This window comes from Streptomyces sp. NPDC127114 (assembly GCF_042677525.1).
In the GTDB taxonomy this organism is placed as follows: Bacteria; Actinomycetota; Actinomycetes; order Streptomycetales; family Streptomycetaceae; genus Streptomyces.
The window spans coordinates 57,130-114,800 of record NZ_JBHXTJ010000001.1; the positions used below are offsets into that span (position 1 = coordinate 57,130).

Annotated in this window: 45 protein-coding genes and 1 pseudogene (2 of these 46 only partly in view); 24 read left to right on the forward strand and 22 right to left on the reverse strand. The window is 73.4% G+C overall.

Features of this window, described 5'->3' with window-relative positions; genetic code table 11:
- Positions 1–475, reverse strand: partial view of an alpha/beta fold hydrolase gene (locus ACFVGS_RS00245; protein ID WP_385688814.1) — the 5' portion only. 884 nt of this gene lie to the left of the window's left edge; the window shows 475 of its 1,359 coding nt (coding positions 1–475); the start codon lies at positions 473–475; the stop codon falls past the left edge of the window.
- A 759-nt stretch (positions 476–1,234) separates the two neighbouring features.
- Between ACFVGS_RS00245 and ACFVGS_RS00250 the strand changes: the two genes are divergently transcribed.
- Together ACFVGS_RS00250 and ACFVGS_RS00255 are read left to right on the forward strand one after the other, a co-directional pair.
- The gene (locus ACFVGS_RS00250) at positions 1,235–2,515 is read left to right on the forward strand and encodes an extracellular solute-binding protein (protein ID WP_385688816.1); all 1,281 of its coding nucleotides are present in this window, start codon (positions 1,235–1,237) and stop codon (positions 2,513–2,515) included.
- A 397-nt stretch (positions 2,516–2,912) separates the two neighbouring features.
- Positions 2,913–5,249: pseudogene (locus ACFVGS_RS00255) on the forward strand (glycoside hydrolase family 9 protein); the annotation flags it as partial.
- Between the two features lie 457 nt (positions 5,250–5,706).
- Here the strand turns inward: ACFVGS_RS00255 and ACFVGS_RS00260 are convergent.
- Positions 5,707–6,189 carry a universal stress protein gene (locus tag ACFVGS_RS00260; RefSeq protein WP_385688819.1) on the reverse strand — a complete coding sequence of 161 codons (483 nt, stop codon included), beginning with the start codon at positions 6,187–6,189 and terminating at the stop codon, positions 5,707–5,709.
- Positions 6,190–6,192: 3 nt separating this feature from the next.
- A complete protein-coding gene (locus ACFVGS_RS00265; protein ID WP_385689484.1) occupies positions 6,193–7,452 on the reverse strand; it encodes an SLC13 family permease in 1,260 nt (419 codons plus the stop codon).
- A gap of 202 nt (positions 7,453–7,654) precedes the next feature.
- Here ACFVGS_RS00265 and ACFVGS_RS00270 point away from each other — a divergent pair, with 202 nt between their 5' ends.
- The gene (locus ACFVGS_RS00270) at positions 7,655–8,980 is read left to right on the forward strand and encodes a cytochrome P450 (RefSeq protein ID WP_385688822.1); all 1,326 of its coding nucleotides are present in this window, start codon (positions 7,655–7,657) and stop codon (positions 8,978–8,980) included.
- Positions 8,981–9,079: 99 nt separating this feature from the next.
- Here the strand turns inward: ACFVGS_RS00270 and ACFVGS_RS00275 are convergent, their stop codons facing one another.
- The 4 genes from ACFVGS_RS00275 to ACFVGS_RS00290 all read right to left on the reverse strand — a co-directional run bounded on the left by ACFVGS_RS00275 (position 9,080) and on the right by ACFVGS_RS00290 (position 13,229).
- On the reverse strand, positions 9,080–10,279 hold the full coding sequence (locus ACFVGS_RS00275) for a polyprenyl synthetase family protein (protein ID WP_385688824.1): 1,200 nt from the start codon (positions 10,277–10,279) through the stop codon (positions 9,080–9,082).
- Complete coding sequence (locus ACFVGS_RS00280; RefSeq protein WP_384407081.1) at positions 10,276–11,427, reverse strand: tetratricopeptide repeat protein; 1,152 nt, start codon at positions 11,425–11,427, stop codon at positions 10,276–10,278. The genes ACFVGS_RS00275 and ACFVGS_RS00280 overlap by 4 nt, the downstream gene beginning before the upstream one ends.
- A 216-nt stretch (positions 11,428–11,643) precedes the next feature.
- Complete coding sequence (locus ACFVGS_RS00285; RefSeq protein ID WP_385688827.1) at positions 11,644–12,732, reverse strand: LacI family DNA-binding transcriptional regulator; 1,089 nt, start codon at positions 12,730–12,732, stop codon at positions 11,644–11,646.
- A 167-nt stretch (positions 12,733–12,899) separates the two neighbouring features.
- Entirely contained in the window at positions 12,900–13,229 is a 330-nt protein-coding gene (locus ACFVGS_RS00290; protein WP_385688829.1) for an L-rhamnose mutarotase, read from the reverse strand.
- Positions 13,230–13,379: 150 nt separating this feature from the next.
- Here ACFVGS_RS00290 and rhaI point away from each other — a divergent pair, with 150 nt between their 5' ends.
- The 9 genes from rhaI (at position 13,380) to ACFVGS_RS00335 (ending at position 23,961) form a co-directional block, all read left to right on the forward strand.
- Positions 13,380–14,546 carry an L-rhamnose isomerase gene (gene rhaI, locus ACFVGS_RS00295; RefSeq protein ID WP_385688832.1) on the forward strand — a complete coding sequence of 389 codons (1,167 nt, stop codon included), beginning with the start codon at positions 13,380–13,382 and terminating at the stop codon, positions 14,544–14,546.
- Between the two features lie 85 nt (positions 14,547–14,631).
- Positions 14,632–16,677 (forward strand): bifunctional aldolase/short-chain dehydrogenase, encoded by a 2,046-nt coding sequence (locus ACFVGS_RS00300; protein WP_385688835.1) that lies wholly within the window; start codon positions 14,632–14,634, stop codon positions 16,675–16,677.
- Entirely contained in the window at positions 16,674–18,182 is a 1,509-nt protein-coding gene (locus ACFVGS_RS00305; RefSeq protein ID WP_385688837.1) for a rhamnulokinase family protein, read from the forward strand. Before ACFVGS_RS00300 ends, ACFVGS_RS00305 begins: the two co-directional genes overlap by 4 nt.
- Entirely contained in the window at positions 18,182–18,913 is a 732-nt protein-coding gene (locus tag ACFVGS_RS00310) for a (Fe-S)-binding protein (RefSeq protein ID WP_385688840.1), read from the forward strand. The genes ACFVGS_RS00305 and ACFVGS_RS00310 overlap by 1 nt, the downstream gene beginning before the upstream one ends.
- Entirely contained in the window at positions 18,910–20,328 is a 1,419-nt protein-coding gene (locus ACFVGS_RS00315) for a lactate utilization protein B (protein ID WP_385688842.1), read from the forward strand. Before ACFVGS_RS00310 ends, ACFVGS_RS00315 begins: the two co-directional genes overlap by 4 nt.
- Positions 20,325–21,068: a lactate utilization protein C gene (locus ACFVGS_RS00320; protein ID WP_385688845.1), complete on the forward strand. Its 744-nt coding sequence runs from the start codon at positions 20,325–20,327 to the stop codon at positions 21,066–21,068. The genes ACFVGS_RS00315 and ACFVGS_RS00320 overlap by 4 nt, the downstream gene beginning before the upstream one ends.
- A gap of 5 nt (positions 21,069–21,073) precedes the next feature.
- On the forward strand, positions 21,074–22,243 hold the full coding sequence (locus tag ACFVGS_RS00325) for a Gfo/Idh/MocA family protein (RefSeq protein WP_385688847.1): 1,170 nt from the start codon (positions 21,074–21,076) through the stop codon (positions 22,241–22,243).
- Complete coding sequence (locus ACFVGS_RS00330; protein WP_385688849.1) at positions 22,240–23,151, forward strand: PmoA family protein; 912 nt, start codon at positions 22,240–22,242, stop codon at positions 23,149–23,151. The genes ACFVGS_RS00325 and ACFVGS_RS00330 overlap by 4 nt, the downstream gene beginning before the upstream one ends.
- A 78-nt stretch (positions 23,152–23,229) precedes the next feature.
- Positions 23,230–23,961 carry a rhamnogalacturonan acetylesterase gene (locus ACFVGS_RS00335; RefSeq protein ID WP_385688852.1) on the forward strand — a complete coding sequence of 244 codons (732 nt, stop codon included), beginning with the start codon at positions 23,230–23,232 and terminating at the stop codon, positions 23,959–23,961.
- 23 nt (positions 23,962–23,984) lie between these two features.
- Here the strand turns inward: ACFVGS_RS00335 and ACFVGS_RS00340 are convergent, their stop codons facing one another.
- The gene (locus ACFVGS_RS00340; RefSeq protein WP_385688855.1) at positions 23,985–25,664 is read right to left on the reverse strand and encodes a rhamnogalacturonan lyase B N-terminal domain-containing protein; all 1,680 of its coding nucleotides are present in this window, start codon (positions 25,662–25,664) and stop codon (positions 23,985–23,987) included.
- Positions 25,665–25,928: 264 nt separating this feature from the next.
- On the opposite strand from ACFVGS_RS00340, the gene ACFVGS_RS00345 reads away from it, so the two are divergent.
- A complete protein-coding gene (locus ACFVGS_RS00345; protein ID WP_385688857.1) occupies positions 25,929–28,811 on the forward strand; it encodes a glycoside hydrolase family 2 TIM barrel-domain containing protein in 2,883 nt (960 codons plus the stop codon).
- A gap of 72 nt (positions 28,812–28,883) precedes the next feature.
- On the opposite strand, the gene ACFVGS_RS00350 is transcribed toward ACFVGS_RS00345, so the two are convergent.
- From ACFVGS_RS00350 to ACFVGS_RS00390, 9 genes are all read right to left on the reverse strand, one after another.
- Entirely contained in the window at positions 28,884–29,936 is a 1,053-nt protein-coding gene (locus ACFVGS_RS00350) for a rhamnogalacturonan acetylesterase (protein WP_385689487.1), read from the reverse strand.
- 14 nt (positions 29,937–29,950) lie between these two features.
- Positions 29,951–32,680 carry a Tat pathway signal sequence domain protein gene (locus ACFVGS_RS00355; RefSeq protein WP_384407109.1) on the reverse strand — a complete coding sequence of 910 codons (2,730 nt, stop codon included), beginning with the start codon at positions 32,678–32,680 and terminating at the stop codon, positions 29,951–29,953.
- 243 nt (positions 32,681–32,923) lie between these two features.
- The gene (locus ACFVGS_RS00360) at positions 32,924–33,541 is read right to left on the reverse strand and encodes a hypothetical protein (RefSeq protein ID WP_385688860.1); all 618 of its coding nucleotides are present in this window, start codon (positions 33,539–33,541) and stop codon (positions 32,924–32,926) included.
- Positions 33,538–34,374 (reverse strand): carbohydrate ABC transporter permease, encoded by an 837-nt coding sequence (locus ACFVGS_RS00365; protein ID WP_385688863.1) that lies wholly within the window; start codon positions 34,372–34,374, stop codon positions 33,538–33,540. The genes ACFVGS_RS00360 and ACFVGS_RS00365 overlap by 4 nt, the downstream gene beginning before the upstream one ends.
- Positions 34,371–35,399 carry a carbohydrate ABC transporter permease gene (locus ACFVGS_RS00370; protein ID WP_385688866.1) on the reverse strand — a complete coding sequence of 343 codons (1,029 nt, stop codon included), beginning with the start codon at positions 35,397–35,399 and terminating at the stop codon, positions 34,371–34,373. The genes ACFVGS_RS00365 and ACFVGS_RS00370 overlap by 4 nt, the downstream gene beginning before the upstream one ends.
- Entirely contained in the window at positions 35,399–36,625 is a 1,227-nt protein-coding gene (locus tag ACFVGS_RS00375; protein WP_385689490.1) for an ABC transporter substrate-binding protein, read from the reverse strand. Before ACFVGS_RS00375 ends, ACFVGS_RS00370 begins: the two co-directional genes overlap by 1 nt.
- 242 nt (positions 36,626–36,867) lie before the next feature.
- Complete coding sequence (locus tag ACFVGS_RS00380; protein WP_385688869.1) at positions 36,868–38,391, reverse strand: alpha-N-arabinofuranosidase; 1,524 nt, start codon at positions 38,389–38,391, stop codon at positions 36,868–36,870.
- Positions 38,392–38,475: 84 nt separating this feature from the next.
- Complete coding sequence (locus ACFVGS_RS00385) at positions 38,476–39,747, reverse strand: MFS transporter (RefSeq protein WP_385688872.1); 1,272 nt, start codon at positions 39,745–39,747, stop codon at positions 38,476–38,478.
- Positions 39,748–39,758: 11 nt separating this feature from the next.
- A complete protein-coding gene (locus ACFVGS_RS00390) occupies positions 39,759–41,138 on the reverse strand; it encodes a rhodanese-like domain-containing protein (RefSeq protein WP_384407123.1) in 1,380 nt (459 codons plus the stop codon).
- On the opposite strand from ACFVGS_RS00390, the gene ACFVGS_RS00395 reads away from it, so the two are divergent.
- Positions 41,118–41,654, forward strand: coding sequence for an ArsR/SmtB family transcription factor (locus tag ACFVGS_RS00395; RefSeq protein ID WP_385688875.1), 537 nt, complete (start codon positions 41,118–41,120; stop codon positions 41,652–41,654). The genes ACFVGS_RS00390 and ACFVGS_RS00395 overlap by 21 nt on opposite strands.
- A 99-nt stretch (positions 41,655–41,753) precedes the next feature.
- Positions 41,754–42,761 (forward strand): DUF5937 family protein, encoded by a 1,008-nt coding sequence (locus ACFVGS_RS00400; protein WP_385688878.1) that lies wholly within the window; start codon positions 41,754–41,756, stop codon positions 42,759–42,761.
- A gap of 70 nt (positions 42,762–42,831) precedes the next feature.
- Here ACFVGS_RS00400 and ACFVGS_RS00405 read toward each other — a convergent pair whose 3' ends face one another.
- Together ACFVGS_RS00405 and ACFVGS_RS00410 are read right to left on the reverse strand one after the other, a co-directional pair.
- Positions 42,832–43,851, reverse strand: a complete 1,020-nt coding sequence (locus tag ACFVGS_RS00405; protein ID WP_384407129.1) for an FG-GAP repeat domain-containing protein — start codon at positions 43,849–43,851, stop codon at positions 42,832–42,834.
- A gap of 128 nt (positions 43,852–43,979) precedes the next feature.
- Entirely contained in the window at positions 43,980–45,095 is a 1,116-nt protein-coding gene (locus ACFVGS_RS00410) for an ABC transporter substrate-binding protein (protein ID WP_385688880.1), read from the reverse strand.
- Between the two features lie 249 nt (positions 45,096–45,344).
- Here ACFVGS_RS00410 and ACFVGS_RS00415 point away from each other — a divergent pair, with 249 nt between their 5' ends.
- From ACFVGS_RS00415 to ACFVGS_RS00435, 5 genes are all read left to right on the forward strand, one after another.
- Positions 45,345–47,021: an FAD-dependent oxidoreductase gene (locus ACFVGS_RS00415; protein ID WP_385688883.1), complete on the forward strand. Its 1,677-nt coding sequence runs from the start codon at positions 45,345–45,347 to the stop codon at positions 47,019–47,021.
- A 41-nt stretch (positions 47,022–47,062) separates the two neighbouring features.
- Positions 47,063–48,541 (forward strand): ATP-binding protein, encoded by a 1,479-nt coding sequence (locus tag ACFVGS_RS00420; RefSeq protein WP_385689493.1) that lies wholly within the window; start codon positions 47,063–47,065, stop codon positions 48,539–48,541.
- A gap of 10 nt (positions 48,542–48,551) precedes the next feature.
- A complete protein-coding gene (locus tag ACFVGS_RS00425) occupies positions 48,552–48,905 on the forward strand; it encodes a UBP-type zinc finger domain-containing protein (protein WP_384407135.1) in 354 nt (117 codons plus the stop codon).
- Positions 48,906–49,141: 236 nt separating this feature from the next.
- Positions 49,142–49,789, forward strand: coding sequence for a carbonic anhydrase (locus ACFVGS_RS00430; RefSeq protein WP_384407137.1), 648 nt, complete (start codon positions 49,142–49,144; stop codon positions 49,787–49,789).
- Between the two features lie 160 nt (positions 49,790–49,949).
- Positions 49,950–50,852: a Rieske 2Fe-2S domain-containing protein gene (locus ACFVGS_RS00435; protein WP_385688887.1), complete on the forward strand. Its 903-nt coding sequence runs from the start codon at positions 49,950–49,952 to the stop codon at positions 50,850–50,852.
- A gap of 90 nt (positions 50,853–50,942) precedes the next feature.
- Here ACFVGS_RS00435 and ACFVGS_RS00440 read toward each other — a convergent pair whose 3' ends face one another.
- Positions 50,943–51,866: an NADP-dependent oxidoreductase gene (locus ACFVGS_RS00440; RefSeq protein WP_385688890.1), complete on the reverse strand. Its 924-nt coding sequence runs from the start codon at positions 51,864–51,866 to the stop codon at positions 50,943–50,945.
- A gap of 113 nt (positions 51,867–51,979) precedes the next feature.
- On the opposite strand from ACFVGS_RS00440, the gene ACFVGS_RS00445 reads away from it, so the two are divergent.
- The 4 genes from ACFVGS_RS00445 to ACFVGS_RS00460 all read left to right on the forward strand — a co-directional run bounded on the left by ACFVGS_RS00445 (position 51,980) and on the right by ACFVGS_RS00460 (position 56,054).
- Complete coding sequence (locus ACFVGS_RS00445; protein ID WP_385688892.1) at positions 51,980–53,071, forward strand: GlxA family transcriptional regulator; 1,092 nt, start codon at positions 51,980–51,982, stop codon at positions 53,069–53,071.
- Positions 53,072–53,152: 81 nt separating this feature from the next.
- The gene (locus ACFVGS_RS00450) at positions 53,153–54,145 is read left to right on the forward strand and encodes a glutathione S-transferase family protein (RefSeq protein WP_385688895.1); all 993 of its coding nucleotides are present in this window, start codon (positions 53,153–53,155) and stop codon (positions 54,143–54,145) included.
- A gap of 201 nt (positions 54,146–54,346) precedes the next feature.
- A complete protein-coding gene (locus tag ACFVGS_RS00455; protein ID WP_384407147.1) occupies positions 54,347–55,504 on the forward strand; it encodes an oxygenase MpaB family protein in 1,158 nt (385 codons plus the stop codon).
- A gap of 154 nt (positions 55,505–55,658) precedes the next feature.
- On the forward strand, positions 55,659–56,054 hold the full coding sequence (locus ACFVGS_RS00460; protein WP_384407148.1) for a hypothetical protein: 396 nt from the start codon (positions 55,659–55,661) through the stop codon (positions 56,052–56,054).
- Between the two features lie 67 nt (positions 56,055–56,121).
- Here ACFVGS_RS00460 and ACFVGS_RS00465 read toward each other — a convergent pair whose 3' ends face one another.
- Both ACFVGS_RS00465 and ACFVGS_RS00470 read right to left on the reverse strand, forming a co-directional pair.
- A complete protein-coding gene (locus ACFVGS_RS00465) occupies positions 56,122–56,919 on the reverse strand; it encodes a polysaccharide deacetylase family protein (RefSeq protein WP_384407150.1) in 798 nt (265 codons plus the stop codon).
- A gap of 160 nt (positions 56,920–57,079) precedes the next feature.
- Positions 57,080–57,671, reverse strand: partial view of a transglycosylase SLT domain-containing protein gene (locus ACFVGS_RS00470; protein ID WP_384407153.1) — the 3' portion only. It continues 272 nt past the right edge of the window; only the last 592 of its 864 coding nucleotides appear in the window; the start codon falls outside the window, past its right edge — the gene reads right to left on this strand; it ends in the stop codon at positions 57,080–57,082.

Sequence of the window (57,671 nt, forward strand, 5' to 3'; positions counted from 1 at the left end):
ACGTGAGGCCCAGGTCGGTGCCGTAGGAGTAGCCGTAGACGTTCCACTTCCTGATGCCCAGTGCCGTGCGCAGGGCGGCGAAGTCGGCGGCGTTCTCCGTGGTGTTGTAGGCCCGAAGGTCGATGCCGTCGGCGGTGAGGCGGTCCCGGCACTCCTTGGCGGCGCGAACCAGGAGCCGTCCGGTCGAGGGCGCGTCGTACGGCAGTCCGACGGCTTTCGCGTTGAAGCGGTCGATCTCCGGGCAGGCGAGGTGGGGCTGGGAGTAGGGCCCGCCGCGCTGGGTCATGACGATCAGGTCGCGGTCCTGGTTCACGCGGGAGGCGATCAGGAAGGGGATGGCGCCGATCGCGTCGCCGCCGGGGCCTCCTTCCATGAACACCACCGGGTCCTCGGCCGGCTTCTTCGACACGGCCGGAACGATGACGACGGCAAGCCGGATGGTCCGCCCGCCGCGATGGGTGCGGTTCTCCGGCACCTCCAGGACCCCGCACCGGCCGGGGACCGGCTCCGGCGCGTCCGGGCAGGGGCCGGGCACGAACCGTCCGGGAGCGCCCGGGTGGGGCCCGGTGCCGGGCGGGGACGCGGCTCCGGCCGGTGCCGGAGCGACGGCGCCCAGGAAGGCGAGACCCGCCGCGGCGAGCGCCGCCCCGGTACGCGCACCTCGGAAGCGTCGCCGCGCGTACCGGTGTTCCCCCCGCTTCCGTACGAACCTGCCGCTCCCCCGAACGGACGGCATGCGGCCCGTTCTGATGCCGTGTCGCGTCATGTGAACCCGTTCTCTCGCGCGTGGTTGACCGTCCCGGCCCTCACGCCGGGTGTGCCGTCCGGCTCCGCGCCGCATGGTCCGGGCGGGCGGGGACAAGGGTCAGCCTGCGTGCGTGCGGGGAGGTCCACCACCGGTGAGCTCCACTCGGAGCAGCCTGGCGCTCACTCTCCGTGCTCGGCGGGGTGCGGCCTCGGACGTGATCGCCGGACCTCGGCCGTGTCCGTGCGGGAGTGAGCTCCGCTTCCGTCCTCGGGTCCTCCGTTTCGTCAATGTTCCTTTCCGAAGTCTTTTTGGACACCGTGGAGGGTTCTACGCGCGTCGGATTCGACGGCCGCATATCGGAAAACACCAAAGGGAATGGCGCCAGTTGGAGCTACGACCACAAAAGCTCCGCGGGGGGCGCAATTACGGCCATCGCCGGGCGAGAATTTCGGACGCACTGTCCAAAAAGATCAAGAGGAAAGATCCGTGCGACCGAGACTCTTCGGCATGACCGCCTCCGTGGCCGCGTTCGGACTGCTGGGCTCCTTCGTCACCGCCTGCGGTTCGCTGTCCGGGAGCGACGGGACGACGCTGCGCCTGGTGGCCCCCGAGTACGGCGACAGCCCGGCGACCAGCTCCAAGGCGTACTGGGACGAGCTGACCGCCGCCTTCACCGCCTCCCACCCCGGCACGAAGGTGCAGGTGACCCTCTACCCGTGGGCCGACGTCGACCGCGAGGTGACCCGGATGGTGGAGGAGGACGACGCCCCGGACGTGGCGCTGATGGGCGCGTACTCGGACTTCGCCGCGCAGGGCCGCCTCTACGCCGCCAGTGACGTGCTGTCGATCAGAACGGAGGCGAACTTCCTGCCGCCCCTCGCGGAGGCGGGCTCGGTCGACAACACCCTCTACGGCCTGCCCTTCGTCGCCAGCAGCCGGCTGCTCTTCTACAACGAGGAGCTGTTCGAGAAGGCCGGAGCGGAGCCGCCGAAGACCTGGTCGGACCTGCGGGACGCGGCCGAAGCGCTGAAGGAGGAGGACGTGCTCTATCCGTACGCCCTGCCCCTCGGCCCCGAGGAGGCGCACGCCGAAGCCCTGATCTGGGAGCTGAGCAACGGCGGCGGCTACACCGACAACAACGGCCGGTACAACATCGCGTCCGAGCGGAACGCGCAGACGTTCCGCTGGATCAAGGACAACCTGGTCGCCCCCGCCCTGACCGGCCCGGTCCCGCCGGCGCAGCTCAACCGGCAGGACGCCTTCGCCGCCTTCCTGCGCGGTGACGTCGGCATGGTCAACGGCTATCCGTCGCTCCTCCACCAGGCGAGGGCGAAGGGCATGAAGGTCGGTACGCTGCGGATGCCGGTGTCGGACACGCTGGGCAAGGAGAAGACCCCGCCGGCGGCGGGCGTCGCCGACTGGATGATGGCCTTCAAGCACGAGGGCAATCGCGAACTGGTGGGCTCGTTCCTGAACTTCGTCTACGAGGACGAGAACCTCAACGAGTTCGCCGGGCGGTACCAGCTGCTGCCGTCGACGGTGACCGCCACCCAGGCGTCCCAGGGCGCGGCGGCGGACCCGAGCACCGAGCAGTTCCTCACCGCCCTGCGCACCGCCGAGCTCTACCCGGTCAACGAACCGTCCTGGCTGCAGGTCAGCAACACCATCAAGCGGAACATCGGCAAGGCCGTCGCGCCGACCGCGGACCCGAGGGTCGTGCTGGAGCAGATCGCCCAGCAGGCCCGGGACGCGGCCCAGCAGAGGTAGGGACATCCCCTTCCGTCCTTCCCGCATCTTGAGTCACCGCGACACGATGCGCCATGGTGGTGGGAGCGCTCCCAATCCTCTGCCCCCACCCGAGGAAGGCCCCTCACGTGCCCCCTGCCCTCTCCGTCCGCCGGCTGTCACGTCGCGCGGCCGCCGCGCTCACCGGCCTCGCCCTGGCCACCGGCAGCCTGACCGTCGGCGCGTTCACGGCGGACTCCGCCCGCGCCGCGTCGGGGGGGGGGCCGGCGGGGCCCCCCCCCCCCCCCCCCCCGGGGGAACACCACGGCGACACCCCCCCCGCCGCCCCGCCAGGCCCCCCGGCCGCCTCAGGGCGGGCGCGTCCCGGCGGTACCCGCCCCGCGCGGGTGGGGGGGGCGCCCTCGGGCGCCCCCCCGACTCCCCCGTCCGGGTCAACCAGCTCGGCTACCTGCCCGACGGCCCGAAGCGGGCCACCGTGGTCAGCTCCGCGACCACGCCGCTCGCCTGGCAGCTGCTCGACGCCTCCGGTACGCAGGTCGCGTCGGGCACCACCGCCGTCCACGGCGCCGATCAGGCGTCCGGCCAGGCCACGCACCTGGTGGACTTCGGCACGTACACCGGCACCGGCGCGGGTTTCACCCTCGTCGCCGGCGGCCGGTCCAGCCACCCCTTCGACATCTCCGCCTCGCTGTACGACGGCCTGCGCGCCGACAGCATGTCGTTCTTCCACCAGCAGCGCAGCGGCATCGCGATCGACGCGGCGCTGACGGGCAGCGCGTACGCGCGTCCCGCCGGGCACCTGGGCGTGGCACCCAACAAGGGCGACACCAGCGTGCCCTGCCAGGCCGGGGTGTGCGACTACCGGGTGGACGTCCGCGGCGGCTGGTACGACGCGGGCGACCAGGGCAAGTACGTGGTCAACGGCGGCATCGCGACCTGGCAGGTCGTCAACTCCTTCGAGCGTGCCCGGCGCTCGGGCGGCGACGCCGCGCTCGGCGACTCGACGCTCCGGATTCCGGAGCGCGGCAACGGAATGCCGGACGTGCTCGACGAGGCCCGCTGGGAGCTGGAGTTCCTGATGCGGATGCAGGTCCCGGCGGGCCGGCCGTCGGCGGGCATGGCCTTCCACAAGGTGCACGACGCGGAGTGGACGGCGCTGCCGACGCGGCCCGAACTCGACGACAAACAGCGCGAGCTGCACCGGCCCTCGACCGCCGCCACGCTGAACCTGGCGGCCACGGCCGCACAGTGCGCGCGGGTGTACGCCCCGTACGACGCGGCCTTCGCGAGCCGTTGCCTGGCCGCGGCGCGCACCGCCTGGACGGCCGCCAGGGCCAACCCGGACGTGCTCGCCCCGGCGACCGACAACACGGGCGGCGGCGCGTACGAGGACGCCGACGTCTCGGACGAGTTCTACTGGGCCGCGGCCGAACTCCTCGCCACCACCGGCGAGGCGCAGTACCGCGACGCCGTGACCTCCTCGCCTCATCACGGCAGGCCCGCCGACGGGTTCTGGTGGGGCGGCACGGCGACGCTGGGCCGCATCACCCTCGCCACCGTCCCCGGCGTGGCCCTGCCCGCCGACGACGTGGCCCGGATGCGCGGACTGCTGACCGCCGCGGCCGACGGCCACCTCTCCACCATGGCCGGCCAGGGCTACGGGGTGCCGATCCCCGCCACCGGTTACGTGTGGGGCTCCAACAGCGCCGTCGCCAACAACGCGATGATGCTGGCCGTCGCGTACGAGCTGACGGGTGCGCAGCGCTACCGGGCCGGCGCCCTGGAGTCCCTGGACTACCTCCTGGGCCGCAACGCCCTGGACCGCTCGTACGTCACGGGCTACGGCGAGCGGGCCTCCGAGAACCAGCACCACCGGTTCTGGGCGCACCAGAACGACGCCTCGCTGCCGCACCCGCCGGCCGGTTCCTTCGCCGGCGGGCCGAACGCGGGGCTCGAGGACCCGGTGGCGAAGGAGCAGCTGTCGGGCTGTGCGCCGGCGGCCTGCTACGTGGACGACATCGGTTCGTACTCCACGAACGAGGTGGCGATCAACTGGAACGCCCCGCTGGCGTGGCTGGCGGCCTTCGCGGCGGAGCGGCGCGGCGCACCGGCCGGGCCTGCCGTGCAGGTGACTCCGGCGGCCGTGGCGGTCGCCGAGGGCGGCTCGGCGACGGTGGGCGTACGGCTTTCGGCCGCGCCGCCGCAGAACGTCACCGTGACGGTGGCCCGGGCCTCCGGCGACCCGGACCTGTCCGTCACGGCGGGCGCGACGCTGGTGTTCACGCCGGCCGACTGGGCGACGGCCCGGCCGGTCTCGGTGAGCGCGGCGCAGGACGCGGACGCGCTGGCGGGCAGCGCCGCCTTCACCGTCGGCGGGACCGGCGTGCAGCCGGCGACGTTCACGGCGACCGAGGCGGACGACGACGCGACGCCGCCCTCGGCGTCCTGCACGGTCGTGTACCGGGTGGACAACGCGTGGAGCAACGGCTTCACGGCGAGCGTGACCGTCAAGAACACCGGGGCGGCGGCGATCTCCGGCTGGACGCTCGGCTGGGCCTTCGCGGGCGACCAGCGGATCGGCAGCGCCTGGAACGCGACGGTGAGCCAGTCGGGCAGCACGGTGTCCGCCCGGGACGCCGGCTGGAACGGCACCCTGGCGCCCGGCGCCCAGGCGAGCTTCGGATTCCAGGCGACGTACTCGGGCACCAACGCGACCCCGGCGCGGTTCACGCTGAACGGCGCGGTCTGCTCCTGAGTGCCGCGAACGTCCGCCCTGAGCGCCGTGGACGTCCGCCCTGAGCGCCGTGGACGTCCGTCCAGAGCGCCGCGGACGTCCGTCCAGAGCGCCGCGGACGTCCGTCCAGAGCGCCGTGGACGTCCGTCCTGACAACGGCGGACGTCCGGCCGCGCGGACAAAGGGCCCGCCCTCCATGCGAGGGCGGGTCCTTCGGGCGAGAGGGGAGGAACGGCCGCTCCCGGAACCCGCCCACGACCTGCTGACGGCGGCCCGCTGTACGCACTGCCGCCCGGCGGCCGCGCGGTCCCGCGCCGGCCCTGACGTCTCCCCCGGCTCCAGCGGCGCGACGGCCCCCGAGGCGCCGCACCTCTACCGGATCGGAGACTACTGGTGCCTGCTCATCGGCAGTACGCCGCGGCCGGCACGGTCCGCTTCGACTGGTTCGCCTACGAGCCGGGGTCGCCCTCCTGACGGATCACCCGGTCGGCGGCGGAAGCGTGGCCAGTCCGGGCGACGGTTCCGGCCACACCAGCAGGACCGGGCAGGGCGCGTGGTCGACGACGAAACGGGCGGCCGGGCCCAGGCTGTGCGGGCCGAGGTGCGTGCGGTCGCCGTCGCGGGCGAGGACGAGGAGCTCGGCGCCCTCGGTGGCGGCGACGACCTCGCGTTCGACGCGTCCGGTCCGTTCGACGGAGGTGCTGGGACGCCCGAGGCGTTCGGCGGCGGACCGCAGGAGCCGTTCGGCCGACGCCGTGGCGAGGCCCTCCATACGGGTGCCGGGGTCGCGCTCCGGGTGGCCGCGCCCGAGCAGTCCGGCGAACGCGCCGTGCGCCGCACCGGGCACTTCGGTCGGGCTGACGTGGAGCAGGACGATCTCGGCGTCCGCCGGGGCGTGGGCGCGCGCGGCGTCCACGCAGGCGGGCCAGGTGCCCTCCACGATCCAGACGACCACGGCCATGGCTCACCCTCCTCCGATGACGGCCAGCGAGGCCCACAGCGCGACCACCGCGACGCCGAGGCTCACCGGTACGGTGTACACCCCGAGCCGGGTGAACTCCCTCAGATCGACCTCGGTGTCGTGGGAGTGCACGATACGCCGCCACAGCAGGGTGGCCAGCGAGCCGGCGTACGTGAGGTTGGGGCCGATGTTGACCCCGAGCAGCACCGCGAGCACCGCGCCCGGGCCGGAGGGCACCGTCAGCGGCAGCAGCACCAGCACCGCGGGCAGGTTGTTGATGAGGTTGGCGAGGAGCGCGGCCAGCGCGGCGAGGGCCAGCAGCACCGGCAGGGAGTCACCCTCCGGGATGACGTGTCCCAGGGCCTCGTCGAGGCCGTTGTCCACCACGGCCCTGACCACGATCCCGAGGGACAGGACGAAGGCGAGGAACGGCACCGACGCCGACCGCAGCAGGGCCACGGGGGTCACCCTGCGCCGCAGCAGGGCGCGTACGGCGAGCACGAGCGCCCCCGCGAGCGCGATCCACGCCGGGTCGACGCCGACCGCGGAGGACACGGCGAACCCCACCAGGGTGCAGCCGACCGTCACCAGTGCGAACAGCGGCGTCTCGGGGGCCTCGGTGGCCGGCGGGGCGTGCGCCCCGGCGTCCAGGTCGGTGGCGAAGAAGCGGCGGAAGACCAGGTACTCCACCGCGATCGCGGCCAGCCACGGAAGCGCCATCAGGGCGGCGAACCGGGTGAAGCTCAGCCCGCTGACCGTGAAGGCCAGCAGGTTGGTCAGGTTGGAGACCGGCAGCAGCAGGGAGGCGGTGTTGGACAGGTGCGTGCAGGCGTAGACGTGCGGCTTGGGGCGCACGCCGAGCCGGGCGGCGGTGGCGAAGACCACCGGCGTGAGCAGCACGACCGTGGCGTCCAGGCTCAGGACGGCCGTGATCGCGGACGCCGCCAGGAAGACCTGTGTGAGCAGCCGGCGGGGCCGGCCCGCGGCCCGGCGTGCCATCCACGCGCCGCAGGCCCGGAACAGGCCCTCGTCGTCGCAGAGCTGAGCCAGCACCAGTACGGCCGCCAGGAAGCCGACCACCGGGCCGAGCCGCTCGGCCTCGGCCAGCGCGTCGTCCGGGGAGACCGCCCCGGTGACCAGCGCGAGCCCTGCCGCCGGGACCGCGACGACGGCCTCCGACCAGCCGAAGGGCCTGATGACCGCACAGGCCAGCACGAGTGCGAGCAGCGTGACGGACAACGCCTCGGCGAGCGGGGTGTTCAGGGCGGGTCCTTCCACGTGACGACCGATTTGCGGCTTGTGAACCGGGCAGACCCTATCCCAGGTGCCCCGGCTCATCGGACGGGGCCCGCCCGGACGGGCGCGGGTCCGTGTCGCGGCGCGCCGACGCGGCCGGGTCGCCCGCGGGTGATCCCCCGCACACACCGGCCGGTACGCGCCCGTTCGCGTGCTAGCGTCCGCCGGCGTGACCTCCGCCCTCGACACCGCCGCGTCCCGTCCGGACACGGCCGGCTCCTGCCCGTACGCGCACCCGGCGACCCCGCAGGACCCCCTCGGTCTGCTCGACCTGTTCGACGAGGGCTTCGTCCGCGACCCGTACCCGTGGCTGGACCGCCTGCGGTCCGAGGCGCCGGTCCACCGTGACGACGCCACGGGCCTGTGGCTGGTCAGCCGGTACGAGGACGTCCGCCGCGTCCTGCTCGATCCGGCCGCGTTCCGGCCGGACAACGCCCAGCACGCGGTGACGCCGCTGGGTGTTCCGGTGCTCCGGGTGCTCGCCCGTGCGGGATTCCGGCTGCGTCCCGCACTCGCCAACAACGCGTCCGGGAGCCACGCGGGCCTGCGGCGCGTCGTCATGCGCTTCTTCAACGCCCAGCGCGTGGCGGCGGCGGTCCCGGTGATCGAGCGGGTCGCCGACGAGCTGCTCGACACGGTGCGGGCGGAGCTCGACGCGACCGGCGGGAGCGACCTCTTCTCCGCGTTCGCGCACACGCTGCCCTGCCGCGTGATGACGGAACTCCTCGGCATCGAGGGCCTTGACACCGCGACGCTGGTGCGGTGGAGCGACGCCTCGCTCGAGCTCTTCTGGGGACGGCCCTCGCCGGAGCGCCGGCTCGAACTTGCCGTTCTCGTCGGCGAGTTCCACCAGTGGCTGACGGACCTCGTGAACGACCCGGCGGCGCCGGCGGACAGCTTCGTCGGGGCGCTGGCCCGCCACCGGCTGCCCGACGGAACCCTGCTCGACCCGGAGACGGCGGTCGGGGCGTGCTTCTTCGTCTTCATCGCCGGGCAGTCCACGACGGGACAGCTCATTTCCACCGTCCTGCGCCGTGCGCTGGCCGAGCCCGGGCTGTGGCCGCGCCCCGCCCACGACGAGGCCTTCGCCGCGGCGTGGGTCGAGGAGGTGCTGCGGCGCGAGCCACCCGTCACCTCATGGCGCCGGGTCACCGCCCGGCCGGTGGAGCTGGGCGGTGTGCACCTCCCCGCCGGCGCCGAGCTGCTGCTGATGCTCATGGGCAGCGGCTCGGACCCGGACGTCTTCGAGACCCCCGGTCAGATGCTTCCCGGCCGTGCCAACATCCGCCACCACCTCGCCTTCGGCGTGGGGCGCCACCGCTGCCCGGGCGCGGCCCTGGCGCGTACGGAGGCGGCGGTGGCGCTGCGCGCGGCAGCCCGCCGGCTGCCCGCCGTCCGGCTCGCCCCCGACGCGACGGAGGCACCCACGCTCGGTCTGCTGTCCTTCCGCGCTCCGCTGCGGGTCCCGGTCGTCGAGCCGTCACCGACGGGGTGACCGGCGGGGTGCAGGCCGTCTCTTCCGGCTCTTGGCCGGGTCCGCGACGTCCGGCACGGCCTGTCCGGCCCTGATCCGGAAGGGACGGCCTGGCGATGATCACCGGGTGCGGTCGAGCACGTACATAAACAGGCCGTCCAGGCGCCGTCCGGCCGTGGGCGTGAGCGACGCGTCGCGCAGCGCGCGGCGAGCGATGTCCAGCTGCCGGCGCGCCTCCTCGCGGGCCGCGGTCCGCCCGCCCGCGTCCTCCACGAGTGCCGCGACGCGTGCGGCGGCCTCGTGGTCGAACGGCCGGGGCGGGTCGAGCAGCGCCGCGAGTTCGCCGGCGGCGCCGCCCGCGCCGGACAGTGCGGCGAGCATCGGGTACGTCTTCTTCCCTCTGCGCAGGTCGGCGTGGACGGGTTTGCCGGTCACGGCGGGGTCGCCCCAGATGCCGAGCATGTCGTCCACCGCCTGGAAGGCGAGGCCCAGGTGGCGGCCGGCCCGTTCGAGCGCGGTCACGGTCGTGCCGGGGGCCCCGCCGAGGACGGCGCCGAGCGCGAGGGCGCAGCCCAGCAGGGCGCCGGTCTTGTGCTCGGCCATCGACCGGTACTCCTCCGGTGCGACGGCGCCGGGGCCGTGCCACGGACGGTCTTCGAAGCGCAGGTCCTGTGCCTGCCCTGACACCAGGGCGTTCAGGGTCCGGCACAGGCACCGGACCGCGGGCGCCGCGTTCGGGCCCGCGGTCTCGGCCAGGGTGGTCACGGCCCGGGCGAGGAGCGCGTCGCCGGCGAGGACCGCCGGGCCCGTCCCGTAGGCCTTCCACACCGCCGGGCGCTGTCTGCGCAGGGCGTCGCCGTCCATGATGTCGTCGTGGAGGAGCGAGAAGGTGTGCACGAGTTCGACGGCCACGGCGCCGGGGACGGCGTCCGCGCCGTCCGCCCCGACCCCCTCGGCGCCGAGCACGACGAGCGCCTGGCGCACTCCCTTGCCCTCGGTCGCGCCGGGATCCGGCGTCCCGGCCGGGTCGGACCAGCCCAGCGCGTACGCCGCCATCTCCCCTGTCCACGGCTGGAGGCGGCCCACCGCCTCCACCAGCGCGGGCCGGACCAGGGCACGGCAGCGCTCCAGGACGCGGGCCGGCGCGTCTTCGTGTTCCGGACCGTGCTCACGACGGTCCTCACGTACGTCCTCGCGTACGTCCTCACGACCGCCGTCATGACCGCCGTCATGAGCGGGCTGATAAGCGGGACGCGCCGTGGGCAGCATCGCGGCGCCCGGCGGGTACGCCGGTGTGAGCGGCGTCGGGACGGCGCTCACCGCAGGCCCGCCACGTCGGCGGCACGAAGGGCCTCCGCCCCGGCCGCCGGCAGCGCCGGCCTCGCGGCGCCCGGTCCGTGGCCGCCGTGGTCCGGCAGCGGTCCGACGCCGAGCTCGGCCGCCGCCTTGTCCACCATGTCGCGGGCGTGCCGCAGCCCTATGCGGTCCAGCGTGGAGCGCAGTTCGGCCAGTTCCGCGGCGGTGTGCGCGGCGTCGTGGCCCAGGCGGGCCGAGGCCTTGACGAGGCCGAGGCGCGACAGCGCCGTCCCGCGCGGCTCGTCCATGTCGCGGAACTCCTCGAGCGCCCGCGCGTACAGCTCACGGGCCTGCTCGTACCGGCCCGCCCGGTACAGCACGTTGCCGCGCATCTTGTGGTTGTAGGCGAGCGCGCTGGACAGCCGCATCTCCCGGCAGGCCTCCTCGGCCAGGGAAAGCAGGGACAGGGCGCGCTCGACGTCCCCGTCGCGCACGGACACCACGTCCGCGATGCCGCGCAGCGCCCAGGCCCAGCCACGCCGGTCGTCGGCGCGGGACGCCGTCTCGGCCGCCTCCTCGAACAGGGCCAGGGCCTCGTCGTACTCGCCGGTGTTGCGGTGCATCTGCGCGATGCCCTCCAGCGCCCACACCGTGTGCCGGGCCTCGCCGCGGCGGCGGGCCTCGGCCAGGAGCTGCTCGTGCAGCCTCCGCACCGCCGCGTAGTCGCCCTGGATGCGCCCGGTCTCGGCGAGTCCGGCCAGCGAGTAGCCGCGGACGACGACGTCACCGCCGCGCTCGCCGGTCTCGGCCGCCAGCCGCAGCAGCCGGTACGCCAGCCGGAACGCACCGCGCTGCCGGGCCAGCGTGCCGCCGCTCCACAGGGCCCAGGCCATGGCCCCCTCGTGGCCGGCCGAACGCGCCGCCCGGTAGCTCGCCTTCCACGCCCGGTCGGCCTCCTCGATCCGGCCGAGCCTGCGGCAGGCCTCCGCCACGGCCAGCCCGCAGCGCGCCTCCTCCCGCCGGTCGCCGGCCCGTTCCGCCGCCCGGAGCTCCTCGATGCCCCGGGCCAGCACCTCGGGCAGGGAGGCGTTCACCGACAGCGACTCGAGAGCCCCCTGGTACTCCGGCGCCGACGCCTTCGCCCGCCTCGTTCCCCGCATCTGACCTGCCATCACACCCTCCTCGGGTCGACTCGACGATCAAGTCGACACGAGGACCAAGACGGCGGCCGCGGGCGGGGGTTCCGTCCTGGACGAGAAGTCAGTCTCCGTACGGGCACGGGGTCATACTCAAGTGCTACGCGGCGGTCGGGGTCTCCTCAGCCAGATGTACGCGGGCCCCGGACCGGCCGGTCCGGGGCCCCTTGTCCGGCTTCGACGCGGCGGCGATCAGCGGGGAGTGAGGCTGGAACGGCGGACGACCAGCTCCGGCTGGAGCACCAGATGCTCGTGACGGTGGTCCTCCGCCTGGTCGCCGGTCTCCTCCAGGAGCAGCTCGGCGGCTCGCGCGCCCAGGGTGACGGCCGGCTGCCGCACGGAGGTCAGGGGTACGGTGGCGGCCGCCGCGAACTCGATGTCGTCGTAGCCGACGATCGCCATGTCGTCCGGGACCCGCACGCCGGCCGTGTAGAGGGCCTGGAGGACGCCGAGGGCCAGCAGGTCGTTGGCGCAGAAGACGGCGGTGGGGCGGTCGGGGAGGCCGAGCAGGCGGGAGCCCGCGTCGCGTCCCGAGGCGACGTCGAGGCGCTCGACCGAGATCTCCCGGAGGGCCGAGGCGGGCAGCCCGGCCTCGGCGAGCGCGAGCAGGGCTCCCTCGCGCCGGTCGCGCACCTGCTGGAGGTGGGACGGCCCGCTGACGTACGCGAAGGTGCGGTGGCCCGTCGCGGTGAGGTGACGGATCGCCAGGGAGCCGCCCACGACGTCGTCGACGGAGACCGAGCAGCCCACGCCTCCGCCCGTGCCCGTGCCGTCGCCGGTCCCCTCGCCCTCCGGGCCGCCCGCCGGCTCGCCCTCTCCGGCGACGCGGTCCACGAGCACGTACGGGATGCCGTGGCGGCGGAACTCGCGCAGGTTCGCCCCGCTGGGGTCGGCGGGGGTGACGAGGACGCCGCGGACGCGCTGCTCGGCGAAGAGCGCGAGGTAGTCGGCCTCGCCCTCGGTGCTCTGGTCGCTGTTGCAGACCATGACGCCCAGGCCGGCCGCCCGGGCCGTGCGTTCGGCGCCCCGCGCGATGTCCACGAAGAACGGGTTGCCCATGTCGAGGACGAGCAGCGCCATGATCCGGCTGCGGCCGGCCCGCAGCTGCCGGGCGGACTCGCTGCGCACGTAGCCGAGGCGCTCGATGACCCCGCGCACGTGCTGCAGGGTCGCGGGCGAGACCCGGTCCGGCTGGTTGATCACGTTGGACACGGTGCCGACGGAGACGCCCGCCTCGCGTGCCACGTCCTTGATGCCGACCGTCCGCGCGGTGCCCGCCATCCGTCCCACCTGGTCCGTTCCTGCCCGTCCCGCCCCGCCCGTACGAGGTCCGACGCCTCGTGTTTCATCCTATGCGGACCCGTTCGGGGCCCCTCCCGGCCGACGCCTCCAGGCCGATCCCGTCGGAACCCGTGGATGCCGTCGGCCCCGTCCGGTCCCGTCCGAGGTCAGTCGAGGTGGAAGACCTCGGTCAGCGGGCGCATGGCGGCGTCGGGCGCCCGTCCGTCCAGTTCCTCGAAGAACTCCGCCATCTCTGCCTGCCAGCGGGCGTTGACCTCCGTGGCCTCCATGGCGGCGCGGGAGCGCTCGAAGTCCTCTGTCTCCAGGTAGCCGACGAGGAGGCCGTCCTCCCGCAGGAACAGGGAGTAGTTGCGCCAGCCGGCGTCCGTGAGGGCCGCGCGCATGTCGTCCCAGACGTGCTCGTGGCGCCGCCGGTACTCCTCGGCGCGGTCGGTCCGCACCTTCAGCAGGAAGCAGACCCGCTGTGCGTCCGCCATCCGACCCTCCTCGGCTGAAATGTTTCATTACGGGGAGCACGACGCTAGGGCGCCCACGTTTTCAAGGTCAAGAGTCTTGACGGCACCCACGCCGCTGGCTAGCTTCCCTCGTGCAGTGAATCGATTCATTATCGAGGCTCCGAGGTGGACATGCCCGAGATCGCCGCGGTGAAGGCCGCACTCGCCGCCCAGCGGATCGAAACTCCCTCGTGGGGCTACGGGAACTCCGGCACCCGGTTCAAGGTGTTCGCCCAGCCGGGCGTGCCGCGCGACCCGTACGAGAAGCTGGACGACGCGGCCGAGGTGCACGCGTACACGGGCGTCGCACCCCGGGTCGCGCTGCACATCCCGTGGGACCGCGTCGACGACTACGCCGCCCTCTCCTCGTACGCCCGGGAGCGCGGTCTCGAGCTCGGTGCGATCAACTCCAACACCTTCCAGGACGACGCCTACCGGCTCGGCAGCGTCTGCCACCCCGACGCGGCCGTGCGGCGCCGGGCCGTGGACCATCTCCTCGACTGCGTCGACATCATGGACGCCACCGCCTCGGCGGACCTGAAGCTGTGGTTCGCCGACGGCACCAACTATCCCGGCCAGGACGACGTCGTGGCCCGCCAGGAGCGGCTGGCGGAGAGCCTGGCCGAGGTGTACGGGCGCCTCGGCGAGGGGCAGCGGATGCTCCTGGAGTACAAACTGTTCGAGCCGTCCTTCTACACGACCGACGTGCCCGACTGGGGCACCGCGTACGCCCACTGCCTCAGACTCGGCCCCCGGGCGCGGGTGGTCGTCGACACCGGCCACCACGCACCCGGCACCAACATCGAGTTCATCGTCGCCCTGCTGCTGCGGGCAGGGCGGCTCGGCGGCTTCGACTTCAACTCGCGCTTCTACGCGGACGACGACCTGATGGCCGGCGCCGCCGACCCCTTCCAGCTCTTCCGGATCATGTACGAGGTCGTGCGGGGCGGCGGCCTCGCGGACTCCGCGGGCATCGCCTTCATGCTCGACCAGTGCCACAACATCGAGGCGAAGGTCCCGGCCGTGATCCGCTCGGTGCTCAACGTCCAGGAGGCCACCGCGAAGGCGCTGCTCGTCGACCGCGAGGCGCTCGCGGCCGCGCAGCGGGACGGGGACGTGCTCGCCGCCAACGCGGTGCTCATGGACGCCTTCCACACGGACGTGCGCCCGATGCTGCGCGACCTGCGCGAGGAGCAGGGCCTCGATCCGGATCCGGTCGCCGCCTACCTCCGCTCCGGACGGCAGGAGCGGATCGCCGCCGAGCGGGTGGGCGGCGCGCAGGCCGGCTGGGGCGCGTGAAGCCCGTACGGCCCCGATCCGCCGGACGGGGCCCAGGCCCCGCCCGGTCCCGCACGCCTTCGCCCTCGCATCCCCAAGGAACGCCATGGCCTCCGCCACTCCCCCCGAAGTCGCCGCACTCCTGGAGCGCGCCCACCGCCTCGGCGCGGATCCCCGCACCACCAACTACGCGGGCGGCAACGCCTCCGCCAAGGGCGTCGTCACCGACCCCGTGACGGGCGGCGAGACCACGCTCATGTGGGTCAAGGGGTCCGGCGGCGACCTGGGCACCCTCACCGAGGAAGGGCTCGCGGTCCTGTGCCTCGACCGGCTCCGCGCGCTCACCGCGGTCTACCCGGGCGTCGAGCGCGAGGACAAGATGGTCGCCGCCTTCGACCACTGTCTGTACGGCAAGGGCGGCGCCGCGCCCTCCATCGACACCGCCATGCACGGCCTGGTGGACGCGGCGCACGTCGACCACCTCCACCCGGACGCCGGGATCGCCCTGGCCTGCGCCGCCGACGGCGAGAAACTGACGGCCGACTGCTTCGGCGACACCGTCGTATGGGTGCCGTGGCGCCGCCCCGGCTTCCAGCTCGGCCTGGACATCGCCGCCGTGCAGGCGGCGAACCCACGGGCGATCGGCTGCGTCCTCGGCGGCCACGGGATCACCGCCTGGGGCGCGACCTCCGACGAGTGCGAGCGCAACGCGCTGCACATCGTCCGCACCGCCGAGGCCTTCCTCGCCGAGCGCGGCCGGCCGGAGCCCTTCGGGCCGGTCGTCGAGGGGTACGCGACGCTGCCGGCCGCCGAACGCCGGGAGCGGGCCGCCGCCCTCGCCCCGTACGTGCGGGCACTGGCGTCCCAGGACCACCCGCAGGTCGGGCACTTCACCGACACCGACGTCGTCCTCGACTTCGTCTCCCGCGCCGAGCACCCCAGGCTCGCGGCCCTCGGCACCTCCTGCCCCGACCACTTCCTGCGGACCAAGGTGCGGCCGCTCGTCCTGGACCTGCCCGCCGACGCGTCCCTGTCGGACGCCGTCGCCCGGCTGCGGGAGCTGCACGCCGCCTACCGGGAGGAGTACACGGCGTACTACGCGCGGCACGCGACGGCCGGCTCTCCCCCGATGCGCGGCGCGGACCCGGCGATCGTGCTGGTGCCCGGCGTCGGCATGTTCTCCTTCGGCCGGGACGCGCAGACCGCGCGGGTCGCGGGCGAGTTCTACGTCAACGCGATCCACGTGATGCGCGGGGCGGAGGCGGTCTCCTCGTACGCGCCGATCGACGAGGCGGAGAAGTTCCGCATCGAGTACTGGGACCTGGAGGAGGCGAAGCTGCGGCGGATGCCGGCGCCGAAGCCGCTCGCGGCCCGGATCGCGCTGGTGACGGGCGCGGGCAGCGGGATCGGGCGGGCGATCGCGCACCGGCTGGCCGCCGAGGGGGCCTGTGTGGTCGTCGCCGACCTCGACGGCGGGAAGGCGGCCGCGGTGGCCGGGGAACTCGGCGGTCCCGACCGGGCGGTGGCGGTCACCGTGGACGTCACGTCCGAGGAGGCGATCGTCGCGGCGTTCCGGGACGCCCTGCTCGCCTTCGGCGGGGTGGACCTGGTCGTCAACAACGCGGGCCTCTCGATCTCCAAGCCCCTCCTGGAGACCACGGCGCGGGACTGGGACCTCCAGCACGACGTCATGGCGCGCGGTTCCTTCCTGGTCTCCCGTGAGGCGGCGCGGGTGATGACCGTGCAGGGCCTCGGCGGCGACATCGTGTACATCGCCTCGAAGAACGCGGTCTTCGCCGGTCCGGACAACATCGCCTACTCCGCGACGAAGGCCGACCAGGCCCATCAGGTCCGGCTCCTCGCCGCCGAGCTGGGCGAGCACGGGATCCGCGTCAACGGCGTCAACCCGGACGGCGTGGTGCGCGGCTCGGGCATCTTCGCGGGCGGCTGGGGCGCGCAGCGGGCGGCCACGTACGGGGTCGCGGAGGAGGATCTGGGGGCGTTCTACGCCCGGCGCACGCTGCTCAAGCGGGAGGTGCTTCCGGAGCACGTGGCGGCCGCCGTGTTCGCGCTGACCGGTGGCGACCTCACGCACACCACCGGACTGCTCGTGCCGGTCGACGCCGGCGTCGCCGCCGCGTTCCTGCGATGAGCGGGGCCGGGAACGCCCGCCGCGAGGGCGTGTTCGCCGCCGCCGATCTCGGCGCCACCAGCGGCCGGGTGATGCTGGGCCGGGTCGGGCCGGGCGCACTCGGCCTGGAAGAGGTCCGCCGCTTTCCCAACTCGCCGGTCCGGCTGCCCGACGGCGGTCTGCGCTGGGACGTCCTCGCGCTCTTCCAGGGCGTCCTGGACGGGCTGCGGTCGGCGGCGCGGGCGGCGGCGGGGCGGGTCGACTCGGTCGGCGTGGACGGCTGGGCGGTGGACTACGGGCTCCTGGACGCGGACGGCGAGCTGCTCGGCGCCCCGTACCACTACCGCGACGGGCGGACCGACGGCGTCGCCGCGGAGGTGTGGGAGCGGGTCGGAGGTCCGGGCGAGCTGTTCCGGGTCACGGGTCTGCAGCACCTGCCCTTCAACACCGTCTTCCAGCTCGCCGCGGCAAACGGGTCCGCACAGCTCGCCGCCGCCCGCCGCCTGCTGCTCGTCCCGGACCTGATGGTGCGCTGGCTGACCGGTTCGGTCGGCGCCGAGGAGACGAACGCGTCCACCACGGGGCTCTTCGACGCCCGCGCGGGGACCTGGTCGCAGACGCTGCTCCGGCGGCTCGGGCTCGAACCCGGACTGCTGCCGCCGCTGCGCGCACCGGGCGACCCGGCCGGCCGGATCCTGCCGTACGTCTCCGCGTACACCGGCCTCGACGCCGCGACGCCGGTGACGACGGTGGCCTCCCACGACACGGCATCGGCCGTCGCCGCCGTACCCGCCACGGCGCCGGACTTCGCGTACATCTCGTGCGGCACCTGGTCGCTGGCCGGTCTCGAACTGCCGGTCCCGGTGCTGACGGAGGAGGCCAGGGCCGCGAACTTCACCAACGAGCGGGGCGTCGACGGCACGATCCGGTTCCTGCGGAACACCATGGGCCTGTGGCTGTGGGAGGAGTGCCGCAGGACCTGGGCGGCGCAAGGACGGCCCGCCGCGCACGAGGAACTGCTGGCCGAGGCCGGGCGGGCCGAGCCGTTCGTCTCGTTCGTGGACACGGACGCGCCGGAGTTCCTGCCGCCCGGCGACATGCCGGACCGGATCCGGGCGTACTGCCGCCGGACCGGCCAGCCGGTGCCGGAGGACCGCGGGGCGGTGCTCCGGTGCGTCCTGGAGAGCCTGGCCCTCGCCCACCGGCGCACGCTGCGCGAGGCCGCCGCCCTGGCGGGCCGGGACATCGGCCGGATCCATCTGGTGGGCGGCGCGGCCCGGAACGGGCTGCTGTGCCGGCTCACCGCGGACGCGACCGGTCTGCCCGTCGTGGCGGGGCCCGTCGAGGCCGCCGCCCTGGGCAACGTCCTGGTCCAGGCCCGGGCGGCGGGGCTGGTCGGCGACCTGCCGTCGATGCGGGCACTCGTCGCGCGGACCCAGCCCCTGGAACACTACGCACCGGAAGGCGACGGCGCGGTCTGGGACCGGGCCGCCGCCCGGCTCGAACCGTCTCCGAGGAACCACTGATGCGTGTCGCTCTCTTCGTCACCTGCCTCAACGACGCCGTCTTCCCGGCGACGGCGGTGGCCACGGTCCGGCTGCTCGAACGCCTGGGCGTGCGGGTGGACTTTCCCGCCGCCCAGAGCTGTTGCGGCCAGCCGCAGTTCAACACGGGATACCGGGCGCTGACCGCTCCCCTGGTGCGGCGCACGGTGCGCGCCTTCGAAGGGTACGAACACGTCGTGACGCCGTCCGGATCGTGCGCGGCCATGGTGCGGACGCACTACGGGCAGTTCGGCCCGCGGGCGGCGGAACTCGGCCCGCGGACGTACGAGCTGACGGAGTTCCTGGTCGACGTGCTGGGCGTCACCGACGTCGGCGCGTACTTCCCGCACAAGGTGACCTACCACCCGTCCTGTCACGGGCTGCGGCTGCTCGGGCTCGGCGACCGGCCGCGCCGGCTGCTCCAGGCGGTCAAGGGCCTGGAACTCGTCGACCTGCCCGGGGCGGAGGAGTGCTGCGGCTTCGGAGGCACGTTCGCGGTCAAGAACCCGGACGTGTCGGCGGCGATGGGCGCCGACAAGATCCGCAGCGCCGTGTCGACCGGGGCCGGGGTGCTGTGCGGGGCCGACAGCTCCTGTCTGATGCACCTGGGCGGGATGCTGAGACGGCAGTCGGCGCCCCTGCGGGAGCTGCACCTGGCGGAGATCCTCGCCAGCACGGAAGAGGAGCCCTGGCGAGAGGAGTCGGGACGATGAGCGGGGTCTTCGTCGGCATGCCGGCGTTCCCGGAGGCGGCGCGGTCGGCCGTGGGCGACGCCACACTGCGGTCGAACCTGCGGCACGCCACCCACACGATCCGCGACAAGCGGGCCCGGGCCGTCGCCGAGCTCGACGACTGGGCCGACCTGCGCGAGGCCGGCCGGCGGATCAAGGACCACACCCTGCGCCACCTCGACCGCCATCTGCTCCGGCTGGAGGAGGCGGTGACCGCCGCGGGCGGCACGGTGCACTGGGCGGCGGACGCCGCCGAGGCCAACCGGATCGTCGCCGACCTCGTCAGGGCGACCGGCGAGACGGAGGTCGTCAAGGTCAAGTCGATGGCCACGCAGGAGATCGGTCTCAACGAGGCCCTCGCGGCCGAGGGCATCCGCGCCTACGAGACCGACCTCGCCGAGCTCATCGTGCAGCTCGGCGACGACCGGCCCTCCCACATCCTGGTCCCCGCGATCCACCGCAACCGGGGCGAGATCCGCGACGTCTTCCGCTCGGAGATGGCGGCATGGGGCCGCCCGGCCCCGGACGACCTCACCGACACGCCCGCCGAACTCGCCGAGGCCGCCCGCCTCCACCTCCGGGAGAAGTTCCTGCGCGCGAAGGTCGGCATCTCGGGCGCCAACTTCATGGTCGCCGAGACCGGCACGCTCGTCGTCGTCGAGTCCGAGGGCAACGGACGGATGTGCCTCACCCTCCCCGAGACGCTGATCTCGGTCGTCGGCATCGAGAAGGTCGTGCCCACCTGGCGGGACCTGGAGGTCTTCCTGCAGACCCTGCCCCGCTCCTCGACCGCCGAACGGATGAACCCGTACACCTCCATGTGGACCGGCACCACCGACGACGACGGGCCGCGGACCTTCCACCTCGTCCTGCTGGACGCCGGCCGCACCGACGTCCTCGCCGACGAGGTCGGCCGCCAGGCGCTGCGCTGCATCCGCTGCTCCGCCTGCCTCAACGTCTGCCCCGTCTACGAGCGGGCCGGCGGCCACGCCTACGGCTCCGTCTATCCCGGACCGATCGGCGCGATCCTCACGCCCCAGCTGCGCGGTACGGCGAGCGAGCTCGACGCCTCGCTGCCCTACGCCTCCTCGCTGTGCGGAGCGTGTTACGAGGTCTGCCCCGTCGCCATCGACATCCCCGAGGTCCTCGTCCACCTCCGCGAACGCGTCGCCGAGCGGGGCGGGCCCGGCCACCGCCGGGAGCGGGCGGCGATGAAGGCGGCCGGCTGGGTCCTCGACCACCCGTCGGTCCTCGCCGCCGGCGAGCGGCTCGCCGCCCGCACCCGCGCCCTCCACCCGAAGAACCCGCCGGGCGCCCGCGCCTGGACCGAGACCCGCGACCTGCCCGAGCTCCCCGCGGAACCGTTCCGCGACTGGTGGAGGAAGAACCGCACATGACCACCCCGCCTCCCTCGTCCTCCCCGTCCCCCTCGTCGTCCCCGTCCCCCTCGTCGTCCCCGTCTCCCTCGTCTCCTGGGTCTTCGTCTTCCCGGGAGCGTGTCCTCGCCCGGATCCGTGCCGCGGTCGCCGGCGCCGGCGAGGTACCGGACGTGCCCCGCGACTACCTCACGCGCCATGTCCCGGACGACCCCGCGGCCCTGCTCGACCTGCTCCACGAGAACCTCGCCGACTACCGCGCCCACGTGCACCGGACCGTGGAAGACGGGCTCCCGGAGCTGATCGGCCGGGTGCTCGGCCGGCGCGGGGCCCGCAGCATCGCCGTACCGCCCGGGCTGCCCGGGCAGTGGCTGGCCGCCACGGCCGTCGAGCGGCGGTACGACGAGCCCCGGCTCGGCCCGTACGAGCTCGACGCCACCGACGCCGTCGTCACCGGCTGCGCGCTGGCGGTCGCCGAGACGGGCACGATCGTGCTCGACGGCGGCCCCGGGCAGGGGCGACGGGCGCTCACCCTCGTGCCGGACCTCCACGTGTGCGTGGTACGGGCGCCGGAGCAGGTGGTGGCCTCGGTGCCGCTCGCGCTGCCCCGCCTCGATCCGACGCGGCCGCTCACCTGGATCTCCGGGCCTTCGGCGACGAGCGACATCGAGCTGGACCGGGTCGAGGGGGTCCACGGCCCCCGCACCCTCGAGGTGATCCTCGTGACGGGTCGGGCGAACGACGACGAAGGGAAGGGATGAAGCCCTTGCATGCGATACGCGCACACGAACCCCTGCCCGTCGTCCTCGCGGGGGCGCGCGGCCACGGCCGCAGTCATCTGCTCAACATCCACCGGCTCGAAGGGCTCGGTCTCGTCCGCCTCGCCGGGGTGTGCGAGCTGCGTCCGCTCGACGCGGCCGAGCTGGACGGGATCGGAAGTCCCGCCCAGTCCGCGGACTTCGAGGCGCTGCTGGCCTCCACCGGTGCCCGGATCGTCGTGCTCAGCACTCCGATCCAGACCCATGCCGACATGGCCCTCACCGCCGCCCGGCACGGTGCGCACGTCCTCCTGGAGAAGCCGCCCGTGCCTTCGTACGCCGAGTTCCGCCGGCTGGTCGACGGGCTCGGCGCCGTCGGCGCGGCATGCCAGATCGGCTTCCAGTCGCTCGGCTCGCACGCCGTGCCCGCGATCCGCCGGATGGTCGAGGAGGGGGCGATCGGCGAGCTCGTCGGGGTCGGCGCGGCCGGGGCCTGGGTCCGCGACGAGGCCTACTTCCGGCGCGCGCCGTGGGCGGGCCGCCGTCGGCTGGACGGCGCCGACGTCGTCGACGGGGCGCTCACCAACCCGCTCGCCCACGCGGTCGCGACCGCGCTCGCCCTCGCGGGCGCCGACCGGAGCGAGGACGTCGAGCGCGTGGAGACCGAACTCCTGCGGGCGAACGCCGTCGAGTCCGACGACACCTCGGCCGTGCGGATCACGACCGCGGCCGGCGCCCGGGTCACCGTGGCGGCGACGCTCTGCGCCGAGCGGGCGGCGGAGCCGTACGTCGTCGTGCACGGCACCCGCGGCCGCATCACCTTCCGGTACCTGCGGGACCGGGTCGTCGTGCGACGGGACGGGCGGGACCCGGTGGAGACCGCGTACGGACGCACCGACCTCCTGGAGAACCTGGTCGCACACGTCACCGGTGACGAGCCGCTGTGGGTGCCGCCGGAGGCGACCGGAGCCTTCATGCGGGTCGTCGAGGCGGTGCGCACCGCCCCCGAGCCCACCGAACTCCCCCCGGCGCTCTGGCACTTCGAGCCCGGTGAGAGCGCGCGGCGCAGGGTCGTCGACGGGATCGACGCCCTGGTCGACGCGAGCGCCGAATCCCTGAGCCTCTATTCCGAACTCGGTGCCCCCTGGGCGCCTCGGCTCCGGACGGAGGCCGGGTGACGTCCTCGGGCGCCGTCGCCGTCCTGCGCTGCGGCGGGCGGAGCGTCGCCCGCTACCTCACGCGCCCCGCGCTCGCCCCCGGCCACGCGCCGCGGCCGTATCTGCATCCCGTGACCACGCCGGCGGGGCGGACGGTGACCGAGGCGCGGCCGGCGGACCATCCGCACCATCTCGGGGCCGGTGTCGCCGTCCCTGACGTCGCCGTGGTGGCGGATGCCTCCGTGACCTATGTCGCCGGACACGATCCGGCCGGTCAGGATCCGGCCTCGTACGACTTCTGGGGCGGGCCGTCCTTCGTCCGCGGCCGGGGTTACGTCGAGCTCGGCCGCCACGGCGTCCAGCGGCACGACGGCTTCAAGCTCTGCGACCCGGACGGCTTCGTGGCGGAGCTGAGCTGGACGGCGGCCGGCGAGCGATGGCTCCGCGAGTACCGGACGGTGGCGGCCACGTGCCTCACCGGTTCGGCGTGGGCGCTCGACCTCACCTTCTCGCTCACCAACGTCTCGGGGCGCGGCCTGTCGCTCGGCAGCCCCGCCACCAACGGCCGCCCGGGTGCCGCGTACGGCGGCTTCTTCTGGCGCGCGCCCAAGGAGGCGGCGGCCCCGGTGGCGTTCGGTCCGGCGGGCGACGGCGAGGAGGCGCTGCACGGTGCCCGCGCCGACTGGGTGGCCCTCGCGGGCGCGGGCTGGACGCTGGTGTTCGCCGGGGCCACCGAGGAGACCCGGCGCGATCCGTGGTTCGTGCGGGCCGCCGAGTACCCGGCCGTCGGCTCGTCCCTCGCCCATGACGCCAGGCTCCCCCTGGCGGCCGGCGAGAGCGTCGTACGGCGGGTGGTCACCGTCGTCGCCGACGGCCGGCTCGGCCGGGAGGAGGCGGCGGCCCTCGTCCGCAGGGCGGTGGCCGCGTGAGGGCGTGACGCGTGATGCCGGGCACGACCCCGTACCCATCCCCTTCATCCCATCCCATCCTGAGAGAAGAGAGTGACGATGTCCGGCCGTGACGCCGAAGTCCCCCGCCCGCGCGCCCTGTTCATCGCCGGGGACTCCACCGCCTCGCAGAAGTACGCCGACGCGGCCCCGGAGACCGGCTGGGGCATGGCGCTGCCGTTCTTCCTGGACGGGAGCACGGAGGTCGTCAACCACGCGGTCAACGGGCGCAGCACGAGGACCTTCCTCGACGAGGGCCGGTTCGACGCGGTCCTCGCGGCGATCCGCGCGGGCGACCTGCTCCTCGTCCAGTTCGGCCACAACGACCAGTCCGACGACCCGAACCGGCAGACGGATCCCTGGAGCGTGTACCAGGACAACCTGCGGACGTACGTGGAGGGGGCGAGGTCCCGGGGCGCGGTGCCGGTCCTCGCCACCTCCGTGGAGCGGCGGCAGTTCGACGCGTCCGGCACCGCGCTGCGCACGCTCGGGGCGTACCCGGAGGCGATGCGCGAGGTGGCGAAGGAGACGGGCGTGCCGCTGCTCGACATCGAGGACGCGTCGCTGGCCCTGTGGCAGGAGCTCGGCCCCGAGACCACGAAGGAGTACTTCCACTGGACCGCGACGGCGCGGGACAACACGCACTTCAACCCGCCCGGCGCGATCGCGGTGGCCCGGCTCGTCGCGCGGGCGCTCCTCCGCGCGGAGCTCCTCGCGCCCGGCGAGGTGCGCCGCCTGGACGACGCGGTCCCCGCCGGGTGGATCACCTGGCCGGAGGCCGAGGACGTCTGACGTGCGGACGGCGGGTCATCGCGTCACGCGAGCAGGTCGACGCAGTCGACCGAGGTGCCGGGGCTGAGGAAGCCGGTGCCGGTCGAGCCGCTGACGACGTTCAGCCGCAGCACGTTGTACTGGCTCGGGTCCGTCTTCCAGGCGCTCGCCGGGACGACGTACGTGAAGGTGTGGTTGTTGCCGCGGTAGGAGCCGTTGGTGAGGGAGCGGGTCGACGGCTGGGCGGGCGGTGAGGGGATCGCCGAGACCCAGTCGTTGACCGTGACCCGGGGCCGTCCGTTGAGGAAGGCCGTGGTGACCCCGATGCGCAGGGTGTGTGCGGCGGCGGCCTGGGCGGCGGTCAGCCTGAAGTAGACGAGGACGCCGTCGTTGACGTCCTTCCAGAGGTAGCAGGGGAAGGACGACCGCACGTCGGTGCCGTCGAGGACGACGTTGCCGGTCCAGGGGGCGGCGCGGACGTCGGCGGGGTGGGCGTACGTCATGAGGGCGGCGTTCTTGAAGCCGGCCGGTGTGCCGTTCCAGTCGCCGATCCGCCAGATCGCGGGCGCGGTGCTCGGGTCGCCGGTCAGGGTGATCGTGTGGAGCGCGGTGGCCGTGCCCGCGGTGACCGTCACCGTCCCGGTGTGGACGGCGAGTTCACCCTTGTAGACGGTGAGGGTGTACGTGCCGGGGAGCATGCCGCGGCAGGAGAAGGCTCCCGTGCCGGCGGCCGCGCGGGTCCAGTACTGGGCGTCGGCGTTGGCGAAGCCGACCGTGTACGGGTGGGCCGGGTCCATGCCGGCGAGCCCGACGCCCGCGACCCGGCCTCGCCCCGCGGCGCCGACCCATCCGGTGATGCCGAGGCCGTCCACCCAGGAGGTGTCGTGGTGGGCGGCGAACAGCGACGGGTCGGGCGTTCCGCCGTCGGTGAAGGCGAGGACGTACGGGCCCTGGAGGCCGAAGCGCATGGCCTCCGTCTGCGACTGGTTGTAGTGGAGGATCTCGTAGAGGCCGACGCCGAGTTCGTTGGAGTGGCGCAGCAGGGAGCGGTAGAAGGGACCGCCGGAGGCCTTCTCGTGGTTGGAGCGCACCATCCAGAGGCCGACGGTCCCGGTGGTGTATCCGATGTGGTCGTAGTCCATGACGCGCAGCCCCGAGTAGTGCTTGGAACGGGTCCCGCCGTCGGACCGCTGCCAGACGTCGCCGGCCTCGATGACGGTGTCCGCGCCCTCGACCCAGGAGTCGGGGCCCTCGTTGGGGAAGACACCCGGCCTGAGGCGGACGATGTAGCGGGTGGCGGTGAAGGACGTGTCGGCCTTGTCGGTCCACAGGTAGACGTTGTTCAGTCCGGCGCGGGCGGCGTAGTAGTGGCGCAGCGTGCCGTGGACGACGGTGACGAGGACGGTGGAGCCGGCCTGCCGCAGGGTCACGCTGGAGGAGCCGAGGCCGGACTCGACGTGCGAGTGCTTGCCGCCGTAGCCCTCGTACTCCTTGCCCTTGTAGAGGAGGGAGGTGAGGTCGCCGGTGGACTTGGAGACCTTGAAGACGAGGCCGGCACCGGTGTCGACGACGTAATGGGTGCCGTCGTCGCTCCAGCCGAACGAGGCGGCGGCGGCGCCCGCGGGGGCGGGTCCGCCGGTGGCGGCGAGGGCGGTGCCGGCCGCTGCCGCGCCGAGGAGGGTGCGGCGGCGGAGCGGGTGCGACGGGGTGTCGTACGGGTTCACGGGTGCGGCTCCTTCGACGGTGTGGGGGTGAGGCGCCCGTAGGTCGCCGCCGCGCGGCGAAAGGTTGCCGCCTGGAGAAAAACGATTCAAGAACCGTCCAGGCGGGGCGAGAAGAGTCCAAGGGTCCGAGGCCCGGCCGGGGTTGTGCGCGGCGGGACGGCGCGGTGGGATGGGAGCCGGAGCCACGCGGCACACGCCTCGGCCGGAAGCCGGCGCTCCCCCTTCCCGTCTCCCCGCCCCCTTCCCGTCTCCCGCAGGAGGACCATGTCCGCGCTGCCCTGGTACGAAGACGTCTCCCCCGGCCGCGGCACGCTTCCGCCCCGTGCCTGGTACGCCCGTTCCGACGCCGCCGTCCTCTCCCTGAACGGCGAGTGGGCCTTCCGTCTCTCGCCCGCCGCCGACAGCCACGACGACTCCTTCGCCGCCCCGGACTTCGACGCGAGCGGCTGGGACCGGATCGCCGTGCCGGGCCACTGGGTCCTCCAGGGCAAGGACGGCGTGTACGGGCGGCCGGCCTACACCAACGTGGTCTATCCCTTCCCCGTCGACCCGCCGCACGTCCCCTCCGAGAACCCCACCGGCGACCACCTGCGCCGCTTCGACCTGCCCGGGGACCGGCCGGCGACGGGCGGAGCCGTCCTCCGCTTCGACGGCGTGGAGTCCTGTGCCCGGGTCTGGCTCAACGGCACGGAGCTCGGCGACTTCAAGGGCTCCCGGCTGGCCCACGAGTTCGCCGTGGGGCGGCTGCTGCGCGCACGGGACAACGTGCTCGCGGTCCGCGTCCACCAGTGGTCCTCGGGCTCCTACCTGGAGGACCAGGACCAGTGGTGGCTGCCGGGGATCTTCCGGGACGTCGCGCTCCTGCACCGGCCGGAGGGCGCGCCCGCCGACTTCTTCGTCCACGCCTCGTACGACCACGCCGGGGGCACGGGCGGCCTGCGCGTCGACTGCGACGTGCCCGGCCGGGTGACGGTGCCGGAGCTGGGTCTCGACCTGGCGACCGGCGAGACGGCGACGGTGCCGGTCGAGCCGTGGAGCGCCGAGGTGCCCCGCCTGTACGAGGGCGAGCTGGCCGCCGGCGGGGAGCGCATCGCGCTGCGGATCGGCTTCCGCTCGGTGTGCGTCGAGGACGGGGTGCTGAAGGCCAACGGGCGGCGCGTCCTCTTCCGGGGCGTGAACCGGCACGAGTTCCATCCGGAGCGCGGGCGGAGCCTGGAGCTCGCGACGATGCGCGAGGACGTGGAACTGATGAAGCGCCACAACGTCAACGCCGTCCGCACCTCGCACTATCCGCCGCATCCGGCCTTCCTCGACCTGTGCGACGAGTACGGCCTGTGGGTGATCGACGAGGGCGACCTGGAGACCCACGGGTTCGAGGAGCTCGCGTGGCGGGGCAATCCGGTGGACGACGCGCGCTGGACGCCGGCGCTGCTCGACCGGGCGGCCCGGCTCGTCGAGCGGGACAAGAACCGTCCGTCGGTGATCATGTGGTCGCTGGGCAACGAGTGCGGCACCGGCGCCGGTCTGACCGCGATGGCGCGGTGGATCCGCGAGCGGGACCCGTCCCGGCCCGTGCACTACGAGGGCGACCGCTCGTGCCGCGACACCGATGTCTACTCACGGATGTACCCGCCGCACGCCGAGGTCGACGAGATCGGCCGGCGCGCCGACGGGGGCCCGGCGGCGCGCCGCGCACTGCCCTTCGTCCTCTGCGAGTACGCCCACGCGATGGGCAACGGGCCGGGCGGACTCTCCGAGTACCAGCGGCTGTTCGAGACCTACGAGCGGTGCCAGGGCGGCTTCGTGTGGGAGTGGATCGACCACGGCCTGGTCCACCCGGAGTACGGCTACGGCTACGGCGGCGACTTCGGCGAGGAGCTGCACGACGGGAACTTCGTGTGCGACGGGCTGCTCTTCCCGGACCGTACGCCGTCGCCGGGTCTGCTGGAGTACAAGAAGGTGATCGAGCCGGTCCGGATCGTGGCCGGGGAGGAGCCGGGCACGGTCTCGGTCACCAACGGCCACGACGTCGCCGGTCTCGCGCACCTCGCCTTCACCTGGTCTTTCGGGGCCGACGGCGAGACGGTCGCCCAGGGCCCGCTGGACGTGCCGACGCTGCCCGCCGGCCGGAGCGCGGTGGTGCGGCTGCCGGAGCCGCCCGCCCATCCGGCCGGGGCGGAGACGGTGTGGACCGTACGGGCGGTGCTCGCCCGCGACACCGCGTGGGCGTCCGCCGGTCACGAGGTCGCCTGGGGCCAGGTCCTGGCCTCGGCGCCGCCGGCCCGGCCACTGCCTCCGACGGGCGCGCGGCCGGCCGGGGCGGCGGACCGGATCACCCTCGGGCCCGGTGTGTTCGACGCCCGCACCGGCGAGCCGCTGGCCTTCGGCGCCGTGCCCGTCACGGGCCTGCGGCTCGACGTCTGGCGGGCGCCGACGGACAACGACGAGGGCGCGCCCTGGCAGCCGGACGTGCGCAGCGCACCGTCGTGGCGCGCGCTCGGCCTGCACCGGATGCGGCACCGCACCGACGAGGTGCGCGTCGGGGCGGACTCCCTCACGGTGCGGTCGCGCGTGGCACCCGCGGGACGGGACCTCGGGCTCTCCGTCACCTACCGGTGGACCTCCGACGGCACCGCGCTGGGCCTCGTCGTCGACGTCGTTCCGGACGGCGGGTGGACGGTGCCGCTCCCCCGGCTCGGCGTCCGGCTCGGCCTGCCGGCCGCCCTCGACCGGGTGGTCTGGTACGGGGGCGGGCCCGGCGAGGCGTACCCGGACACGCGGGCGGCCGCCCGGCTCGGCCGCTGGGAGTCGACGGTGGCCGGTCTCCAGACCCCGTACGTGCGTCCGCAGGAGAACGGGGCGCGGATCGACACCCGCCGGCTGGAGCTGACCGGCGGGACCGGAGGCGTACGGGTCGACGGCGCCCCGGCGTTCTGGTTCACGGCCCGCCGCTGGACGACGGAACAGCTGGACGCGGCCGCCCACCGCACCGACCTGGTGCCGGGCGACCTCCTCTGGCTGCACCTGGACCACGCCCAGCACGGCATCGGATCCCAGTCCTGCGGCCCGGGCGTGCTCCCGGAACACCGCCTGTCCGCCGCGCCCGCCTCCTTCTCGTTCACCTTCACGGCGAGCCCCGGGGCGTGACCGCCAGGACCGCCCGACCCGCCGCCGTCCGGCACGTCAGCCGGCCGGCGGCGGGCGCAGGCGGTGCCTCGGTCAGCGGAAGAGGCGTTCCGGGACGATGCCGCGGACCCGCAGTTCCTCGGCGACGAGGGCCGCGTACTCCGTGGCTCCGCGTACCGAGGTGTGGGTGTTGTCCCGCTTCTCCGCCGTGAGGTAGAGCGCCTTGGAGGCCTCGGGCCCCAGCGCTTCGACCCTCGCCTTGGTGAGGGCCGTGAGGTCGACGAGCGGGGTTCCGAGCTCGGCGGCGAGGGCGCGGATCTCGGCGGGATGGTCGACGCCGAGGCCGTTGACGAGCAGGGCGATGCCGATGTTCAGGGTGCCGTCGGCACTGAACCAGCGCCGGACGATCGGCGTGACGAGGACCGGTTCGCCGCCCCGGGCCCGGACCCGCTCGACCAGGGTGGTGAGATTGGCCCGGTAGGTGACGGCGTCGGTCTGCTTGTCGTTGTGGGCGAGCTGGATCAGGACGGGGTCGCCGGGACGGATCGCGGCCTCGACGCGGTCGAAGAGCGCCGGGTCGGCGAGGAAGGTGACGGTGCTCTCGCCGGAGTCGGCGTGGTTGGCGACCGCGATCCCGCGCCGCAGGTGCGCGGGGAGCATCTGGCCCCAGCCGGTGTAGGGCGCGGCCGGCTGGTCGCAGACGGTCGAGTCACCGACGAGGAACAGCCGCGGGGCGGCCGGCGCGGGGGTGATCCGCACCGAGGTCACACGCGGCGCGGCCCCGCCGACGACCAGGTCGAGCCCGGGGCTTCCGACGGTGCCGGTGGGCTCGCCCTCGGGATCGCGGACGTCGACGGTGAACGAGCGCCGGACCCGCTCCCCCGCCCCGGTGACGGTCTGGGCGAGCAGGGCCCGCCGGGTCTCGCCGGAGATCGCGGTCGCCCCGGCGGTCTCTCCGCCGAGGGTCACGGTGACGTCGTACGTGCCGGGGGCGACGTCGAAGTGGCAGGCGAGCCCTTCGGCGGCCGTGGGGGCGCAGTGGTCGAGCCCCTGGCCGAGAGACCCGTCGGCGTGGGCGGCCGGTGCGGCGGCGAGCACACCGGCCAGGGTCGCCGACGCGACGACAAGAACGGTCCTTCTCATCATCATCCTCCCGGACGTCACTTCGGCAACCGGTCGCCGACGAGGGCGAGGTTCTGGATGGCGGCGAGCCCGTACAGGGCGGTGGTGTTGGTGCTGATCCACAGGTGCTCGTAGCCGGGTTCGAGGGCGTCGGGGCCCCGGACGGGCGTCTTGTCCCAGACCATAGCCGCGGTGTAGCCGTCGCTCCTGTCGAACCTGGCCCAGGCCCGCTCGGCGAGCTTCGCGTCGTTCAGCTGGGCCGCCGCGTAGGCGTCCTGGCGGGAGTGGCCCTGGAAGAGGAGGAGCGTGCCGAAGTGCTGGCCGTACCGGGCGGCCTGTTCGGCCTTGGTGGCGTTGAAGTAGCGACAGTAGTCGAGCCAGGCCTCCTTGAACGCGGGCATGTCGACGAGGTCGATGAGCTCGGCGCACATCTCGACCAGTCCGAACATGGCGGAGAGGTGGGAGACTCCGACGACGGCCTTGTCGGCGACGGCGAAGCGGCCGGTGTCCAGGTCGTAGAGGCCGGTGCCCTGGACGAAGCCGTTGGGCTGGGCGGCGATGGTCTCCATGGTGGACCGCAGCCGGGCCTCGGCCTTGGCCGCCTTGGGGCCGCCGCGCTCCCATTCGGTGAGCCAGGCCGCGGCGAGGCCGCTCCAGTCGGTGCCGAAGCCGATGGAGAGGGCGTGCCGGTCGGGGGTGTAGGGCTCGGTCCGGATCTTGCGGATGGGGTCGAGCACCAGGAAGGTCTCGTCGGAGTCGACCAGGTCGTGCATGAGGTCGCCGACCCGCTCGTCGGCGGTGAGGAAGTAGTAGGGGCGGCGGTAGACGGCCGTGGAGATGCGCTGCTGCTTCGCGCTGTCGGCGAAGTGCTGGACGCCGTGGCGGGTGCCGAGGCCGGCCCACGTGCCGAGGTGGTAGACGTCGACCTCGCCGGTGTGGCGGGTCATGGCCTCGGCGAACCGGAAGATGTCGGCCCGGCCGGACCGCAGGTAGGCGTACCAGAGCCAGAGGTCGGGCGAGAGCTCGGAGTTGTCCCAGGCGTAGCCGCCGACGTCGTACCGCCACTGGTGCCGGTCCTCGTCGTAGGTGTGCATGATGTCGCCGTAGTCCCAGAAGCCGTACCAGCGGCGCTGTTCGGCCTGGTCCTTGTAGTAGGCGAAGAGGTAGTCGAGGCGGTCCTCGATCCTCGCCCGGGCCGCGGTGGAACGGTCGACGGGGGAGAACAGTCCGCCGAACACCCGGGCACGGACGAGGTCTTCCGGGCTCGCGGCGAGCTGCGGCGGAGTGCGTACGGCGGCGGCCTGGGAGACGAGGACGTCGGCGGCGGGCGTGCTCGCGTTGGCCCAGAACATCAGCTCGCTGGTCCGGGCGATGCCGTACGGGGTGCCGAACCCCGGTTCGTGGTCCTCGTACGTGATGTTCAGGCCCTCGAGCTGCTCGGCATAGGTGTCCTGCCCCATGCCGTCGTGGTAGAAGCGCAGGTCCATGGGCTGCGCCTCGGGTGACCAGAGCCAGAGGGTGACCTCGGCCTCGTCGCCGGCGGCGCCGCGGACGTCGAGCTGGGCGGGATGCCTCTGCCAGAAGTCCCGCAGCCCGAACGAGAGTCCGCCGGTGACGCCCCCGACGTAGCCGAAGCCGCTCGCGCGCCTGCCTCCTCCGGCGGGGATCCATCCGTGCCCGGCCTTGGTGCGCTTGCGGATCGCGAACCCGTCGGCGGAGAGCTGGGCAAGGCTGTAGTCGCCCCAGGTGGGGACGTACTGCAGCCGGCTGGTGACCCGCTGGTCCCAGGTGGCGGGGTCGGGCAGCTTCTCCCCCTTGACCTGGGCCTTGCGCACGGCGGCGCCGGGGTCACGGCGCAGCCCGGTGATGCCCTGCACGGCCTCGGTGAGGAACCCGGCGCCCTCGCCCGCGAGACGGACATGACGGTCGTAAGGGGCATCGCGCATCGGTACGCCGAAGCGGACGCCGAGCCCACGGATGAAGTCCTTGTTCTGATCGCCGTCGAAGGTCATGGTGTGGACCATGCGGAAGGACTCGGATCCGGCGTAGAAGTAGAGCCGCACACAGAACGGCAGCCAACTCCGGCTCCCCTTCCGGTGCTTGCCGTCGATCCGGACCACGGCCCGCACAGGACCGTCCTGTTCGACCACCGCACCCGAAATGTCTCCGTCGAACCGCTCCCACTTGGCGTGTCCCTGGTCGCCGTCGTCGATGTCGCCCTGCCGCAGCAGCACGAGCCGCCCGTCGGTGGCGATCTTCACACCTCCACGCGTGACGGACTCGACGAGCTTCCCGCCGTCCCTGGAGACCACGACACGGACAACGCCGGTATCGACACTGATCCGCCGATCCGTCGCGGAAACGGTCACGGCCTTCGCGGCCGCCGCGGGAGTTCCGGGCGCGAGGCTGAAGCGCTCGATGCCGCCCGCCTCGGGCCCGACGGCGTGCGCGGTCCACTTGAGCGAACCGTCGGGCCAGCGTGCGGTCGTCCATGTCTGTACGGGCACGGGATCGCCGTCGGCAGAAGTGAGAGCGAAAGCGGTGTCACCGGCATGGACGCCCTTGGGCCAGGCGACACCGAAGGTGGAGCCGGCGGCGGCCCCGAGCCCGCCGGGCTCCAGCCAGGTGATGGTGGCGGGCCGCCCTTCGGAGACGGCCTCGGCGGCGGGAGCGGCCTGGGCATCGCGCCCGAGCACCCAGCTGAACTGCGCGGCGGCTCCGGCGACGGCGGCCGCCTTCAGAAGCGAGCGGCGAGGTAGAACGGACATGGGCGAACCTTTCGACGAGGACGTACGGAAGCGGGGGCCGCGCAGGGGGCCGCGTTCGGGACGTGACGCGTGATGTGTGGCGCGGGAGAAGGGCGTTCAGCACAGGACGGGCCAGTCCGCGCCGTAAATCACGCAGTCCCGAATGCGGCCCCCGGAGCGGCCCACGCGGCACCACGACGGGTGTGACCAGCGGAAGCGCTACCACCGACAGCGCTACACGCGACAGCGCTACCGGCGGCAGTTCTACGCGGCGGCGGCCACGGCCGCACGCTGCTCGACCGCCAGAACGGCGGCGACACAGACACCGAGCGCCGGCACGGCCAGCGGCGCCGAGAACCAGGCCGAGGCGCCGACGACGGCGAACCCGCAGACCACGAGGAGGGACCCGGCCGGATCCCGCAGGGTCCGGCGGCCGCCGGCCGCGAGCAGCCCGCCCCAGCGGGCTCCCGCCCGCCAGGCGCTGCAAGCCCGCAGCAGACCGACCGCCGCCCACAGCCCCGCCAGGACCCCGACGACCCCGACGACCCGCCCGCCGGGCAGCCCCCCGCCCCGCACGACGGCGAGGTCGGCCGCCAGCAGCCCGAGCCCGGCCCAGAGCCCGAGCCCCACCGCCCAGCCGCCCCGGCCCAGCGCGACCCGCACGTCGCGGGCGAAGGACCGCACCCCGGCCGCCTCCCCGCCCGTCCAGCGCCTCAGGTGGCTCGCGCCGGCGGCCAGCGCCGCCGGCACGGTGACCAGCGGGAGCGCGGCGACGGCGACCCACACGCCCACGAGGAGGGCCTCGGCGAAGACCCCGAAGCGGTCCAGGAATCCGCCCCGCGCCCCGTCCGGCGAGCACGCGTGCCGACGCGGCGCGCTCATCCCTTGAGCCCCGAGGTGGCCATGCCGTCGATGAGATGGCGCTGGAAGGCGAGGAAGAAGGCGACGACGGGCAGCAGTGCCACCAGCGACATGGCGATCATGCCGCCGTAGTTGGCGACGCCGTCCTGGTCGACGAACATCTTCAGGCCCAGGGAGACGGTGTACTTCTCCGGCTCGTTGAGGTAGATGAGCGGGCCGAGGAAGTCGTTCCACGCGTTGATGAAGGTGAAGATCGCGCTCGTGATCAGAGCCGGCCGGCACAGCGGCAGCACGATCGACCAGTAGATCCGCGGATGCCCGCAGCCGTCGAGCCGGGCCGCCTCGTCGAGCTCCTTCGGCAGCCCGCGCATGAACTGGAGCATCAGGAAGACGAAGAAGGCGTCCGCTGCGAGGTACTTGCCGAGCAGCAACGGCGTGTACGTGTTGACGAGTTCGAGCTTCTGGAACAGCACGTACTGCGGGATGAGGAGCACGTGGTACGGAAGCAGCAGCGTGCCGATCATCAGCGTGAAGAGCAGGCCGCGCCCGGCGAACCCGACCTTGGCGAAGGCGTAGGCGGCGAGCGAGCTGGACGCCAGCACCCCGACCACCGAACCGACGGCGAGGAGGAGGGAGTTGCCGAAGAACGTGGCGATGGGGATGTCGGCGATGCCGTCCGCGAGCCGCCGGTAGTTGTCGGTGATGGGGGCGGTGGGGAACAGCTCCAGGCTGCCGACGATCTCGTCGTTGGGCTTGAAGGAGGCGCCCACGACCCACACCACGGGGTAGAGGACGACGGCGAGGACGGCGAGCGCCCCCGCGTGCCAGGCCGCCGAGGCCGCCTTGGGACTCATCGGGCGTCCTCCTCGTAGTGCACCCAGCGCCGCTGGGACCAGAACAGCACCGCGGTGACCAGGCCGACGGCGAGCAGCAGCATCCAGGCCATCGCCGAGGCCAGGCCCATGCGGCTGTTCTCGAAGCCCTGGACGTAGAGGTAGCAGGTGTAGACGAGGGTGCCGTCGGCCGGGCCGCAGGCGTTGCCCTGGCTGCCGATGATGTAGGCGGAGCCGAAGATCTGGAAGGAGTGGATGGTTTCCAGGAGCACGTTGAAGAAGAGCACCGGGGAGATCATCGGCAGGGTGATGTTCCAGAACCGCCGCCACGGTCCCGCGCCGTCGACCTGGGCCGCCTCGTACAGCTCCCGCGGCACCTGCTTGAGTCCGGCCAGGAAGATGACCATCGGGGCGCCGAACTGCCAGACGGTCAGCGCCACCAGGGCGTAGATGATGCGGTCCGGGTCGCCGATCCAGCCGCCGGGCGCCAGGCCGAGGGCCTGCTGGGCGCGGTCGACGGCGGCGCCGTCGGAGAAGAGCGCCCGCCACACGATGGCGACGGAGACGCTGGCGCCGATGAGCGAGGGGGCGTAGAACGCGGCCCGGTAGAAGCCCTGGCCGCGCCGGCTCTGGTTGAGCAGCAGCGCCACGCCGAGGGCCGCGGCAAGCTTGAGCGGGGTGCCGACGACCACGTACCAGCTCGTCACCTCCACGGAGGTGCGCCAGCGGGGGTCGCCGAACATCTCGGTGAAGTTGTCGAGGCCGATCCACCGCGGGGCGTCGAACAGGTTGTAGTCGGTGAAGGCGAAGTAGAGCGAGGCGACCATGGGTCCCGCGGTGAGCAGCAGGAAGCCCGTGATCCACGGGGAGAGGAACAGGTAGCCGGCGAGGTTCTCGCGGCGGGTCCCGCGGGCCCGGCGCGGCGGGGCCGCGCGGCCCGGCCCCGCTCCGCCGGTGGTGGGCGCCGACGGCGGTGCGGGGTCCGGCGGGCCCGGCGGTGAGCCGGGCGCCGGGCCGGCCGGTACGGAGGTCACGGCGGCGTCCATCAGGCGGCGAGGGCCGTCTTCGCCTCGGTGAAGAACTGCTTCACCGCGTCGGGGACCGGCCGGGTGCCGAGTGACATCTCCTCGGAGAGCCGCAGGAAGGCGGCCTCGACGACGTCGGCGCCGGCCGGGTGCGGGGTGATGGGTTCCAGGACGCGCGACTCGACCAGCTGCTTCTCGTAGGCGGCGATCTGCCTGCCGACCGGGTCGGAGGGCACGTACGCCTCGTACTGGGCGACGGTCGAGGGGACTCCGCGGTCGTAGCCCATGATCTTCGCGACCTCGGGGTCGTGGACCATGAAGTCGATGAACCGGGCGACTTCCCTGGGGTGCTTGGTCCGCCTGGAGCCGCTGAGCATGAGGGAGCCGAGGTACTGGCCGGTCTTGTGGCCGTCCGTGGTCGGTATCGGGGCGAGCCCGTACTGGCTCCTGCCCTCGGAGGAGTAGCGGACGGAGAAGTTGTCCCACGTGAACTCGCAGCCGGCGAGTTCGGCGGTGACGGCCGACTTGGGCTTGGCCTGGATGGTCTTCTTCGGGTCGGCGTAGAGGCCGGACTTCACGCGCTCGAACGCCCTGGTCCACCAGTCGGTCAGGTCGGCCTCGGTGAAGCCGAGTGCGGAGGTGGTGAAGAAGGCCTTGCCGTGCTGGCGGAGGTAGAGGTCGTAGAGGTACATGATCCCGTACGGGCCGGCATCGCCGGCCCGGCCCTGACTGTCCTGGATCCTGGCGAGGGCCGCGTGGTACTCGTCCCAGGTCCAGCCGGGCTTCGGCTTCACGCCGGCCCGGGCGAACACGGTCCGGTCGACGACGAGGGCCATGGAGTTGCTGCCGACGGGGATGCCGAGCAGCTTGCCGTCGACCTCGCCGAACTTCTCCAGTCCGGCGCGGAATCCGTCGAGCCGGAGGTTCCCCTCCTCGACCTGCCCGCGCAGGTCGAGGAGGACGTTCTTCTTGTCGTACTTGCGCAGGAAGCCGATGGCGTTCTGGAAGACGTCCGGCGGATTCCCGCCCGAGGCCTGGGTGTTGAACTTCTTCCAGAAGTCGGCGTAGGGCTGGAAGTCGGTCTTGATCCTGATCTTCGGGTACTTCTTCTCGAAGAGGGCGATCGACCGGTTGATCCGCTTGGCCCGGTCGTCGGAGCCCCACCAGGCGTACCGGAGGGTGACGGTGCCGTCTCCCGAGCCGGATCCGGTGCCGCAACCCGCCGCGGTCAGACCGAGGGCCGCCATGGATCCGCCCGCGACCTTCAGCAGATTCCGACGGTCGACAGTGCCTTGCGTACGCACAGTTCGTCCTCCCGCGCGTGATTGGAACGTTTCAGGAAAGCGCTTGCTGGGACAAAGTAGGGTCGCAGGTCAGCGCCGTCAACGGTTCGGACGGGATCGCCGAGAACTTTCGAAGCGCTGTGGGCTCGCACGTCGCGGGCCCGCGTGTGAATGGATTCAACGTGACGGATCCACGTGGCAGCCGGTCAGGCCAGCCGGACGACGTTCCAGGACATCGGCTCCAGGACGGCCCGCAGCCGGCCGTCGGCGATGCCGGTGCCGCGGACGGCGTGCGGCACGACCCGGTCCGGCGCGCCGAGGGTGTTGCGTGCCTCGGGGTCGGCGTCGGCGAGGGCGGTGTGCTCCACCACGCGGCTCACGCCGAGACCGCGCAGCGCCACGTCCAGGCGCAGTTCGGCGTGCTGGTCGCGGTTCACGGCGAAGACGGTGACGGTCCCGTCCTCGCCGCGCACGGCGGTGGCGTGCAGCAGCGGCACGTCCCCGTACTTCGGCGTGGGATACGTGGGCGCGTCGACGCGTACGTCGAGGACCGTGCCCTGCCCGTACCGCGCGGCCTGGGCGAAGGGGTGGAAGACGGTCTGGCGCCAGGCGGGGCCGCCGGGCTCGGTCATGATCGGCGCGATCACGTTGACGAGCTGGGCGAGACAGGCCACGGCGATCCGGTCGGCATGGCGGAGCAGCGCGATCAGGAGGGTGCCGAAGACCACGGCGTCGGTCACCGTATAGACGTCCTCCAGGAGGCGGGGGGCCTCCTGCCAGTCCTCCACCGGGTGCGGGTTGGGCCGGCGCTGGTACCAGACGTTCCACTCGTCGAAGGAAAGGGTGAGCCGCTTAGGGGACTTGAGCCGGGCGCCGACGTGGTCGCAGGTGGCGATCACCTCCCGGATGAAGGCCTCCATGTGGACGGCGGAGGCAAGGAAGGAGTCGCGGTCACCGTCCTGTTCCTCGTAGTAGGCGTGCAGGGAGACGTGGTCGACGACCTCGTACGTCTCCTCCAGGACGGTCGCCTCCCACGCGGCGAACGTGGGCAGGTCGCGGGCCGAGCTGCCGCAGACGACGAGCTCGAGGCCGGGGTCGATCCGGCGCAGGGCACGGGCGGTCTGGGCGGCCAGCCGGCCGTACTCCGCCGCCGTCTTGTGGCCGGTCTGCCAGGTGCCGTCCATCTCGTTGCCGAGGCACCAGAGGCGGATGCCGAAGGGGTCCTTGTCGCCGTGCGCGATGCGGCGGTCGGAGAGTTCGGTGCCGCCGGGGTGGTTGGCGTACTCGACGAGGTCCATGGCCTCCGCGATGCCGCGGGTGCCCAGGTTGAGCGCCATCATCGGCTCGGCCCGAGGGCCGATCTTGCGCAGGAAGGCCATGAACTCGCTCAGGCCGAAGCGGTTGGTCTCGGTGGAGCGCCAGGCGGCGTCGAGCCGGCGCGGCCGTTGCCCGGCCGGTCCGACGCCGTCCTCCCAGCGGTAGCCGGAGACGAAGTTGCCGCCGGGATAGCGCACGGCGGTCACGCCGAGTTCGCGGACCAGCTCCAGGACGTCGGTGCGCAGTCCGTCCTCGTCGGCGGCGGGGTGGCCGGGCTCGTGGATGCCGGTGTAGACGCAGCGCCCGAGGTGCTCGACGAAGGAGCCGAAGAGACGCGGATCGACGGGGCCGACGGTGAAGTCGGGATCGAGGGTGAAACGAGCGGTGCGAGTGGCGCGTTCGGTGCGGGGCACGCGACTCCCTTTCGTTCGAGATTTCGACCAACAGCCGTAAGTCCGAACGAAAACGTAGGAGTGCGGCCTCCGCGCGTCAATGGATCAGCCCTTCGGCTGTTCGGTGATCCAGCGGGCGGCGAGGAGACCGGAGGCGGCGGTGAGGGCGGCGGCCACGACGACGGTGGCGTCGAGGCCGAAGGCGTCGGCGAGGACGCCGGCGACGAGAGCGCCGACCGCGTAGCCGAGGTCGCGCCAGAAGCGGTAGGTGCCCAGGGCGTTGGCGCGCCACGCGGGATGGGCGTGGTCGGACACGGAGGCGATGAGGGCCGGGTAGACCATGGCGGTGCCGAGGCCCAGGGCGACGGCGGAGAGGATGCCGGCGAGCAGCGGGCGGTCGAGGAGGGCGAGCGCGAGGACGAAACCGGCCGACTGGACGAGCATGCCGGTGACGACGAGGGGCTTGCGGCCGATGCGGTCGGCGAGATGGCCGGTGGGGATCTGTCCGAGGCCCCAGAGGATGGGATAGAGGCCTTTGACGAGGCCGACGGCGGCGAGTCCGAGCCCGTGGTCGGTGAAGAGGAGCGGGAAGACGCCCCAGGCCAGGCCGTCGTTGAGGTTGTTGACGAGTCCGGCCTGGCTGGCGCCGCGCAGCGAACGGTGGCGCCAGGAGGTGCGGACGAAGGCGGCTTTCAGGCCGGCCTCCTCGCCGGTGGGCAACGGCGCGGTGTGCCGGGCGAGTTCGAGGGCGACATGGGCGGCGGTGTCCCGCACGGCGAGCGTGAGGGCGAGTCCCGCGGCGACGAAGACGACGCCGACGAGCTCCGGCACGGGGCGCAAGCCGTAGGCGGTGGCGAGGTAGCCGGTGAGCAGGGCGGTGGCGCCGACGGCCGTGTATCCGGCGGCTTCGTTCAGGCCCGTGGCGAGGCCGCGACGGGCGGGGCCGACGAGGTCGATCTTCATGTTGACCGTCATCGACCAGGTCAGGCCCTGGTTGAGGCCGAGCAGTACGTTGGCCGCGACGACCCAGCCCCAGGAGGGCGCATAGGCGAGCGCGAAGGGGACGGGGACGCCGATCAGCCACCCTGCGACGAGGAGCTGCCTGCGGCGGAAGCGGGCGGTCAGCGCTCCGGCGGCCAGGTTCGTGAGCGCCTTGGTGAGGCCGAAGGCGATGATGAACGAGAAGACGGCGAGGTCGCTGGTCAGGCCGAAGGTCTCGGAGCCGATGAGCGGCACGGTGGTGCGTTCCAGGCCGACCAGGCCGCCGACGCAGACGTTGACGATCACCAGCAGGGTGAACTGGAGCCGGTTCTCGCGCAGTCCGAGGCGTACGGGCGGAGGGCCGGAGGCGTCGGCGGCGGGTACGGGGGCGGGCACGCGGCCGGTCCTCACGTGCGGGTGTCCTCCGGGCCCACGGCGAGGCGCAGGCCGTGGGCGGCGGCGTAGTCGGCGGGACTGCCGCGGAGCACGGTGAGACGGGTGTGGCCGGCGCGTTCGAGGAGGCTGGCGGCGGTCATGGCGCGCACGCCGTGGCCGCAGGCGACGACCGCTCCGTCCGGGACGTCCGCGGCGACCCGGCCGAGGCCGCCGAGTTCGACGTGGAGCGCCCCCGGGACGTGGCCGGCGGTGAACTCCGCGGCCTGGCGCACGTCGAGGTACGGACGGCGGCCCGCCCGGTCGGCGGCGACGAAGGCGGTGGTGGTCTGTCCGTTGCCGTCGGCGAGCCAGGCCGCCATGCCTCCGGCCAGACGCCCGGCCAGTCGCTCGTACCCGATCTTGTACGCCTGCCAGACGAGCTCGTCCGGGTCCTGGCCCTCTCCCGTGACGAAGGCGAGCGGCGCCGTGTCGGGCAGGAGCCAGCCGAGCCAGGTGGCGAAGGCGCCGCGCAGCGGGTTGGAGAGGGAGCCGGGGATGTGGCCGGCGGCGTACTCGGCGGCCGGACGGACGTCGACGACATGACCGCCGCCGGCCATGAGGGCGCGGACCTGTTCGGCGGACAGTTCCGCCAGGAGCGGGGTCCCGGTCAGGACGGCGGGGCCGCGCCGGTTGACCTCGGCGAGCCGGTCGAAGTAGGCGGGGTACGTGCCGAGGCCCGCGAGCAGCTGCCGTACGAAGGCGTCCTCGTCACGGGCGGCGAGCAGCGGGTTCGCCTGCTTCTCGGCGCCGATGGTGGAGGTGCGCTCGCTGCCGGGCGGGGCCGAGCAGAACGAGCCGGCGCCGTGCGTGGGCCACACGGCGGTCGCGTCCGGCAGCTCGGCCAGCCGGCGCAGGGAGCGGTACTGGGCCCGGGCGAGTTCCTCGGTGCGGTCGGCGCCGAGGAGGTCGGTGCGGGCGGCGGAGTTCACGATCAGCGAGCCGCCGGTGAAGACGCCGAGCTCCCGGCCGCCGTCGAGGAGCAGGAAGGACAGGTGCTCGTCGGTGTGACCGGGGGTGGCCAGGGCGCGCAGGGTGAGCCCGCCGAGATCGGTCTCGTCGCCGTCGGCGAGGCCCCGGTGCGGGAAGGCGCGGCGACCGGCGGCGGAGGCGAGCACCGTGGCGCCGTGCTCGTGGCCGAGCTGGACCGCGCCGGAGAGGAAGTCGGCGTGCAGATGGGTGTCGGCGGCGTACGCGACGGTCAGTCCGCGCCGCTCGGCGGCGGTGCGGAGGGCGCGCAGGTCCCGGCAGGCGTCGACGGCCAGGGCGCGGCCGTCGCCCAGGTCCACGAGGTAGGCGCTGTTGCCGAGGCCGTCGTCGACCAGAGGAATCAGGTGATCGTCGGCGAAGCCCATCGTGCCCTCCTTGTCCGAGGCCTGAGGGCGCCTGCGCGTGCGTTCACCGGGCGGGCAGCGTCACCGCAGGGCGTCAGTTTCAGTCATCCACGAATAGGTGGAGGAAGCAATGCGGGACGCCGGCGCGAGGCCGACGGGAGCGCCGCCGAGACCGGCGCCAAGGCCGTCGCGAAGGCCGGCACGAAGGCCGCGCCGTACGACGCGTGCGCGGCCGGCGGCAAGGCGCCGGCCGGCGGAAAGCGCCTGGAACTGCCGGATCTGCTCGCCCAGGGCGACGACACCGTCGACGCGCTCGCGAAGGCCGCCGGGCTCCACATGACCACCGCCTCGGCTCACCCGCAGACGCTCAAGCAGACCGGTTTCGTCGCCACCCGGCGCGAGGGCGTCCGCATCCGCTGCCGGCTCGCCGGCGACCACGTCGCCCGGCTCTTCCCGCTCCTGCGCGAGGTCGCCGACCGCCACCAGGCCGCCGTCCCCGCCGCCAGGAGCGCCTGCCTCTGCGAGGACGCCCTCTAGGTCACCCACGAGGAGCTGCGCACACCGGCGAGAGCACCCGAACTCCGCGACCGCCGGCATCCGCCTCCGGCCCGGGGCGCGACGGGTACGCTCCGACACGTGATCGACATCATCTTCGGGCCCGACGATCTGACGCGGATACGCTTCGCGCGCTCACCGCTCGAGGAACTGGTGCACAGCGTGCCCGTGCTGGCGGGCACGCGGCGGCCGCTGGTGCACCGGCCGTGGCTGGAGTTCGCGGCGCCGAGGGTGACCGGGCTCGATCTGCGGGTGTTGCTGGCGCTCGCGCGGGGGCCGCGGATCGTGCCGGACTTCCTCGCGCCGCCGCCGGAGGCGCTGACCGGGAACTTCGGCGACGAGCTGGCGGCGATCGCCGCCACGCCCGGCGAGGTCGTGCGCACCTCGCTCGACGAGCTGCGCACCGACGGCGAACTGCCGGTCGTGATCCGCCCTCTGTACGAGGATCCCGACCACGAACTGCCCCGTGTCGTCGATGCCATGGCCGCGTACTGGCGGGCCGCCGTCGAGCCGGTCTGGCCTCGGCTGCGGGCCCTCGACGACGCCGACATCGCCCACCGTGCACAGCAGCTCACGACCGGTGGCCTCGCCAAGGTCTTCGACGACCTGCACCCCGAGGCGCGCTACGAGGTGGACCGGCTCCGTATCGACAAGCCGCTCCACTCGGCCCGGCGCGAGGCCGCCGGTGCGGGACTGCTGCTCGTGCCCTGTGTGTTCGCCTGGCCCCGCCTGCTCGTGCTGCACAACGAGCCGTACCAGCCGACGCTCACGTACTCGCCGCGCGGGATCGGCCGGCTGTGGACGGAGCGGTCGTCGTCCGAGGCGTCCGCCGAGCCGCTCGGCGATCTGATGGGGCGCAGCCGGGCCGCCCTGCTCACCCATCTCGACCTGCCGCTGTCGACGACCCAGCTCGCGGCCTATCTCGACCTCAGCGCGGCGGCGGTGTCGCAGCACCTCGCGGTGCTGCGCCGCTGCCGGCTGGTGACCTCACGCCGCTCGGGCCGCTGGGTGCTGCACCAACGGACCACCCTGGCGGATGAGTTGCTGGGCTCGGGGACGGGCGGGGAGACGGCGGCCCCGGAGCCGTAGACCGACTCCGGGGCCGCGTTTCCCCCGTTCCCCCGTGCTCCCCCGTTTCCCCCGTGGGTCGTGGGGTCCGTCAGGCGAAGTAGATGCCCTTGGGATCGACGGACGACCACCCGGAGCCGGCGTGGACGGCGCCGCTCCAGCTCGTACCGCCCGTACCCGAGCCGGAGTTGGGGAAGTACCTCAGCTCGTCGCCGTTCTTCTGCACGAGGTCGGCGCGGCCGTCCCCGGTGATGTCGGCGAACCAGAGGCTCGACGGGTCGTGGCCCGACCATCCGCTGCCGGTGTAGTAGCTGGTGACGCCCCATGGCCAACCGCCCGTGTGGCCGGCGGTGTTGGGGGCGACGAGGAAGGAACCCTGGGACAGTTCAACGCGTTCGGCCTTCTGGTCGCCGTTGAGGTCGGCGAACCAGATGGAGCGCGGGTCGCGTCCGGCGTAGCCGTGGCCCATGGTCACGGCGCCGGCCCAGCTCGTTCCGCCACCGAGGTTCCGGTAGTAGCTGAGCGTGTCGCCGCTCTTCTCGACCAGGTCGGCCAGGCCGTCGCCCGTGATGTCGGCGAACCAGATGCTCGACGGGTCGTGCCCGGACCACCCGCTGCCGGTCCGGACCTCGTCGCCCCACGGGTTCCAGCGCAACGAGTTCCCGTTGTGGTGCCAGACGCGGAAGCTGTCGCCCGACAGGTTGATCAGGTCCTTGTGACGGTCGCCGTTGAGGTCGGCGAAGTACACGCTGCGGGAGTCGGCGCCGCTCCACCCGCTGCCGTGGACCCAGTCCTCACCCCAGGGCCAGTCCCCGGCGTAACCGTCGGTGTTCTCCCAGATGCGGAATCCGTCCTCCTTCTTGATCAGTTCGGCGCTCTCGTCGCCGGTGAAGGAGGGCCCGGTGAGGATCAGGGGCGCGGCGGCGGCCGGCGCGGTCGTCGCGACGGTCCCCGTGAGGCCGAGGGCCAGCGCGGTGAGCCCGAGCGTGAGGGCCTTGAGGCGGCCCCCGACCGCTCGGCCGCGGGCGGCCCTCGCTTCGATCCTCGCTTCCGTCCTCACGTCGAGCCTCACGTCGGTCTGCACTGCGCGGGCGGAGTTCGTACGAGTCATGGCCGTCCCGTCGTCGGAAGGAATGATGTGGTGGGCTTCCCGGCCGGGTGCCGTGAAGAGCTTCCGCCGCGCACGCCCTCGCCGACCACATTTTCGTCACCGCTTAAACGGAGAGGCCGCCCGCTACCTCAGCCGGAGCGGAGGATGCGGAAGCGGTCGGGTCCGGCCGGATCCCGGTCCACGACCTGGGCCGGCGGCCACGTCCACTGCCACACGCCGATGCCGGGCGTACGGGAGAACCGGATCCGCCCACGCGTCCCCTCGACCGCGACCTGCGGCCAGGACGCGGCGATGCGCGCCCGGTCGGTGCCGTGCGCACGCAGCAGGCCGGCCAGGACCACGACGGTGTCGTAGCCCTCGAACGCGACGAAGGAAGGCGCCTCGCCCAGCCGCTCGCGCAGGGCCGCCCCGACTCGTGCGCCGAGCGGTCCGAGACGCTCGGGCAGATAGCGCAGGAACGGGACGGCGGCACCGTGCGCGCCGAGCGAGGCCGCCCAGTCGGCGAACTCCGGCTGCCCGGCCGGAGCACCGATCAGGATCCCGGCGAGGCGCTGGTCGTGGCGGACGGCCTTGACGATCGACACCGCGGGCTCCGGGAAGCCGACCAGCAGGAGGAGGGCCGTCGCGCCGTCGGCGGCGAGTCGGTCGCACAGGGCGGCCGGGTCGAGTGCGCTCGCGTCGAGTTCGGTCACGGTGCCGCCGTGCGCGGAGAGGTGGTCCCGGAGGATGCCGATCCCCGCCGCCCAGTAGACGCTCGGCTGGGTGGCCACGGCGATGCGCCTGTGGCCCGCGCCGAGGAGGAAGTCCGCGTAGAGCCGCCAGCCGTGCGACTGCGCCGGAGGGAGGCGCGCGACCCAGTCCGTCGGCTCCTCGGTGAGGCCGTCGAGCACCGCCGACGAGCAGAGGAACGGCACGCCGAGCGCGTCGGCCCTTGCGGCGGCGGCGCGGGCGACGACGCTGTGGTACTCCCCCGCCAGCGCGGCCACGCCCAGGCCGGCCAGTTCGTCCACGGCATCCGCGGCCTTCCGCGGGTCGGCCGCCGTGTCGCGGACCACCAGTTCGAGCGGCCTGCCGTCGATCCCTCCGGTGTCGTTGACCTCGCCGACGGCCAGCTCGAGTCCCGCGAGCAGATGCCGGCCGGCCTCGACCCAACCAGGCGGCGACAGCGGAACGAGAGCACCGATCCGGACGGCTGATTCCTCCGAGCGGTGTTCCGCTCCGGACGGCGATGGGGGCGTGAGCATGGTGTGAGCGTCTCCCTCGGTCACGGTCGGCGATTCGGCTGCGGTCAGTCTCTCCTCCCGGCGCGGCAGGGGGCAGGGGGCAGGGCACCTGATCACGAACCTCCCGGCGGGCGGCGGCGCGGCCGGTGCGGGCGTGGACACGGGCGGGCGTGGACACGGGCGGGCGCGTGAGATCGAACATACGATGGGCGGGAGCGGGCGCCGGCAGCTCGCCGTGCCGGACGTCCGGAGCGCGCAGGGCGGAGACGCATGGCACCAGGCACCGACGCGGCACGGACCGTCATCCTGACCGTGGACGACGACCCGGGAGTCTCCCGCGCCATCGCCCGCGACCTGCGGCGCCGCTACGGCGGCGGCTACCGGATCGTGCGCGCCGAGTCCGGCGGGTCCGCGCTGGAGGCGCTGCGCGAGCTGAAGCTGCGCGGCGACCTCGTGGCCGTGATCCTCGCCGACTACCGCATGCCGCAGATGAACGGCGTCGAGTTCCTCGAACAGGCGATCGGCGTGTACCCGGGTGCGCGGCGCGTGCTCCTGACCGCGTACGCCGACACCAACGCGGCCATCGACGCGATCAACGTCGTCGACCTCGACCACTACCTGCTCAAGCCGTGGGACCCGCCGGAGGAGAAGCTCTACCCGGTCGTGGACGACCTGCTCAGCGCCTGGCGGTCCAGCGACTACCGGCCGGTGCCCGCGACCAAGGTCGTCGGTCACCGCTGGTCGGCGCCCTCCTCACGGGTGCGCGAGTTCCTGGCCCGCAACCAGGTGCCGTACCGCTGGTACTCGTCCGACGAGCCCGAGGGCCGGCGGCTGCTCGCCGCGGCCGGGGCCGACGGCCGGCGGCTGCCGCTGGTGATCACGCCGGACGGCACCGCGCTGACCGCGCCGGAGCCGCCCGAACTGGCCGCGCGGGTGGGGCTCGCGACCACGCCGGCCGCCGAGTTCTACGACCTGGTCGTCATCGGCGGCGGGCCGGCGGGGCTCGGCTCGGCGGTGTACGGCGCCTCGGAAGGGCTGCGCACCGTACTGGTCGAGCGGTCGGCGACCGGCGGGCAGGCCGGCCAGAGCTCCCGGATCGAGAACTACCTCGGGTTCCCCGACGGCGTGTCCGGCGCACAGCTCACCGAACGCGCCCGCCGCCAGGCGAGCCGCTTCGGCGCCGAGATCCTCACCGCGCGCGAGGTCACGGGTCTCGAGGTGCAGGGGCCGGCGCGCGTCGTGCGGTTCTCGGACGGCTCGGCGGTCGCGGCCCACAGCGTCATCCTGGCGACCGGAGTGTCGTACCGGCAGCTGGGAGCGCCGGGCTGCGAGGACCTGACCGGGCGCGGGGTGTACTACGGCTCCTCCCTCACGGAGGCCTCGTCCTGCGAGGGCCAGGACGTGTACGTCGTCGGCGGCGCCAACTCCGCGGGCCAGGCGGCCGTGTTCCTGGCGCGGGGCGCGAAGTCGGTGACGCTGCTGGTGCGCGGCGAGTCGCTGACGGCGTCGATGTCGTACTACCTGATCCAGCAGATCGGGGAGGCGCCGAACATCACCGTGCGGCCGAGGACCGTCGTCGAGGAGGCGCACGGCACGGAGCACCTGGAGCGGCTGACCCTGCGGGACGCGGTGACCGGCTCCTGCGAGGTCGTCGACGCCCAGTGGCTGTTCGTCTTCATCGGCGCGGCCCCGCTGACCGACTGGCTGGAGGGCACGGTGCTGCGGGACGAGGACGGCTTCATCCTGGCCGGCCCCGACCTCACGCCGGACGGCGCGCCGCCGCCCGAGTGGGAGCTCGACCGGCCGCCGTACCACCTGGAGACCAGCGTGCCCGGAGTGTTCGTGGCGGGTGACGCGCGCGCCGAGTCGGCGAAGCGCGTGGCGTCCGCCGTGGGAGAGGGAGCCATGGCCGTCATGCTCGTCCACCGCTATCTGGAGCAGTCATGAGCGCCTGGCCGACGGCGACGCCGGACGGCGCGCCGGAACACATGCCCTGCGACCCGCACGAGATCGGTTCCCTGTTCCTCTTCGAGAAGCTCTCCCCCGAGCAGCTCGGACGGCTGTGCGCCGAGGGGCGCATGGAGCGGTTCGAACCCGGCCCGGTGTACACCGAGGGCGACCCGGCCACCTGCTTCTACGTGATGGTGGAGGGCACCGTCGTCCTGTACCGGAGGGTGGGCGGTGACGACGTGGAGGTCAGCCGGACCTCGCAGCGCGGTGTGTACGCGGGCGCCATGCAGGCGTATCTGGGCGACCGGGTCCCGCAGACGTATGTCAACACCATGCGGGTGACCGAGCCGACGCGGTTCTTCGTGCTGCCCGCGGAGTCGTTCGCGGACATCATGCGGGAGTGGTTCCCGATGGCGGCGCACCTGCTGGAGGGGCTGTTCTTCGGCTCCAAGAACACGCAGCGGGCCATCGGTCAGCGGGAACGCCTGCTGGCGCTCGGATCGCTGTCGGCGGGGCTCACGCACGAGCTCAACAACCCGGCCGCGGCGGCCGTGCGCGCCACGGCGGCGCTGCGGGAGCGGGTGGGCAAGATGCGGCACAAGCTCGCGTTCATCGCCCGCGGCCCGTACTCGCGGGAGGCGCTCGCCGAGCTCATCGAGATCCAGGAGCGCACCGCCGAGCGCGTCGCCAAGGCGCCGGCGCTGACGCCGCTGGAGGCGTCCGACCGGGAGGACGAGCTGGCCGACTGGCTGGAGGACCACGGCATTCCGGAGGGCTGGCGGCTCGCGCCCACCTTCGTCCAGGCCGGCCTCGACACGGACTGGCTGGAACAGGTCGCGGCGACCGTGGCCGAGGACGTCCTGCCGGGGGCGATCGGCTGGCTCAACTACACGGTGGAGACCGAGCTGCTGATGGACGAGATCGACGACTCGACCACACGGATCTCCCACCTGGTGGACGCGGCCAAGCAGTACGCGCAGCTCGATCGCGCCCCGCACCGCGACGTCGACGTGCACGAACTCCTCGACAGCACGCTGCTGATGCTGTCGGGGAAGATCGGTCCCCGGATCCGGGTGGTCAAGGACTACGACCGCTCGCTCCCGGACGTGCCCGCCTATCCGGCGGAGCTGAACCAGGTGTGGACCAACCTCATCGACAACGCGGTGGCCGCCATCGGCAGTACGGGCGAGGAGGGCACCCTGACCGTTCGCACGGCCCGGGAGGGCGACCGGGCCCTGGTGGAGTTCCGCGACACGGGCCCCGGGGTGCCCGAGGACATCCGGAGCCGGATCTTCGACCCCTTCTTCACGACGAAGCCGGTCGGCGAGGGCACCGGGCTCGGTCTCGACATCTCCTGGCGGATCGTCGTCAACAAGCACCACGGCAGCCTCCAGGTCGAGTCCGTACCGGGTGACACCCGCTTCCAGGTGCTGCTGCCGCTGACGGCCCCCGACGTGGCGGACGAGGCGGAGACCGGGGCGGAGGCGGAGGCCGGGACGGCCGAGGAGCCCGTATGAGGGAGTGCGCATGACCGAGATCGAGGGCATCGACCCGGACGTCCCGCCCGGCGGCACCGGGTGCGCGGAGTGCGACGAGGCGGGCGGCTGGTGGTTCCACCTGCGGCGCTGCGCCCAGTGCGGCCACATCGGCTGCTGCGACTCGTCACCGGCGCAGCACGCCACCGCCCACTGGAGGGCCACCGGGCATCCCCTGGTCCAGAGCTTCGAGCCGGGCGAGGAGTGGTACTGGAACTACGCCACGGACGTCATGTACGAGTCCGGCCCCGAGCTGGCCCCGCCGACCGGCCACCCGGCCGAGCAGCCGGCCCCGGGACCGGCCGGCCGCGTCCCGTACGACTGGCCGGACCTGCTCCACCGCTGAGCTTCCGCCGCGCCGGGACGGGTCCGCACGACGGCTCGGGCCGTCCGACGACCCTCCGGCGCGACTCGCGCGGGTCGGGGCCGTCTGCCAGGGTGGTTACGGAGCGGTCGCCCATACGACCGGCGGCGAGCGCACAGCCCCCGAGGACGTGCCGACGCGACCGCGGGTCCGTGCTTCGTACCCGGCGCCGGACGCGCGGCCGCGTCCGGCCGGTCATTCGCACCCCAGGTGGAGACATGAGCAGAAGCTCTCCCGTGGCAGCCCTCGACGCGCTGCTCGCCGGCAACAAGCGCTTCGTGTCCGGCACGACCGAGCATCCCAACCAGGACGCCGCCCGGCGCTCCCTGCTCGCTCCCGGGCAGGCTCCCTTCGCCGTCATCCTCGGCTGCTCCGACTCGCGGCTGGCCGCCGAGATCATCTTCGACCAGGGGCTCGGCGACCTCTTCGTCGTGCGGACCGCCGGGCACTGCCTGGGGACTGAGGTACTGGGCAGCGTCGAGTACGCGACCAGCGTGCTCGGGGCGCGCCTGGTCGTGGTGCTCGGGCACGACTCGTGCGGCGCGATCGCCGCGGCCCAGGAGGCCGTGGAGTACGGCCACTCCGCGGGAGGGTTCGTCCGCGACGTCGTCGAGCGGGTCACGTCGAGCATCCTGGCCGCGCGTGCCGCGGGCCTCACCGCCGACAGCGACATCCGGGACGAACACATCCGGCTCACCGTCGACCTGCTCCTCGACCGGTCGCGGCTGCTCTCCGACCAGGTCGCGTCGGGCCGGATCGCCGTGGTCGGCCTCGGCTACGCCCTGGTGAGGGGCACCGCGCGGGTGGTGACCGCCCGGGGCATCGCGCCGGAGGTGCTCAACATGGACGACCAGACGGACGAGTGACGCGCCGACGGGACCGGAGCGGGCCGCCTCGGGGACGGGCGCTGCGTCTCGGCTTGGAGGATGCCTGTCTCGGGGTGCCTGTCTCGGAGGCGTCCGTTCCGGGGACGTCCGTTCCGGGGACGTCCGTTTCGCCCTCGTCCCGTGCGGTTAGACGCGCGGTATGAACACCTTGCCCAGCGTCCTTCGGTCGGCACTCCCCTCCGGCGACGGGCCCGGCGTCCTCCTGCGGGCCATGGGCCGGCTGGAGAAGTCCCCGCGGGCCGACCGGCTCGCGGACGTCCTGCGGGGTGCCGTACGGGCGCTGCCGCTGGGCGCCGCCCGTGACGTCCTGCACGGGCGATGGCTGGGGCACCCGCTGCATCCGGCGCTCGTGCAGTTCCCCATCGGCGCGTGGCTGTCGGCCGCCGTTCTCGACCTCGTGCCCGGGCAGCGGCGCGCGGCGCGGCTGCTGGTGGGCGCCGGTCTCGTCGGCGCCGTCCCGGCGGCGATCAGCGGCTGGGTCGACTGGGCCGAGCTGCGCCGCCCCCAGATGCGCGTGGGCCTGGTGCACGCGGCGGCGAACATCACGGGCGTGGTCTGCTACGCCTGCTCCTTCACCGCCCGCTGCCGGGGCCGCCACCTGCGCGGCCGCGCGTGGGGCTTCTGCGGCGCGGGCGCGATCGCGGCGGGCGGCGCGATCGGCGGGCACCTGGCCTACCGGCAGGCCGCGGGCGCCAACCACGCCGAGCAGGTCGCGGCGCTCGTCCCGCCCGGCTGGCACCGGCTGATCGCCCTCGACGACCTCTCCCCCGGCCGGCCCCGCCGCATTCCCCTGGGCGAGGTGACCGTCGTCGCGGTGCGGACGGACGAGCACACCGTGCGGGTGCTGGCCGAGCGCTGCACCCACATGGGCGGCCCGCTCGCCGACGGCAGCGTCGTGGACGGCTGCCTGGTCTGCCCCTGGCACGGCAGCACCTTCCGCCTGGAGGACGGCTGGAACGTCACGGGCCCGGCGACGTCGCCCCAGCCCGCCTTCGAGACCCGGATCACCGACGGCCAGGTCCACGCCCGCCTCGCGCCCTGAGGAGGCACCTGGTGGGCCGCCCCGGCCGGAGCCCGACCCCGGGCCTGGGGCCCGGGCAGGTCGGGTCGGGTCAGGTCGGGTCAGGTCAGGTCAGGCGACCGTGAGGACGATCTTGCCCGTCGTCCGGCCGCGTTCGCCGATCTCGTGGGCCTTCGACGCCTCGGCGAGCGGCAGCACGGTGTCGACGACCGGCCGCAGTTCCCCGCGCTCCACCAGGGCCGCGAGTTCGCGCAGGCCCAGGTGGTCGGGCTCGACCAGGACCCAGGCGGTGCGGACACCGTCGCGGGCCTCGGGGACGTCGTCCGGGCCCGGCAGGGTGATGAGCCGACCTCCCTCGCGGAGCACCTTCAGGGAACGCTCGGCCGTCTCCCCGCCCATGCCGTCCAGGACGACGTCCACGTCGGACACGACGTCCTCGAAGCGGGCCGCGCGGTAGTCGATCACCTCGTCCGCGCCGAGCTCCCGTACCAGGTCGTGCTTGGCCGCGCTCGCGGTGCCGATGACGTACGCGCCGCGGGCCTTGGCGATCTGTACGGCGAAGTGGCCCACGCCGCCGGCGGCGGCGTGCACCAGGACCCGCTCACCGGGCCGGACGTCCGCCGCGTCGACGAGCGCCTGCCACGCGGTCAGGGCGGCGAGCGGCAGCGCCGCCGCCTCCACGTGCGTCAGGGACGCCGGCTTCGGGGCGAGGTGGCGGGCCGGTGCCACCACGTATTCGGCGTACGCGCCCGCCTGGCGCGGGAAGTGCGGCATCCCGAAGACCTCGTCACCGGGGCGGAAGACGCCGACGCCGGGGCCGACGGCCTCGACCGTGCCCGAGACGTCCCAGCCGACCACCGGAACCTCGCCCCAGGTGATGAGCGCCCCGCTCGCGCGGGTCTTCCAGTCCACCGGGTTCACCCCGGCGGCGTGGACCCGGACCAGGACCTCGTTCAGGCCCGGCTCGGGGCGCTCCACCTCGCGCTCGACCAGCGTCTCGGGTCCGCCCCAGCGCTCCACGACCATCGCACGCATGCGTTCTCCTCGTTTCCGTCTCTCGTGTCCGTCGTCGTCCGACCGCTCCACGATCGGGCACCCGGCCACGGCACGGTATTGGCCAGCTGGCCATGATGTGTCAGGATCTGGCCATGAGCGACATCACGGGAACGGCCGTGCGAAAGGAGCGGGACCCGCGGGACCGGTGGGGCGAGGAGGACCTGGGGGCGGCGGGGCACGGCGGGCCGCATCGCGTCGCCGTGCTCGCGCTCCCGGGCGTTCCTCCCTTCGAGCTCGGCATCCCCTCCCGGGTCTTCGGCAGCGCCGTGGACGCCGAGGGGCGCCCGCTCTACGAGGTCACCGTCTGCACGGCCGACGGCGCGCCCGTCCTCAGCGACGCCGGTTTCACCGTGCAGCCCGCGGCCGGGCCGGAGGCGCTCGCCACGGCCGACACGGTGGTCCTGCCGCCCACCCACGCCATGCCCGAGCTGGGGCAGGGCGGCCCGCTGCCGTCCGAGGTCCGCGCGGCCATCGCGGGGATCCGGCCGGGCACCCGGCTCGTGTCGATCTGCTCCGGCTCGTACGTGCTGGCCGCCGCCGGGCTGCTCGACGGCCGGCCGGCCACCACGCACTGGAACCTGGCACCGGAGTTCCGCCGGGCCTATCCGCGGGTCAAGGTCGACGAGGACGTGCTCTTCGTCGACGACGGCGACGTCCTGACCTCCGCGGGCGTGGCCGCCGGCGTCGACCTGTGCCTGCACATGATCCGGCGCGACCACGGCGCCGCGGCGGCCAACCGCGCCGCGCGCATGTGTGTCGTACCGCCCTGGCGGGACGGCGGCCAGGCCCAGTTCATCGACCGTCCGGTCCCGGAGCCCAGCCTGGCGGGCACCGCCGCCACCCGCGCCTGGGCCCTCGAACACCTCACGGAACCGCTCACCCTCGCCCGGCTCGCCGAGCACGCCCGGATGAGCCTGCGCTCCTTCACGCGCCGGTTCCGCGACGAGGTCGGCATGACGCCCGTGCAGTGGCTCACCGCACAGCGGCTGGAGCTCGCCAAGCAGTTGCTCGAGACGACCGATCTGCCGATCGACCTGGTGGCGCACCGGGCCGGGCTCGGTTCGGGGAACTCGCTGCGCGCCCACATGAGGACGGCGTTCGGCGTCTCACCCGCCGCCTACCGTCGTGCCTTCGGCACCTCCGCCCCGCCGCCGCCCCCGACGGCTGCCGCCGATGGCGCGTAGTACGGGCCGGCGCGGGTAGCCGCCAGTGCGTGGCCGACCCGATCGGCCCTGACGCATGCCGGACGAGGAGGGCTCGGGACCATGGCCGGTGACGGTGGCGGCGCGTTCGAGCGCGACCGGAGCTATCTCACGACACGGATCACCGCGGACGGGCGGGACGGCCGGCCCGTGGAGCCCGGACGGTACCGGCTGGTCATCGCGCGGGCCTGTCCGTGGGCGAACCGGGCGGCGATCGTGCGGCGGCTCATGGGTCTGGAGGACGTCCTGTCGATGGGCATCGCGGGGCCGGTGCACGACGAGCGCAGCTGGTCCTTCCACCTGGACCCGGGCGGCAGGGACCCCGTCCTCGGCATCGAACGGCTCCAGGAGGCGTACTTCCGGCGCGATCCCGGCTATCCGCACGGCATCACCGTGCCCGCGCTCGTCGACGTGCCCACCGGCGAGGTGGTGACCAACGACTTCGAGCGGATCACGCTCGACCTGGGCAGCCAGTGGACGGCTCATCAGCGGGACGGAGCGCCTGAGCTCTATCCGGAGAAGTGGCGCGACGAGATCGACGAGATCGCCCGGCAGGTGTACGAGGACGTCAACGACGGCGTCTACAAGTGCGGTTTCGCGCGCGGCCAGGCGGCGTACGACTCGGCGTACCGGAAGCTGTGGGAGCGGCTCGACCGGCTGGAGGAGCGGCTCACGGGGCAGCGCTATCTGGTCGGCGACACCATCACCGAGGCTGACGTCCGCCTCTTCCCGACCCTCGCGCGCTTCGACGCCGTCTACCACGGCCACTTCAAGTGCAACCGGCAGAAGCTGACCGAGCTGCCCGCGCTGTGGGGCTACGCGCGGGACCTGTTCCAGACGCCCGGCTTCGGCGACACGATCGACTTCGAGCAGATCAAGCAGCACTACTACGTCGTCCACCACGACATCAACCCGACCGGGATCGTGCCCCGTGGCCCCGCCACCGGGGGCTGGCTCTCGCCCCACGGGCGGGAGGCGCTGGGCGGGCGTCCCTTCGGCGACGGCACGCCACCGGGACCGCCGCCTCCGTCCGAACGGGTGCCCTCTCCCGCCTGAGGCGCGGGCCGCCCGGCCGTTCGCTGCCCGCCTGCTCCGAGGGGCGCGCCGCCGGTTCCGGAGGTGCGCTTCCCGGGCGCGGGGGGCGTGCGCCCGGATGCCTCGGATGAGGCATCGTCAATCGCTGCGATCACTGGCATGGTCACCGAGAGTGATCCCCGTCGCTCATCGTGAGCGACCGTCGACGAACGGAGTCATGCCGTGGCACTGAACATGGATCAGATCGCGACCGAACTGGAGGCCGCCAATCAGGAGGGCGATCCGGCGGCCGACAACCTGGTGTCCGATCTGATCGACAACAAGGAGGTCGACGGGGTCAACGGACTCTTCCGCACGGTCAACAAGCTGGGTCGCGGCGTGGACCTGTCCCATCTGCCCGAGCGTCTCGCGCAGTTCCTGCACGAGGCCGAGACGGAGCCGCCGGACTGGAGCCCGGCCGACGTCAAGGCGGCGGAGGGCTTCTTCGACCACCACCACGGCACGGCCTCCATGCTCCAGGGCACGGTCGGCCTCATCGGCACCTACCTCTCCCCCACCGGCGCCTACACACTGCGGTCCACCGGCCGCCTGGGCGGTGTGAAGGGCCCGGGCCGGCGGCTGCAGCAGTCCTCGCGGCTGTTCCTCGGGATGGGTGACCGGGGCGCGCTGCGGGACGGGACGCTCGCGGCGACCGTGACCAAGGTCCGGCTGGTGCACGCCTCGGTGCGCCAGCTCCACAAGAAGAGCGGTCAGTGGGACTACGTCAAGTGGGGCATGCCGGTCTCGCAGAAGTACACCGCCGGCGCGATCTGCGTCTTCAGCGTCCAGGTCCTGGAAGCCATGCGGAACCTCGGCATCCAGGTCTCCAGGTCCGACGCGCAGGGGTTCATGTGTTCCTGGCACTACGTCAACCACTACCTGGGCACGCCGGACAAGTGGCTCATGCCCAAGGACGTGGACCTGGTCGACGAGGGCTGGCGCTCCGTGCGGGACACGGAGTGGAAGGAGACCGAGGACGGGAAGTTCATGACGGCCCAGGCCGTGACGTTCTACCGGGAGTTCCTGACGGCGCCCGGCGCCGGTGACGCGTTCGTCCGGATGGTGCGGGTGGCGCTCGGCGACAGGTACGCGGACATGGCGGGCCTCCCGCCGAAGGACGCGCTCAGCGAGGCCGGGAAGTTCATGGCCGCCGGCAACAAGGTCACCAACACCGTCGGCAACCTGTTCGGCGCCCCGGCCGGGCGGGCCGTGGGCGTCAACCCGTACGAGGAGGTCATCGGCGCCGCCTCGAAGATGTTCAACGAGGTCCAGAAGCAGGCGCTCAGGCGCGAGGGCGACGACCAGCCGCAGATGCACCAGGAACTCGGCGACGACCGCTGACGCGGCTCCGCTCCCGGCGGCGGCCCTTCGTCCCGCGACGAGGGGCCGCGAGCACCCGGAACACCTCCATACGGGCGTCGGCACGGCGCGTTCGGCGTGTCGCCACGGTGATGGCGGGGCGAGGAAACGTATCTGTGCCTTCATGACCCACTGCATGGAACACCCGCTGTACGCACACCTGCGCGAGCGCTTCGGCGACGAGTCCGAGTGGCCGGAGGCGACCGGTCTGATCGCTCCCTACCTGCGGATCGTCGTCGAGGCGCTGGGGCCGGGGGACGCCGTGACGTTCCTGACGGCGGTGCGTGAGGCCCTCGCCGAGGAGGCGGCCCGGGAAGGAACGATTCACCTCGGGTTCGGCGCGCACCTCTGGGCGAGACTCGAAGCCGTCTCGTGGGGCGGTTCGCCGGCGAAGACCTCGGCGTGGGAAGCCGCCCTGACCATGCACCGCCTGGCCCGGCTCACGCCGGAGCCGGGCCGGCCGGTCCTGCCGGCCCTCGTCGACAGCGCCCTGCGCGCCTGTGGCGGTCTCCGCCTGGCGGCCGCGCGCTAGGCCGTCTCTTCCGGATCGCGGCCGGGTCCGGCCCAGGCGGGGTCCGGCCCAGGCCGGGTCCGGCGGTTCAGGGCGTGGTCCGCACCGGGAAGCTGGTCGGGTGGCCCTGCTCCTTCAGCCACGGCAGCACCTGCTTCAGCGCCGCGACGGTCTGGGCGCGGTCGCCGCCGCCGTCGTGGAAGAGGATCGTCGGTCCGTTGGAGAGCTCCTGCTTCACCGTGCTGACGATGGCACCGGTGCCCGGCAGCTCGAAGTCCTTGGTGTCCACGTTCCAGCCGAGCGGCCGCATCCCGGCCTCCGCGGCGATGCGCCGGCTGTTCGGGGTGAACGCGCCGCCGGGGGCGCGGTAGTACTCCACCTTGGCTCCGCCGGCCGCCTCCTCGATCATCCGCTTCGCGTCGAGGATCTGCTGCTTCTGGTAGTCGACGGGCTTCTTGTCCATGGTGGTGTCGTGGGACACCGTGTGGTCGCAGAGCCGGTGTCCCTCGGCCACGACCCGCTTGACCAGCTCGGGGAACTCCTTCGCCCGCGGACCGACCATGCAGAACACGGCCTTGACGTCGTTCTCCTTGAGGATGTCGAGCACCTGGGGCGTCCACCGCGGGTCCGGGCCGTCGTCGATGGTGATGTTCACCGACGTGCCGCCCGCCTCGGCGGCGTGCGCGATGCTCTGAGGGACCTTCACCGGCGGCACCTGCGCCGGCCCCTTGGCGTCCCCCGCCGGCACCCGCTGCTCCTGCCGCTCCCCCGCCCGGGCCTCGGCCTCGGTGTCCGTCAGCGCGGCGGCCCCCCACGAGGCCAGACCTATCGCGACCGCCGAAGCCACCACGGCTATGTGTGCGGTGTACTTGCCCTTCAGCCCCATGCGGTGCCCACTCCCAGCGTCTTCGTCCCGAACGGCTCCCGCAGGGGAGGACGGAAGAGACGGCCGGAAGGTTTCATCGATGTGCGGGAACGGCGGGGAACGGCACGGCCGGGCGGCCCCTGAGGGCTGCCCGGCCGTGTGGTGGCGGTGAACCGGTCGGTCAGTACGCGCCGAAGACGTTGTCGATGGAGCCGTAGCGGTCGGCGGCGTAGTTGCAGGCGGCCGTGATGTTGGCCACGGGGTCGTAGGGGTCGTTGGCGGTGCCGGCGACGTGGTAGGCCTGGAAGGTGGGGTCGATCACCTGGAGCAGGCCCTTGGACGGGGTGCCGGCGAGGGCGTTCGAGTCCCAGTTGTTGATCGCGCGGGGGTTGCCGGACGACTCGCGCATGATGTTGCGGTAGATGCCGTCGAACGTGCCGGGGATGCCCTCGCGGGCCATGATGTCGAGGGACTCGCGGATCCAGCCCTCGAGGTTGTCGGCGTACGTGTAGCCGGCGGTGCTCGCGGACGCGGCCTTGGTGGCGGCGGTGGCGGCGGCCTTGACGGCCGGGGCCGGGGCGGAGGCGGCGGAGCCCGTGGTGACGGAGACGCGGGTGGCGGGGGCCGGGGCCGCCGGGCGGGGCGCGGTCCGGGTGGCGGCGACGGAGAGCTTCTGGCCGGGCCGGATGAGACCGGGGTCCTTGCCGACGACCTTCCGGTTGTCGCGGTAGAGCTTCTTCCAGCCGCCCTTCACCCCGTACTTACCGGCGATC

Excerpts from the sequence above, each read along its gene's own strand:
- ACFVGS_RS00350 (WP_385689487.1), bottom strand. The coding sequence starts at position 29,936 with ATGATGAGAAGGACCGTTCTTGTCGTCGCGTCGGCGACCCTGGCCGGT.
- ACFVGS_RS00260 (WP_385688819.1), bottom strand. The coding sequence starts at position 6,189 with ATGGCCGTGGTCGTCTGGATCGTGGAGGGCACCTGGCCCGCCTGCGTG.
- ACFVGS_RS00315 (WP_385688842.1), top strand. The coding sequence starts at position 18,910 with ATGAGCGGGGTCTTCGTCGGCATGCCGGCGTTCCCGGAGGCGGCGCGG.
- ACFVGS_RS00425 (WP_384407135.1), top strand. The coding sequence starts at position 48,552 with ATGACCGAGATCGAGGGCATCGACCCGGACGTCCCGCCCGGCGGCACC.
- ACFVGS_RS00355 (WP_384407109.1), bottom strand. The coding sequence starts at position 32,680 with ATGTCCGTTCTACCTCGCCGCTCGCTTCTGAAGGCGGCCGCCGTCGCC.
- ACFVGS_RS00430 (WP_384407137.1), top strand. The coding sequence starts at position 49,142 with ATGAGCAGAAGCTCTCCCGTGGCAGCCCTCGACGCGCTGCTCGCCGGC.
- ACFVGS_RS00390 (WP_384407123.1), bottom strand. The coding sequence starts at position 41,138 with ATGGGCTTCGCCGACGATCACCTGATTCCTCTGGTCGACGACGGCCTC.
- ACFVGS_RS00290 (WP_385688829.1), bottom strand. The coding sequence starts at position 13,229 with ATGGCGGACGCACAGCGGGTCTGCTTCCTGCTGAAGGTGCGGACCGAC.
- ACFVGS_RS00450 (WP_385688895.1), top strand. The coding sequence starts at position 53,153 with ATGGCCGGTGACGGTGGCGGCGCGTTCGAGCGCGACCGGAGCTATCTC.
- ACFVGS_RS00445 (WP_385688892.1), top strand. The coding sequence starts at position 51,980 with ATGAGCGACATCACGGGAACGGCCGTGCGAAAGGAGCGGGACCCGCGG.
- ACFVGS_RS00310 (WP_385688840.1), top strand. The coding sequence starts at position 18,182 with ATGCGTGTCGCTCTCTTCGTCACCTGCCTCAACGACGCCGTCTTCCCG.
- ACFVGS_RS00370 (WP_385688866.1), bottom strand. The coding sequence starts at position 35,399 with ATGGACGCCGCCGTGACCTCCGTACCGGCCGGCCCGGCGCCCGGCTCA.
- ACFVGS_RS00280 (WP_384407081.1), bottom strand. The coding sequence starts at position 11,427 with ATGGCAGGTCAGATGCGGGGAACGAGGCGGGCGAAGGCGTCGGCGCCG.
- ACFVGS_RS00365 (WP_385688863.1), bottom strand. The coding sequence starts at position 34,374 with ATGAGTCCCAAGGCGGCCTCGGCGGCCTGGCACGCGGGGGCGCTCGCC.
- rhaI (WP_385688832.1), top strand. The coding sequence starts at position 13,380 with ATGCCCGAGATCGCCGCGGTGAAGGCCGCACTCGCCGCCCAGCGGATC.
- ACFVGS_RS00440 (WP_385688890.1), bottom strand. The coding sequence starts at position 51,866 with ATGCGTGCGATGGTCGTGGAGCGCTGGGGCGGACCCGAGACGCTGGTC.
- ACFVGS_RS00360 (WP_385688860.1), bottom strand. The coding sequence starts at position 33,541 with ATGAGCGCGCCGCGTCGGCACGCGTGCTCGCCGGACGGGGCGCGGGGC.
- ACFVGS_RS00375 (WP_385689490.1), bottom strand. The coding sequence starts at position 36,625 with ATGGCGGCCCTCGGTCTGACCGCGGCGGGTTGCGGCACCGGATCCGGC.
- ACFVGS_RS00285 (WP_385688827.1), bottom strand. The coding sequence starts at position 12,732 with ATGGCGGGCACCGCGCGGACGGTCGGCATCAAGGACGTGGCACGCGAG.
- ACFVGS_RS00435 (WP_385688887.1), top strand. The coding sequence starts at position 49,950 with ATGAACACCTTGCCCAGCGTCCTTCGGTCGGCACTCCCCTCCGGCGAC.
- ACFVGS_RS00420 (WP_385689493.1), top strand. The coding sequence starts at position 47,063 with ATGCCCTGCGACCCGCACGAGATCGGTTCCCTGTTCCTCTTCGAGAAG.
- ACFVGS_RS00410 (WP_385688880.1), bottom strand. The coding sequence starts at position 45,095 with ATGCTCACGCCCCCATCGCCGTCCGGAGCGGAACACCGCTCGGAGGAA.
- ACFVGS_RS00320 (WP_385688845.1), top strand. The coding sequence starts at position 20,325 with ATGACCACCCCGCCTCCCTCGTCCTCCCCGTCCCCCTCGTCGTCCCCG.
- ACFVGS_RS00300 (WP_385688835.1), top strand. The coding sequence starts at position 14,632 with ATGGCCTCCGCCACTCCCCCCGAAGTCGCCGCACTCCTGGAGCGCGCC.
- ACFVGS_RS00335 (WP_385688852.1), top strand. The coding sequence starts at position 23,230 with ATGTCCGGCCGTGACGCCGAAGTCCCCCGCCCGCGCGCCCTGTTCATC.
- ACFVGS_RS00460 (WP_384407148.1), top strand. The coding sequence starts at position 55,659 with ATGGAACACCCGCTGTACGCACACCTGCGCGAGCGCTTCGGCGACGAG.
- ACFVGS_RS00405 (WP_384407129.1), bottom strand. The coding sequence starts at position 43,851 with ATGACTCGTACGAACTCCGCCCGCGCAGTGCAGACCGACGTGAGGCTC.
- ACFVGS_RS00305 (WP_385688837.1), top strand. The coding sequence starts at position 16,674 with ATGAGCGGGGCCGGGAACGCCCGCCGCGAGGGCGTGTTCGCCGCCGCC.
- ACFVGS_RS00345 (WP_385688857.1), top strand. The coding sequence starts at position 25,929 with ATGTCCGCGCTGCCCTGGTACGAAGACGTCTCCCCCGGCCGCGGCACG.
- ACFVGS_RS00415 (WP_385688883.1), top strand. The coding sequence starts at position 45,345 with ATGGCACCAGGCACCGACGCGGCACGGACCGTCATCCTGACCGTGGAC.
- ACFVGS_RS00465 (WP_384407150.1), bottom strand. The coding sequence starts at position 56,919 with ATGGGGCTGAAGGGCAAGTACACCGCACACATAGCCGTGGTGGCTTCG.